Genomic DNA, 57671 nt, shown 5'->3' with positions numbered 1-57671 from the left:
AACGCACGCGGCACAGACGACGGCAGAACAGACAAGGGCAGGTAGAATTATGGTTCGGTGACTAACGGAACTTATCGGTTAATAACCTGGCAATCTTAGGGATATAGATATGTCTGAATGTAAAAATTGAATTTAAGATGTGTCTTAGTGAAAGTTTATCATGGTGTTGCGAAAGGGTTGCGGAGAGGTAAAAGATTTACAGCACGGAAATCGGGGGTAAAACCGCATAAACATCGGGTATTTAACTCTTTTAACGCAGGAATGAAGGTTATTATTTTCGCCCTGTCATCATCACGCCAAATAACCGATAAAAAAATATCATACTTCCATACAAGAGAATCATTCTCATCGTTAACACTATAGTGACTTTGATAGTCATACAATCAGACTGTGCGCAATTTGTGATCGGCGGAGTAAAACCGGCTTTATTCCGCCCGCTGTAAAATGACAATGAAATGATTTCTGACCGTCATTATCTTATTTTGTCTCTTTGCCTGAATGACTACGCTAATAATTGTGCAAAGCTCATAAGAAACCCGCATTTGGAGATTATCCGGCGCCCGATAGAGTAGAGCTATCAACGACTCAGGATAACTCTCCATGCGAAAAACACTCTTGTCACTGTTAACGGCTCTGGCACTGGTTCACCCGGCACACGCCGCCACGCCTGGCGACACGCTGGTCGTCGCCGTTCCGCTTGATGGCATCATCAGTTTCGATCCGGCGGAAAGTTTTGAGACCGTCAGCAACAGTAGCCTGCGCAATATCTACCAGACGCTGCTGGAGCCGGATCATCAGAATCCGCAGCAGCTCTCGCCGCTGGCGGCCACGCGCTGGCAGGCAGGCAAAACGCCTCACAGCCTGGTTTTTGATCTTAATCCGCAGGCCCGCTTCGCCAGTGGTCATCCCGTGACTGCACAGGATGTGGTCTTCTCATTAACCCGCGCGGTAAAACTCAATAAAGCGCCCTCTTTTATTCTGGGTGAATTTGGCTGGACGCCAGAAAACATCGATCAGCAGTTCACGGTGATCAACGACCACCAGCTTGAACTGCGCTGGCCAGCAGAGATCGGCAGCGATCTGGCGCTGCGCCTGCTGACCGCGCCGGTCTCCTCCATCGTCGACAGCAAACTGGCACAAGAGCACGCCAGCAACAACGATTACGGCAATAGCTGGCTGAAGGTGCACTCCGCCGGCAGCGCCGCCTATGCCATCAAACAGTTTGTGCCGCTGCAGGCGCTGGTGCTGGAGGCCAATCCCCACAGCAGCCAGAAGCCGCATCTGAAGCGGGTATTGCTGAAAGGTGTGGCCGATCCGGGCAGCCGCCGTCTGCTGATCCAGCAGGGTGATGTGGATGTCGCCTATCAGCTCGGCCCGGATCAGATTGCCGCGCTGAAGAACACCGCCAATGTGCGTATTGATGCCTTCCCTTCCAGCCTGGTTTACTACCTGGGCTTTAACACCCAAAGCCCGCAGCAACCGGCGCTGGGGAATCCGGCGCTGTGGCAGGCGGCACGCTGGCTGGTTGACTATGACAGCCTGGCGAACCAGCTGCTGAAAGGTCAGTACCGCATTCATCAGAGCTTCCTGCCGGACGGCTTCGATGGTGCGCTGAACACGACACCGTTCCATTACGATCTGAAAAAAGCGCAGGCGATACTGCAAAAAGGCGGCATCAAACCTGGCACCCATATCGCGCTGACGGTGGTGAACCAGCCGCCTTACATTGATGTGGCGCAGGCACTGCAGGCCAGCTTTGCCAAAGCGGATGTGCAGCTTGATATCCAGCCGGTAGCGGAATCGGAGCTGTGGAGCAAAATGCGCAGCCGTGACTTCCAGGCCATCTTTACTTACTGGGGCGCGGACTACATCGATCCCAACACCAATGCCAGCACCTTTGCCTATAACGTGCCGGGCGGCGGCAAAACCCTGGCGTGGCGCGTCGGCTGGACGATTCCGGAGCTGAGTGCACAGACCCGCGCCGCCGCCGGAGAGAGTGATGCGGTGAAACGTCGCAACCTCTACACCGGGCTGCAAAGCCGCATCCAGCAGGATTCGCCGTTTGTCATGCTGCTACAGGGCGCAACCCAGGTGGCGGTGCGCAGCAACCTCAGTCACCTGCAGCAGGGCATCGGCGTCAGCCTGCTCAATTTTGAAGAGGTTCAGAAGTAAACCTCTGTGGCAGGCCGCTGCTCCCCGGGCAGCGGCCTTTTTTTGGTGAATAGTTCTCCTCCTGTGCCGCTCCGGCTTGCTATCCTTCAGGCATAACCCAATGCCTGAGAGTGGAAAATCATGACTTCCCCGCTACTGATTGCCCGTACGCCAGACGTCGAACTTCATCTGTTGCCGCAAATGGCCAACCGCCACGGCCTGATCACCGGTGCGACCGGCACCGGTAAAACCGTTACGCTGCAGAAACTGGCTGAATCGTTCTCCGCCAGCGGCGTGCCGGTTTTTATGGCTGACGTTAAAGGCGATTTGACAGGCGTGGCGATGGCTGGCCAGTCCAGCGAAAAGCTGCAGGAGAGGCTGGCGAAAATCGGCGTCACCGACTGGCAGCCGCAGAGCAATCCGGTGGTGCTGTGGGATATCTTCGGCGAGAAAGGCCATCCGGTTCGCGCTACCGTCTCCGATCTCGGGCCGCTGCTGCTGGCGCGACTGCTGAACCTGAATGAGGTGCAGAGCGGCGTATTGCAGATTATTTTCCGCATCGCCGATGACCAGGGTTTGCTGCTGCTGGACTTCAAAGATCTGCGCGCCATGACCCAGTACATCGGTGACAACGCCAAAAGCTTCCAGACCCACTACGGCAACATCAACAGCGCCTCGGTCGGCGCCATCCAGCGCGGGTTACTGACGCTGGAGCAACAGGGCGCGGAGCACTTCTTTGGTGAACCGATGCTGGATATTGCCGACTGGATGCGCGTCGACAGCAACGGCAAAGGCGTCATCAACATCCTCTCTGCTGAGAAGCTCTACCAGATGCCGAAACTCTACGCCACCAGCCTGCTGTGGCTGCTGTCGGAGCTTTATGAGCATCTGCCGGAAGCGGGCGATCTCGATCAGCCAAAGCTGGTGTTCTTCTTCGATGAGGCGCACCTGCTGTTTACCGACGCGCCGCCGGTGCTGCTGGAGAAAATAGAACAGGTCATGCGGCTGATCCGCTCCAAAGGGGTCGGCGTCTGGTTCGTCACCCAGAACCCGGCAGATATTCCCGATCGGGTGCTGGGGCAGCTCGGCAACCGCGTTCAGCACGCCCTGCGCGCCTTCACCCCCAAAGATCAGAAAGCGGTAAAAACCGCCGCCGATACCCTGCGCGCCAATCCGGCATTTAACAGCGTCGAGGCGATTCAGGCACTGGGCACCGGCGAAGCGCTGATCTCCTTCCTGGATGCTAAAGGCAGTCCGTCGGTGGTGGAACGCGCCATGGTGATCGCCCCCCGCTCACGTATGGGTCCGGTCACAGGCGATGAGCGCAACGGGCTGATCAACCATTCACTGCTCTTTGGCAAATATGACAGCGAAGTTGATCGCGAATCGGCGTTTGAGAAGCTGCAAAAAGGGTTTCAGGCCGCCAGCGATCAGGCCAGTGCACCTCCGGCGAAAGGCGACGATGTCGCGGTAGATAACGGCATTCTCGGCGGGCTGAAAGAGATCCTGTTTGGCCGAACCGGCCCGCGCGGCGGCAAGCACGATGGCGTGGTGCAGACCATGGCGAAAAGCGCCACGCGCCAGATTACCAATCAAATCATCCGTGGCGTACTCGGCAGCCTGCTGGGTGGTCGTCGCCGATGAAACCGGCTCTCTGCTAAGATCAGGATATGGATAAACAACACGAACTGAAACGGACGAAACGTCTGGCGCTGCTGCTGTTACTGCTGGCTGCAATTACCTTTATCGTTACGCTTTTTCTGCCGCCCGGCTTCTGGGTCAGCGGCGTAAAAGCGATTGCGGAAGCTGCGATGGTCGGCGCGCTGGCGGACTGGTTCGCGGTGGTCGCACTGTTCCGGCGCGTGCCGGTGCCCTTTATCTCGCGTCATACCGCCATCATTCCGCGCAACAAAGATCGTATCGGTGAAAACCTCGGTCGCTTTGTGCAGGAGAAGTTTCTTGATACCGACTCGCTGCTCAATCTGATTCGCCGTCACGATCCTTCCAGCCTGCTGGCGCAATGGCTGAATGCGCCAGGCAATGCTGACCGCATCGGACGTCATCTGCTGCAGGTGATGCGCGGCTTCCTTGATCTGACCGATGATGCGCGGATCCAGACCTTTATGCGCCGCGCAGTACATCGCGCCATCGACAAGGTCGATCTCAGCCAGACCAGCGCCCTGCTGCTGGAGAGCCTGACGAAAAACAACCGTCATCAGGCGCTGCTGGACGCGGCAATCGAACAGCTGCTGAAGCTGCTGCACAAGCCCAGTACCCGCGAGTTTATTGCCATGCAGCTGGTGCGCTGGCTGAAACGCGAGCATCCAATCAAAGCCAAAATGTTGCCGACCGAATGGCTGGGCGAGCACAGCGCCGAGCTGGTGGCAAACGCAGTCGATTCACTGCTGGATGATGTGGCGCTGGATCAGGGCCATGAACTGCGCCTCGGCTTCAATCGGGCGGTCGACAAACTGATCGTTAAACTGCAGAACGACCCGGAAATGGCAGAGCGTGCCGAAGAGATCAAAGGCTGGCTGAAAGAAGATGCCTCATTCAATCGCTATATCGGCGAGCTGTGGAATGATATGCGCAACTGGCTTAAGGCAGATCTCAGCAGCGATGATTCACGGGTGCAGGAGAAAGTGCGCGGTGCGGCATTATGGCTGGGCGAAACCCTGGCGGCCGACCCGGCGCTGCGTGACTCGATGAATCAGCATCTGGAACAGGCCGCACGCAGCGTTGCGCCAGAGTTTGCTGGCTTCCTGACGCGTCACATCAGCGACACCGTGAAGAGCTGGGATGCACGCGACATGTCGCAGCAGATCGAACTCAATATCGGTAAAGACCTGCAGTTTATCCGCATCAACGGCACGCTGGTTGGCGGCACCATCGGGCTGATTCTCTACCTGTTGTCGCAGCTGCCCCAGTTACTGCCGCTGCTGAGCCGATAAGCGCCTGGTTTAGCCGGATTGGGGTGGATAGAGGCCAAACTCGGTAATAATGGCGCTAACAAAGCTGCGGATTTTCACCGTCTGGCGGCGGCCCGCCGGGATCAGCACATGCATGGGTCGTGCTGGCCCGGCATAATCGGGCAGCACCTGGACCAGCCGACCCTGTCTGATCTCTTCAGAGAGAATGGTGGCCGGCCCCAGGGTAATGCCATAACCCTCCAGCGCCGCATGCAGGAGCGCTTTCCAGTCGTTCGATCGCATGCGCCCCTGCGGATGCACCTCTTCAACCTTACCGGCCAGGCTGAATACCCAGCGGCAGGGTTTTGAGGGCGACCAGATGCCATAAACGAGACAGGCGTGGTTCACCAGCTCCGCTGGCGTGGTGGGAATACCGCGCCGCGCCAGATAGGCTGGCGACGCGCAGGCTATCAGCCGGTAGGGCTGCAGTGGATGGGCGATGATCGAACTGTCCGCCAGCGCACCAATCCGGATCACCACCTCATAACCCTCTTCAAACGGATCGACCAGCCGATCGCTGAGTTCAAGATCGACCTGCGTTTCCGGAAACCGGTCAAGATAGCGGGTCACAAACGGCGCCAGGCTAAAAGAACCAAACGTGACCGGGGCGCTGACCTTCAGCGTACCGGACGGCCGCTGCTGCATATCCAGTGCGATCGCATCCGCTTCCTGCACCTCTGCCAGCACGATTTTGCAGCGTTCGTAATAGTTGCGGCCCACATCCGTCAGGCTTTGTCGTCGGGTGGTGCGATGCAGAAGCAGCGTACCGAGATGCTTCTCCAGCATGGCGATATGCTTCGCCACCATCTGCGGTGAGATTTGCAAATGCCCGGCTGCGGCGGCAAACGAGCCCGATTCCGCGACGGTAACAAACACGTTCATGCTGGTAAGCCGATCCATGATTCCCTCCTGTTGGTTGTTTATATTGCGTCTGTTTGTCGATTTATCCACCTCCTGTTTTTAATTAAGGTCAGTGCGTGAAACTCATCGAGGAGCAACGTATGAAAATAGGCATTACTGGCGCAGGCTTTGTTGGCCGGGCGATTGCAAAACTGGCGATTCAGGCGGGACATCAGGTGATGCTCAGCAACTCGCGCGATCCACGCACGCTGTTCAGCCTGAAGCCGATGATTGGCTGTGAAACCGGCACCGCAACCGAGGCCGCAGTGTTCGGCGACGTGGTGGTAATTGCGGTGCCGCTCACGGCAACGGACCAACTTCCGGCCACAGAATTGCGGGGAAAAATCGTGCTTGATGCAGTCAATTACTATCCCGACCGCGATGGCGAAATTGAAGAGCTGCTCAATGGCCGCATCAGCACCAGTGAACGGCTTGCCCGCCTGCTTCCTGGCAGCCGCATCACCAAGGCATTCAATGCCATCCGCATGACCGATCTTGAAACTCAGGGCCTGCCGCCGGGTGATGCTAACCGGCAGGCGTTACCGCTGGCGGGGGATGATAGCGAAGGGAAAGCGATCGCCACGGCTTTATATGAAGCCTTTGGATTTGATGCCGTGGATGCGGGATCGTTAGCGGAAGGCTGGCGTTTCGAGCGTGGGACGCCCGCCTATTGCGTAGCACTCAATAAAGAGCAACTTATCAGGACACTCCAGGAGACCACCCGGCGTTAAGCATAAAAAGCCGGTGGGAATAGAGAAAAGCGGCTGAAACCGTCATTCGCAGACGGCTAATAAATGTATGCTCCCTGAGCTGGCGCGGTTAGCCAACTAAAAAGGCCGCTTTCGCGTAATGCCGATCAGTTAAGACAGAAATGATCGGTTGAACGATCCAGTGGCTGTGTGAAAATCCCTAAAGAGGCATTATCCGCGGGCGGTAAAAAAGAAACCGCAGTGTTACCCGCTGCGGCGTTCTTAAAAGCTTAACTGACAAGCATTAAGCCTCACCAGCAGGCTTTTTTGTGGTCTGCGCCAGGTGATAAACGGTGGCTACGCTTGATCCAGCGCAGCCTGCGCCACGGCCATAAAATGTTTCACCCTCTCCCGATCCACATCGTTCCACCAGACGCCATCCACTTTGAGCGAGCTGGCCACAATAACGGCCTGCGTGCGGCCCAGAATCTGGCAGACGTTGGCGGGCGTGACGCCCGAACCCACCAGCAGCGGTAAGGTAGTGGCGGCGCGAATCTCGTCGATTTCGTCCAGCGTGGCGCTGTCACCGGTACGCTGTCCGGTAGCGATAACCGCATCCGCTTCGAAAAAATCGACATCGCGGGTCAGTTCCTGAATGGAGCGATCGGCCACTATCGCATGACTGCCGTGTTTAACGTGGCTGTCGGCGAACACCCTGATATGTTCGGCGCGCAACTGACTACGGTAGCGCAGCGCTTTCGCGGCAGCCCCTTCAATAAAGCCTTCGTTGGCGATATAAGCATTGGCCCATTGATTGACGCGGATAAAATCTGCCCCACCCGCCAGCGCGGTAGCGAAAGCGGGTAGTGCGGCGTTCGCCAGCACATTAATACCCAGCGGCACGCCGAAACGTTCGCGCACTTTTTCCGTAATCACGGCCATCAGCGCTGGTGTTTCCGGACCAATATCCTCGGGTTTTGAAAAAGGAATATCGCCATGATTTTCGACAATCAGGCCGTGAACGCCGCCGAGAATATAGTTTTCTGCATCGCGTAATGCGCGATCAATTATCGCGCTGACGGGTTTGCCGCGATATTTTGGCGAACCCGGAAAAGGGTCACAGTGAATGACGCCAATAACCGCTTTAGGGCGGGAAAATATCGCTTGTATTGCATCAATTTTTTCTGCTGATATAGCAACCATCGCTTCTTTATCCTGTTCAGGAAAACACTATGCGTGTTTATGTGGCTGGTAATATTACTGTCGATGAAACCTGGTCTGTTACAGATATTCCGGCTAAGGGCGCCTCTGTTCACGGTTATAAACGTTCGCAGGATATCGGCGGTAAAGGCGCGAATCAGGCGATACTTTTATCCCGTTGCGGTATTGAAACGTATTTAATTGCCGCGACCGGGTATGACAGCAATGGAAAATGGATCCGTCAGCAGCTCATGAACGAGCCCGTGACGTTACTGCCTGCGCAGCCCATTACTGCGTTGAGCGATACCTCACTTATTCTGCATAGCGCCGATGGCGACAACGCCATTATTACCAGTACAACGGCGGCAGATGCGCTGGATATCAATACGCTTAACCACCATCTTGCCAGCGCGCGTCCGGGCGATCTGCTGGTGCAACAGGGCAATTTCTCGCCCGGGAAAACCTATGCGCTGTTTAGCCTGGCCAAATCACACGGTCTGAAAACCGTATTTAACCCCTCGCCCGTACACGTCGGTTTTGCCTCATGCTGGCCGCTGGTGGATATCGCCGTGGTGAATCAGCACGAAGCGCAACAATTGCAACCCCGCGCAGTGAAAACGTTGGTAACCACACTTGGCAGCGCGGGTGCCTGGCTGACCCAGGGTGGCCAGCGTACGTTTTGCCCGGCGCAATCTGCCAATGCCATAGATACCACTGGCGCAGGCGATACCTTTCTTGCCGTGATGCTGGCTTCCGCGATCCTGCGTGGGGGTGAAATTGATTCATTAGCGCTTATTCATGCCAGTCAGGCTGCTGCGCTGACCGTCAGCCGTCATGGGACACTGCAGGCTTTCCCCACCGCAGAGGAACTCGCCGCACTGCTTCATACAGGCGGCGAGTCAGCGATTACTTAAACATCACGCGGTAGCTATCCACGTTAGCTTTGGTCACCACCGTGGCCGGCACCAGAATGGTTTTTGACACTGTTTTCCCCGACGCAAGCGTGTTCAGGGCTTTTACTGCCTCTTCACCCATCTTTTTCGGATCCTGCTGCAGCACGGCCGTGACATAACCGCCATCAATGCCGCTAATCGCTTTTGACGTCAGATCCCAGCCAAAGACTTTGATGTCCTTCTGGCGCCCCTGGTTTTCAACGGCAGCAATCGCACCCAGCAGTGCCGGTTCACCGGTCGCGTAGATAGCGGTTAAATCCGGGTTACCGGTAATCAGGTTTTCTGCCGCCGTCATCGCGGTATCCTGCACATTCTGGCCATCAACCACATCCGCCACGGTGATACCCGGATTGCTCTTAATGGTTTCTTCAAACCCTTTCTGACGCTGATTCTGCACGGCTGAATTCAGCGCACCCACAATGCCCAGTCGCGCTTTGCTACCCATATTTTTCGCTACATAATCGACAAAATATTTACCAATAATTTTGCCGCCCTCCAGATTATCCACACCCACCTGAGCCGCCTGAGGGCCCGCAGGTAATACCGCATCAATCGCAATCACCGGTATTTTAGCGGCGGCCGCTTCTTTTATAGCGGGCATAATGCCATTGACGTCAATGGCATCCACCATAATGCCCTTCACGCCCTGCTGAATATAATTTTCGATTGCATCATTTTGCGACACGGGATTATCGTTGGCGTTAAAGATCACTAAGTCATTACCGCTGGCTTTCGCCGCTTCCTGGGCGCCCTTGTTCATCTGATTAAAAAACAGGGCCTGCTGATTAATCTGAACCAGCGCATAAACAGGTGCTGCATGAGCCAAAGAAAAAGCAGAACCCGCAGACAGCAAGCCGGTTGCCAGCGCAACAGCACGCAGTTTTCTGGTGTTAAATGCCATCATCTTAAAATTCCTCGTCGGGAATGAGCGATAACCAGTCGATCTCCGCATCGGGATGCAGAGGGATTATTGTTGGCGGGCAAATATCGTATGAATGGCTTGTTCAGCCTGAACCTGAATAACGTCGCTTCGGTTCACTGTCCATTATGGTGAACACCTGAAACGCGTTAAGCCGGTCTGGGAGTGACTCCCGGGTAATGCGGTAAACTGCTTTTACAATTTGCTTACGGCGGAGTTTTGTCAAGGGATTATTTTATCGTCAGCGGCGATGGAAAAAACGGTGTCCGCTGCGCCTAACTATGTTACAGATACCCGATTCCGGGCAAGATGGCAGGTGATATGAGTAAAAAACGGGTGTTGTTATCCGATGTCGCAGCACTGGCCGGGCTGTCAAAAGCGACCGTATCCCGCTATATGAATCAAAGCATTATATTGCCGCAGGAGACCATCGACCGTATTGAAGCGGCGATTCATCAACTGGATTATCGTGGTAACAGCCTGGCACGCCGCCTGAGCAAGGGCGGCAGCGAAACCTTAGGGCTGGTGCTGCCCGATATCACCAATCCCTTCTTTGCCGAACTGGCGGATGCCGCTGAAGAAGCCGCCTCCGCCCATGGCTACAGCCTGGTGCTGTGCATCACCCGTAACCATCCTGGCAAAGAGAGTCAGTTTATTCGCTGGCTGGATACCTGCCAGGTGGATGGCCTGCTGTTTACCACCAACCATCCCGATAACGGCCTGTTGCGCAAAGAAATTAACCGCCACCAGCGCATCGTGTTACTGGACGAAGATATTCCTGGCAGCATGGTGCCGAAAGTGTTTGCCGATAATGTTCAGGGCGGTCGTATTGCCACAGAAAAACTGATCGCCGCGGGTCACCGTCATATCGCCTTTGTCGGCGGGCCAGACGAACTGATGAGCGTGCGCGAGCGCTATCAGGGCTTTTGCACCGCGATGAAGCAGGCTGGGCTGAACGTGCCGCCTGAATGGGTAATGTACGGTGAATATCAGCGTGAGTTTGGTGAACAGGCGCTTGAACGACTGTTCAGCCGCCGTGCGCGCCCTACCGCAGTCTTTGCCGCTAGTGATTATCTGGTGCTGGGTTTGCTGGATGGACTGCGTGCTCGCGGACTGAAAGCCCCCGAGGCGCTGTCGCTGGTCGGCTTTGATGACGCCACTTATGCCGACTTTACTCAACCCCGCATTTCGACCATTCGCCAGCCCGCGCGGGAACTGGGCCGCACGGCGGTTCACATCATGTTGCGCATTTTGAATGACGATCTCGCCGTTCCCGCCGAGACTCGCCTGCCGGTGGAATGGGTGGCGCGCGATTCGATACAAATTTGTTAACAACGTCCCAGAATGGCGCAAAAGTGCACAGCGCTGGCGCAAATAATGAGCTTTTTAATTTCGCATGGTTATAGTGAGTAAACCGGTTTACTTAAAGTAAAAATTTAAATATTTTTATTTACAGTGAGTTAGACCGCGAGCATAGAGCCTCTTTATAGGCTGGCACGGATGCTGCAATACCGTAACCGGCAAACAAATATCGTTGTAGCGTGTTGTTCTGTATGTAGCGACAAAAGTTTTATCCTGCAGGTAAACCGGTTTACAAGGGCGTAAACCGTGCAGGATAACCGCTTTTTTACATCCAGAGTAACTGTCCCGTTAGCGGTGATGGGAGTGATCACATGCAGCAAACACAAACTGCCCTGACACGGGTAGAGATGGTGAATATTACCAAGACCTACGGTGCGATACGGTCTCTGCGCGGTGTAAATCTGCGACTGGCCCCGGGTGAAGTGCTGGGTCTGGTGGGCGACAACGGCGCGGGTAAATCCACACTGACCAAGGTGCTGTCAGGCGCCGTCGTGCCCACCAGCGGCACGATTCGTATTGATGGTGAGGATCAGCATTTCAGTAACCCGGCGGATTCACGCCGCTGCCATATTGAGATGGTTTATCAGGACCTATCGCTGTGCGACACCGTCGATGTGGCAGGCAATCTGTTTATGGGACGTGAGCCAATGAAGTCGATTCTCGGCATTCCGTTTCTGGATGAAGAGAAAATGCATGCTGACGCACGAGAAATGCTGAAAGGTCTGGGGATTTCTATACCGGACACGCGGTTGCTGGTGCGCAATTTATCCGGCGGGCAGCGCCAGGCGATTGCGATTGCTCGCGCTGCCGCCTTTGATCCCAAAGTGCTGATCATGGATGAACCCACCGCCGCGCTGGCCGTTGCCGAAGTGGAGGCTGTGCTGGAACTTATCCGTCGGGTGTCGGCCCGAGGCGTGAGTGTCATCCTGATCACCCATCGCTTACAGGATCTGTTCCTGGTCTGCGATCGCATCATGGTGATGTACGAAGGCACCAACGTGGCGGAGCGCCGGGTGGCCGACACGGACCTGACCGAGATCGTCAATTTGATCGTGGGTGAGAAATTTGTCGCCCGCTCTGCCGCAGCGCACTGAGCGAGGTTACAGGATGACTATTATGAATCTGAGCAGTTCCCGTATGGCGCAGCACTCGTTGCCGCGTCGCCTTCTGCACAATCACTCTGGCGTAGTCAGCATCGCGCTGTTCTTCGTGTTTTGCTGTGTGGTGTTTTCTCTGATCACCGGAAACTTTCTCAGCAGCGCTAACTGGCTGAATATTATTCGTCAGAGTGCGCCGCTGCTGATCGTCGCCACGGCGATGACGTTGGTGATTACAACGGGCGGGATCGATCTTTCCGTGGGATCGACGCTGGCGCTGGTCGGCGCCCTGTCCGCTATCGCCCTGAATAACTGGGGACTGCCCTGGCCGATGGTATTACTGGGCGGCTTACTGCTGGGCGCGCTGATAGGCGCCATTAACGGCTTTTTTATCGCCTATGAAGGCATTCCGGCCTTTATCGTCACACTGGCTACGCTGGCAGTAGTGCGAGGTGTGGCGCTGCTGATTACGCAGGGCTACTCCATTCCCATCCCTGCTGACAGCCTGTTCGCCTTTATGGGGCGTGCCTGGGTGCTGGGCATCCCCATGCCCGCACTGATCGGCATCGTGGTGCTGGTGGTCGGCCATATCGTGCTGAACCATATGCGCTTTGGTCGCTATGTCACAGCAATTGGTGCGAATGCGGAAGGCGCACGGCGTAGCGGGATTAACACCAAAGCCGTGACTATGAAGGTCTACATCATCAGCGGCATGGCGGCAGCGCTGGCGGGCATGATCATCACCGCCCGTCTGGGCAGTGGCTCCTCTAACCAGGGCGAAGGCTTTGAGTTGCAGGTGATCGCCGCGGTGGTGCTGGGCAGTACCAGCCTGTTCGGTGGCTTCGGCACCATTATTGGCACGCTGTTAGGCGCGCTATCAATTGCCATCATCCAGAACGGCCTGATTTTGTCGCATATCTCTCCGTTTTACACGCAGATCGCCACCGGTACGATTATTCTGCTGGCAATCTGGCTGAACACCCGCATTCTCAACCCGACGCGATCGGTAGCGAAAGGATAGCGCATGAAACATTCCATTTTTCGCCATCCCGATCCGCTGCCACTGGGCACCACCAGTGGCTATGTGATGACCGTGCTGGGCCCGCTACCAGTGAGTGAAATGGGTGTGACGCTGATGCACGAACACATTTTGCTGGATGCCTCCGGCAAATGGGTACCGCCCTGCTGCTGTAGCGATCGTCATCTGGCGGAGATGCCGGTAAGCATTGAAAACCTGGGCGAGTTGTCCCTCAATCCGCTTATCAGCCGCGATAACTGTCAGCTTTTTGATGTGGATTTAGCGATTGAAGAGCTGATGAAGTTTCGGGCACTGGGCGGCGATACGGTGGTGGACCCCACTAATATCGGCATTGGCCGCGATCCAAAAGCACTCCAACGTATCGCGCGCCTGACCGGGCTGAATATCATCATGAGTACCGGACTGTATCTGGAACCGTCACATCCGGAATGGATGAAAACGATCAGCATTGAAGCGCTTTCCGACAAGCTGATTTATGACCTGGGCGGCAGAGAAGACAAACCCGACGTACTGGCAGGTCTCATCGGCGAGATCGGCGTTTCCAGCCGCTTTACTGCAAATGAGGAGAAATCTCTGCGGGCGGCGGGCCGCGCCAGTGCCGCGACAAGCGTGCCCATTGAGGTACATCTGCCAGGTTGGGAGCGATTGGGCCATCGGGTGCTGGATATCCTTCAGGAAGAAGGGGCTGACCTGCGCCATGTTGTGCTGTGCCACATGAACCCCAGCTTTGCCGATAAGCGTTACCAGCGCGAACTGGCACAGCGCGGAGCCTTTCTGGAATACGACATGATCGGCATGAGCTATTACTACGCCGATGAGTCCGCGCAGTCACCTTCCGATGAAGAGAATGCCCGCGCTATTCGCGAGCTGATCGATGACGGCTTTATTGAACAGGTTTTGTTGTCGCAGGACGTATTCCTGAAAACCATGCTGACCCGCTACGGCGGTCACGGCTATGGCTATATTCTTAAACATTTTGTCCCGCGCCTGAAACGCCACGGCTTAAGCGGCGAACAACTTGAAACCTTACTGATTACTAACCCACAGCGCGTTTTTGGTGGGTAAGGGAGAACCGTAATGCAGAAGAAAATTTTACTGGTCGGGGAATCCTGGACCAGCACGTCCGTTCACGTTAAGGGCTTTGATCAGTTTGCCACCGCCACTTGGCACAATGGCGCGACCGATTTTATGGCGGCGCTGGCCGACAGTAATTATGCCATCACCTATATGCCCGCCCATGCCGCCGCCACCGAGTTTCCTTTAACACTCAATGGACTTCAGCAGTGGGACGCCATCATTTTGTCCGACATCGGTGCCAATACGTTGCTGCTACATCCGGATACCTGGCTGAAGAGCCAGCGTACAGCAAATCGGCTGACGCTGATTCACGACTATGTGGCCGCGGGCGGCGCGCTGATGATGATCGGCGGCTACTTTAGTTTTCAGGGCATCAATGGTGGCGCGCGCTATCGCAACACGGCAGTTGAGAAAGTGCTGCCGGTGCGCTGCCTTGCCTGGGATGATCGTATCGAAACGCCCGAAGGCTCTTATCCCAGCGTGATCGAATCTCACGCGCTGTTCACCGATATGCCAGACGAATGGCCGTGGTTACTGGGCTATAACGAAGTAGAAATGCACCCAGAAGGTAAACTGCTGGCGACCATTGACGGCACTGAACATCCGCTGCTGGCGGTACGCGAGTATCAGCAGGGCCGCTCACTGGTCTGGACCAGCGATATGTCTGCACACTGGCTGCCGCAGGAATTTGCCCAGTGGCAGGGTTATCGCCAGCTGTGGATCAACTGCCTGGACTGGTTAACGGTGCGCGGCTGATGAACCAGAGCCAGATGCTGGCGCAGCAGCTGCTGCGCTTTGACACCATTAATCCACCAGGCAATGAAGCGGCCTGCATGCACTTTTTGGCGGACTGGCTGGCGGAACAGGGCTTTGACGTCACCTTATCCCCCTTCGGTGAAAATCGCCTGAACCTGATTGCCAGTTTGCCTGGCAGCAAGCCCGGACCGCAGCTGGGTTTTACCGGCCATATGGATACCGTACCGCTTGGCAATGCTGACTGGCAGTACGATCCTTTCGGTGAAGTCGTGGGTGACAAGCTGTACGGGCGCGGATCGAGTGACATGAAGGCTGCTGTAGCGGCCTTCGCCGTTGCCTGCGTGACTCATCAGCAGGCGATTCAACAAGGTTCTGGTGTCGTGCTGTTGATCACTGGCGGAGAAGAGACGGGCTGCGACGGCGCGCGGGCGCTGATTGATACCACTGACCTGCCCGAGGTGGGCGCATTGATCGTCGGCGAGCCTACCAGCAACTATCCGGTAATCGGCCACAAAGGTGCGCTATGGCTACGCTGTGAAACCCGTGGCAAAACAGCGCACGGCGCGATGCCGGAACTGGGCATTAATGCCATTTATCTGGCGGCTGACGCACTGGGCAAAATTCAGCATTTCTCACCTGGCGCACCGCACCCGCTAATGAAACAGCCCACTATTAACGTCGGACGCATTGCAGGCGGCCTGAACATTAATTCTGTGCCCGATCGTACACAGTTTGACGTGGATATCCGTAGCGCACCCAATCTGCAGCACGCCACCATTCGTCAGCAACTGACAACCTTACTGGGAGATAGCGTGACGGTGAGCACTCTGGTGGACCTGCCTGCGGTGCTGAGCGAAGACAATCAGGCCTGGGTTCAATCCGTTTATCAGCACTGCCAGCCGCTTCATGACGCCCTACTGACACCGCGCATTGTGCCCTACTTCACCGATGCATCATTGCTGTTGCCCGCGCTGGGCATGCCGCCCTGCATTATCCTTGGCCCAGGTGAACCGTCAATGGCACATCAGACCGATGAATACTGCCTGCTGAGCCGGTTAGCGGAAGCAGAGACGCTATATGGTGCATTGATCAATGACTGGATGAGGTAATGGAGGGATGCATCAGACTGCTGGACGAATAGACTGTCACACGTTGCCTGCCACGAAAAAGGCCGCCCTGGAAGGCGGCCTTTTCGCTGTGATTGTCAACGCCGCTTAATCAACATAAACATACTGATAGCGAAGAACGCAAAACTCGGCAGAATCGCTCCCAGAATCGGCGGCAGACCGTAAACCAGGCTCAGCGGACCGAAAATCTGGTCCAGCACGTAGAACAGGAAGCCAAAGCTGATACCGGTCACTACCCGCACACCCATCGACACGCTACGCAGCGGACCAAAGATAAACGACAGCGCCATCAGCATCATCACCGCGACGGACAGCGGCTGGAAGATTTTGCTCCACATATTAAGCTGATAACGTCCCGACTCCTGGCCGCTCTGCTTCAGATATTTACTGTAGCTATGCAGACCGCGAATCGATAACGCGTCCGGATCCAGCGCAACCACACCCAGCTTGTCCGGCGTCAGATTGGTTTTCCACTCGCCACTCAGGCTCTGTGAACCGGTAATCTGCTTAGGATCGGTGAGATTAGACTCATCAACCTGCGACAGTATCCAGCGCTTCTTAGCCGCATCCCAGGTCGCCGTCGCCGCGTAACGCACGCTCTGCAGACGACGCTGATCGTTAAAACTGTAGATGCTCACGCCATCAATTTCGTTATCGCCTTTAATGCGCTCGATAAAGATAAAGCTATTGCCATCTTTCGCCCACAGACCGTTCTGCGTCGAGACCAGCGCACCGCCGTAAAGCTGCTGCGCCCGGTAATTACGCGCCATCTGCTCGCCCGACGGCGCAACAAACTCACCAATCGCCATGGTCAGCAGCACCAGCGGAATCGCCGTTTTCATCACTGACAGCGCAACCTGCATGCGGGTAAAGCCCGCCGCCTGCATCACCACCAGTTCACTGCGCTGCGCCAGCGCGCCCAGTCCCAGCAGCGCACCCAGCAGGGCCGCCATCGGGAAGAAAATCTCAATATCTTTGGGTACGCTCAGCAGGGTGTAGTAACCGGCGCTCAGCGCGTTGTAGCTGCCCTGGCCGGTCTTGCGCAGCTGATCAACGAACTTGATGATGCCGGAAAGCGACACCAGCATGAACAGCGTCAGCATAATGGTATTGAAAATGGTTTTACCGATATAGCGGTCAAGTACGCGAAACATCAGACCGACCCTCCGCGGGTAAAGCGGGCGCGAATCCGACGCATCGGCACCGTATCCCACAGGTTAAGGAGCACCGCCAGCACCAGATAGCTGATATTCACTACCCACATCCAGAGCGCCGGATCGAGCCGCCCTTTCGCGCCGCTCGACTTCAGCGAACTCTGCAACAGGAAGAAAATCAGATAGAGCAGCATGGCGGGCAGCATCGACAGCACGCGCCCCTGACGTGGGTTCACCACGCTGAGCGGCACCACCATCAGCGCCATCACCAGCACCGCGAACACCAGCGTCAGACGCCAGTGCAGCTCGGCCTGAAACTCAGGTGTCTTGTTTACGAACAGGTCGGTCAGACTCGCCTGTTCTGCATCGTTAGGATCGAGCGTTGCCGCTTTATAGCCCACAATGGCCTGATAATTGGTGAAGTCAGTGATACGGAAATCACGCAGCAGAGCGGTGCCCTCAAAACGGGTGCCTTTATCCAGCGTCACCACCTGTGAGCCATCTTTATGCTGCTCCATGTGACCGCTGTCAGCCAGCACCACTGAAGGACGCGCGTTGCCTTTTGGCCGTAACTGCGCCAGGAACACGTTACCAAAGTTGCTGCCCTTCACATCCTCGACAAACAGCACGGCGCTGCCGTCGCTGGAGGTCTGGAACTGTCCGGCGGCCATTGCTGCCGCACCCGGGTTCGCTTTGGCGTTCTGCGTCACCTCATCCTGATAGCGGGATGACCATGGCCCCAGCCAGATGACGTTCACGGCCGCCACTATCGAGGTAAACAGCATCAGCACCATCGCCGCTTTCACCAGGACGGCCTTACTCAGGCCGCAGGCGTGCATCACGGTAATTTCACTTTCCGTGTAGAGCCGCCCCAGCGTCATCAGGATCGCCAGAAACAGACTTAAGGGCAGTATAAGTTGTGCCATTTGAGGCACACCGAGTCCTAACAAGGTCAGAACGAGGTTTGTCGGCACTTCGCCATCCACCGCGGCTCCCAGGATCCTGACTAACTTCTGACAAAAGAAGATGAGTAGCAGGATAAACAGGATAGCCAGCTGGCTTTTGAGCGTTTCCCGAACCAGATATCTAATGATGATCACGCTTAGTACGCCTGTGAAAACTTGTCTTTTTGCAGGAAAATCGCTAGTTTCAACGCTTATCAGCCATTTTTCTTCATCAATGGCCGTCGCCGTAGCTAAATTTGTATGAAAAACGCGTCCGGGTGGTGAAAAAACAACATCTTGTCACCCTGATTCATTATGACCTCCAGCAGCAGAATGTCATGCTGCGACGATGAATAAATGGGTCATGAGCGCGCTACATTCTAGCGGCAGCAGCGGCCGTTGTCTTTAAGATTCAGGAGAGTGCATGGAGTTCAGTGTAAAAAGCGGAAGCCCGGAAAAACAGCGCAGTGCCTGCATTGTCGTTGGCGTTTTCGAACCGCGTCGTCTGTCACCGATTGCCGAACAGCTGGATAAAATCAGCGACGGCTACATCAGCGCCCTGCTGCGCCGCGGCGAGCTGGAAGGAAAAGTGGGCCAGACACTGCTGCTGCATCATGTGCCAAATATCCTGTCCGAGCGTATTCTGCTGATTGGCTGCGGTAAAGAGCGTGAACTGGATGAACGCCAGTACAAGCAGGTCATTCAGAAAACCATTAACACGCTCAACGACACCGGCTCAATGGAAGCGGTCTGCTTCCTGACCGAACTGCATGTCAAAGGCCGCAACACCTACTGGAAAGTGCGTCAGGCAGTAGAGACCTCTAAAGAGGCGCTCTACAACTTTGACCAGCTGAAAAGTAATAAAGCGGAACCACGTCGCCCGCTGCGCAAGCTGGTCTTTAACGTGCCGACCCGCCGTGAACTGACCAGCGGCGAACGGGCTATCCAGCATGGATTAGCGGTCGCGGCCGGTATGAAAGCGGCTAAAGATCTCGGCAACATGCCACCTAATATCTGTAACGCCGCCTATCTGGCGTCACAGGCGCGTCAGCTGGCGGATGCCTTCAGCAAAAATGTCACCACCCGCGTCATTGGCGAACAACAGATGAAAGAGCTGGGCATGAACGCCTATCTCGCGGTCGGGGCCGGTTCGCAAAACGAATCGCTGATGTCGGTAATTGAGTACAAAGGCAATCCGGATGCGGAAGCGCGCCCGATTGTGCTGGTGGGTAAAGGGCTGACCTTTGACTCCGGCGGTATCTCCATCAAGCCTGCCGACAGCATGGACGAAATGAAGTATGACATGTGCGGCGCGGCGGCCGTCTATGGCGTGATGCGTATGGTGGCAGAGCTGAATCTGCCGCTGAACGTGGTCGGCGTGCTGGCAGGCTGTGAAAACATGCCGGATGGCCGGTCGATGCGTCCGGGCGACGTGCTGACCACCATGTCTGGCCAGACGGTTGAGGTGCTGAACACCGACGCCGAAGGCCGCCTGGTCCTGTGCGATGCGCTGACCTACGTCGAACGTTTCGATCCGGAAGTGGTGATTGACGTGGCGACGCTGACCGGTGCCTGCGTGATTGCGCTGGGTCATCACATCAGCGGCCTGCTGTCGAACCACAATCCGCTGGCGCATGAGCTGATCAGCGCCTCGGAGCAGTCAGGCGATCGCGCCTGGCGTCTGCCGATGGCGGATGAGTTCCAGGAGCAGCTGGAGTCCAACTTTGCCGATATGGCGAACATTGGTGGCCGTCCCGGCGGCGCGATTACCGCCGCCTGCTTCCTGGCACGCTTTGCCCGCAAATATAACTGGGCACACCTGGATATCGCCGGTACCGCCTGGCGCTCCGGCAAGGCCAAAGGCGCCACCGGACGTCCGGTGCCGATGCTGTCGCAATTTCTGTTGAATCGGGCAGGATTGAACGGCGACGATTAAGCGCCCTCTTTTCTGACAGCAAGGGCGGATATCATTCCGCCCTTAATCTTCTGATGAGCAAACCGATGAAAAACGCAACCTTCTACGTGCTGGAAACCGATGCAACGAGCGATGGCCTTAGCGCCGTTGAAGCGCTGGTGTGCAATCTGGCGGAAACACGCTGGCGGGCCGGAAAGCGGGTGTTGATCGCCTGCGAAGATGAACAGCAAGCCATTCGTCTCGACGAAGCGCTGTGGCAACGACCGGCAAACGCCTTCGTGCCGCATAACCTGGCGGGTGAAGGCCCGCGCTACGGTGCGCCGGTTGAGCTGGCCTGGCCACAGCGTCGCGGCAGTTCACCGCGTGACCTGCTGATTAGCCTGCTGCCCCACTTCGCAGATTTTGCTACTGCTTTCCATGAAGTGATAGACTTCGTTCCTTACGACGACACGCTCAAACAACTGGCGCGCGACCGCTATAAAGCGTATCGCAGCGTTGGATTCCAATTGAATACGGCAGCGCCACCACAGCCGCAAACGACATAGCAGAAATGGAAAAGACATATAACCCGCAAGATATCGAGCAGCCGCTTTACGAGCATTGGGAAAAGCAGGGCTACTTCAAACCGAATGGCGATACCAGCCAGGAAAGCTTTTGCATCATGATCCCGCCGCCGAACGTCACCGGTAGCTTGCACATGGGTCACGCCTTCCAGCAAACCATCATGGACACCATGATCCGTTACCAGCGCATGCAGGGGAAAAATACCCTGTGGCAGGCGGGTACTGACCACGCGGGCATCGCCACGCAGATGGTGGTTGAGCGCAAAATTGCGGCTGAAGAGGGCAAGACGCGCCAGGACTATGGCCGCGATGCATTCATCGACAAAATCTGGCAGTGGAAAGCAGAATCCGGCGGCACCATTACCCGCCAGATGCGCCGTCTGGGCAACTCCGTCGACTGGGAGCGCGAGCGCTTCACCATGGACGATGGCCTTTCCAACGCCGTGAAAGAGGTGTTTGTTCGCCTCTATAAAGAGAACCTGATCTACCGTGGCAAACGCCTGGTGAACTGGGATCCAAAACTGCGAACCGCAATCTCCGATCTGGAAGTGGAAAACCGCGAGAGCAAAGGCTCGATGTGGCATATCCGCTATCCGCTGGCTGACGGCGCAAAAACCGCCGACGGTAAAGATTATCTGGTGGTCGCCACCACGCGTCCGGAAACCCTGCTGGGTGATACCGGCGTCGCCGTTAACCCGGAAGATCCACGTTACAAAGATCTGATCGGCAAATTTGTGATGCTGCCGCTGGTTGGCCGTCTTATCCCTATCGTTGGCGACGAACATGCCGACATGGAAAAAGGCACCGGCTGCGTCAAGATCACCCCGGCGCATGACTTCAACGACTATGAAGTCGGCCGTCGTCACAAACTGCCGATGATCAACATCCTGACCTTCGACGGCGATATCCGCGACCGTGCTCAGGTGTATGACACCAATGGCGAAGCCAGCGATGCCTGTTCCGATGAGATCCCGGCGGCTTTCCAGAACATGGAACGCTTCGCGGCGCGCAAAGCGATTGTTGCCGCTGTCGATGAACTCGGCCTGCTTGAAGAAATCAAACCTCACGATCTGACCGTGCCTTACGGCGACCGTGGCGGCGTGGTTATCGAGCCGATGCTGACTGACCAGTGGTACGTGCGTACCGCACCGCTGGCGAAAGTCGCGGTTGAAGCCGTTGAAAACGGCGACATCCAGTTTGTACCGAAGCAGTACGAAAACATGTACTTCTCCTGGATGCGCGATATTCAGGACTGGTGTATCTCCCGTCAGCTCTGGTGGGGTCACCGCATCCCGGCGTGGTATGACGACAACGGTAACGTCTACGTCGGCCGTACCGAAGACGAAGTGCGCGCCGAGAACAACCTGGCCGCCGACGTCGCGCTGCGTCAGGATGATGACGTGCTGGATACCTGGTTCTCCTCAGGTCTGTGGACCTTCTCCACCCTGGGCTGGCCGGAAAACACCGAAGCGCTGCGTACTTTCCATCCGACCAGCGTGCTGGTCAGCGGCTTCGACATCATCTTCTTCTGGATTGCCCGCATGATCATGCTGACCATGCACTTCATCAAAGATGAAAACGGCAAACCACAGGTACCGTTTAAAACCGTCTACATGACCGGTCTGATCCGTGATGAAGAAGGTCAGAAGATGTCGAAATCCAAGGGCAACGTGATTGACCCGCTGGATATGGTCGACGGCATTTCGCTGGACGCGCTGCTGGAAAAACGCACCGGCAACATGATGCAGCCGCAGCTGGCGGAGAAAATCCGCAAACGTACCGAGAAGCAGTTCCCGGACGGCATCGAGCCATCCGGCACCGATGCGCTGCGTTTCACCCTGGCGGCGCTGGCCTCTACCGGTCGCGACATCAACTGGGACATGAAGCGCCTGGAAGGCTATCGCAACTTCTGTAACAAGCTGTGGAACGCCAGCCGCTTTGTGCTGATGAACACCGAAGAGCAGGATTGCGGACAGAATGGCGGCGAAATGACGCTGTCGCTGGCGGATCGCTGGATCCTGACCGAGTTCAACAACACGGTGAAAGCGTACCGTGAAGCGCTGGATAGCTACCGTTTCGATATCGCGGCTAACCTGTTGTATGACTTCACCTGGAACCAGTTCTGCGACTGGTATCTGGAGCTGACCAAACCGGTCATGAACAGCGGCAGTGAATCTGAACTGCGTGGCACCCGTCATACGCTGGTTCACGTGCTGGAAGCGCTGCTGCGTCTGGCGCATCCGATCATTCCGTTTATCACTGAAACCATCTGGCAGCGCGTGAAGGGGCTGAAAAATATCAGCGACGACACCATCATGCTGCAGCCTTTCCCGCAGTACGATGCGGCGAACGAAGATGCCGAAGCGAAAGCGGACATCGAGTGGATGAAACAGGCGATCGTGGCGGTGCGTAATATCCGTGCCGAGATGAACATCGCACTGAGCAAGCCGCTGGATGTGCTGCTGCGTGACTGCTCGCCTGCGGCGCTGCGTCGCGTTGAAGCCAACCGCAACTTCCTGTCGCGCCTGGCGCGTCTGGAAAGCCTGACCATTCTGCCTGCGGGCGAGAAAGGTCCGGTGTCGGTGACCAAACTGGTTGAAGGCGCAGAGCTGCTGATCCCGATGGCGGATCTGGTGGATAAAACCGCCGAGCTGGAGCGTCTGGCGAAAGAGCTGGTTAAGCTGGATGTGGAAATCGAGAAGATCGAGACCAAGCTGGCGAACGAAGGCTTTGTTTCGCGTGCCCCGGAAGCGGTGGTGGCGAAAGAGCGCGAACGCGTAGCGGACCTGCAACAATCAAAAGCAAAACTGATTGAACAGCAGGCGGTCATTGCGGCATTGTAAGCGTCTTAGCTGACAGCTTATTCATAAAGCCGGGCTTGCCCGGCTTTTTTATTGACCTCGTACAAATCCGGAAGAGATGATGACGACCAGCGCCACCCCGCTTATTGACCTCCAGGTGCGGCCGATTACTGCCGCCGATAATCCGCATATCGCCCAGGTGATCCGCGACGTTTCCGCAGAGTTCGGCCTGACGGCTGACAAGGGCTACACCGTTTCCGATCCGCAGCTCGACCAGCTGTTTGAGCTCTACAGTTCCGAACAGAGCGCCTACTGGATTGTTGAGTATCAGGGCAAGGTGGTCGGCGGCGGCGGTGTTGCGCCGCTCGCCTGCAGCGCGCCTGATATCTGCGAACTGCAAAAGATGTACTTTCTGCCAGAGGTGCGCGGTCAGGGTCTGGCACGCGAACTGGCGCTGCGGGCGATAGAACATGCACGCAGCCACGGCTTCCGTCGCTGCTATCTGGAAACCACCGCCAGCCTGACGCGGGCCATTAAACTTTATGAATCACTGGGCTTTGAGCATATCGACAGTGCGATGGGCTGCACAGGGCATGTCGACTGCGAAGTGCGGATGCTGAAGTTATTGTGACAGAGGGAGATGACAGCCCCGTTACGCGCCCGGATCAGAACGCCGGTACGCCGCTGTGAAAGCGTAATTCGTTGTCGGGTTCGCTGATTAACCGCCCTTCTGTTGCCCCAATCGCCTGCACCCGAGGCGTGATGTCTCTGGTGGCAATCTGCGCCGCCAGGGTTAAATAGTCCTGATAATGCCGCGCCTCTGAGCGCAGCAGCGACAGATAGAACTTCGCCAGTTCGTCATCAAGATACGGTGCCAGACTGGCGAAACGCTCGCAGGAGCGTGCCTCGATGTAAGCGCCGCATATCAGCTTATCCACCAGCGTTTCTGGCTCATGAGTCGTGACTTCGCGCAGCAGGGATTTAGCATAGCGGCTGGAAGTGATCTTCTGATAGACCAGTCCGCGCGACTGCATAATTTCCCACACCTGATAGAAGTGATGCAGCTCCTCTTTTATCAGCAGCACCATCTTCTCCACCAGCTCATCCGCCCACGGCAGCGCATTGCGCACGATGATACGTTTCGTGAGGTTCTTATGCGCGTTGATAAAGTCGCTGTCGCCATCCTCGCGGAAGATAAAATCTTCATAGGGTTTCAGCCATGCCAGAATAGCGTCGCCGCTGGGTTTGTCGGCAACATATTTGCGGATCAACCACACCGCGGTCTGTGCAGCTTTGAGCTCGCACACCAGATGGTCGGTTAACAGCAGGGTCAGATTTTCCGGCTTGCGCGCCTCATCAATCCAGGCCTGCGGCGTGCGGCAATGCAGAAACTGATAGATCGGTTCAAGTAAGGGTGCGTAGTTCATGATGTTAAAACAGGTGGCAGAGGTGACAGGCGGAGAACTCTCCGCCCCGGCTACTTAGTGGCGAATACCATCATCTTCTTCATCTTCGATGGCGTCGTCATCTTCATCTTCGGCATCGGGATCTTCGAAATAGGTGCCCCAGCCGTCGTAATCGACGTTGTACTTACCAATCAGATTCACCAGCTGCTCAACCTGTACATCGATCAGTTCCGGCTTCAGGGCGGATTCGCTGATGATGTCGACGCACATGACGGTGGTGCCATCTTCCAGCTCCAGCTCTTCCGGCTCGGTTACTTCATAACCCAGCTTGAATGCATCAACGGCCGCTTTTTCCAGCGAATCAAAATTATTGCATGAGAGATGGTGCTCGATGGTATAGAGCGCATCAGGATCGCTGCCATCCTCCAGCAGCTCTTCAATAATCTGCCGCGTCTCTTCCTGCTGCTCTTCCAGTAATGCTTCATATGCCATGACGATATCCTCTCTGAGTTCGGCAATAATCAATTATTTTCCCATACTGCCCGTCGCGCCACTACACAAAACGAAAAGTTTATTCGCCCTGCACTTGAAAATGCATATTCATACGGTTAGATTGAATTTTAATTCACTTTAATGATTACCGGAGTGTTGTATGAGTCAGCTGTATCAGCGCCATTTCCTCAGGCTTCTGGATTTTACGCCCGCCGAGATTGATCACCTGCTTACCCTTTCCGCTGAATTGAAACAGGCGAAAAAAAGCGCCCAGGAAGTGCAGCATCTGAAAGGTAAAAACATCGCGCTCATCTTCGAAAAAGACTCGACCCGTACCCGATGCTCTTTCGAAGTTGCCGCTTACGATCAGGGTGCGAACGTCACCTATCTTGGCCCGAGTGGCAGCCAGATCGGCCATAAAGAGTCGATGCGCGATACCGCACGGGTACTGGGCCGGATGTACGATGGCATTCAGTATCGCGGTTACGGTCAGGAACTGGTGGAGACGCTGGCGGAACATGCCGGTGTGCCGGTGTGGAACGGCCTGACCACCGAGTTTCATCCGACCCAGTTGCTGGCCGATCTGCTGACCATGCAGGAGCATCTGCCGGGCAAAAAGCTCAGCGAGATGACGCTGGTTTATGTAGGTGATGCGCGTAACAACATGGGTAACACCATGCTGGAAGCCGCCGCACAGGTGGGGCTGGATCTGCGTCTGGTGGCACCGAAGAGCTGCTGGCCAGAGGAGCAACTGGTGGCGCAGTGCCGTGAAGCCGCGCAGCAGACCGGCGGGAAAATCACCCTTACCGAACATATTGCCGACGGCGTGAAAGGCGCTGACTTTATCTATACCGATGTCTGGGTGTCGATGGGCGAAGCCAAAGCGGTGTGGGCCGAGCGTATCGCGCTGCTGCGTGACTATCAGGTGAATCGGGCGATGCTCGATCTGACCGGCAACCCGCAGGTTAAATTCCTGCACTGTCTGCCCGCCTTCCACGACGATCAGACCACGCTGGGCCAGCAGATGGCGGAACAGTACGATCTGCCCAACGGCATGGAAGTGAGCAACGAGGTATTTGAGTCGCCGCACAGCATCGTGTTCGACCAGGCCGAGAACCGGATGCACACGATTAAAGCGGTAATGGTGGCCACGCTGGGCCAGCGCTGACCGCGCAGCTGAGGACGCTGAGTCGCGCCCGCTCATAGCGGGCGATTCACCGTCTGATCTGGCCAGGTCTCTGATCGGCTAAGCAGCCGCAAACGTTTTCCTCTTGCTGCCCCACCGCGAACGGGTATAATGCGGCCCAATTTGCCGGAGGAAATATGCTACAGCACAGCGGACAATTTGACGCTCAATCACGCCTGACCGCAGGCGGTGCTACTGTTTCTTTCGGTCATCGACCCGATCTTAAAAAAGCCCCTTAAGCAGGGGCTTTTTTTTGTCCGCAATCCGGCCGCGCAGAGGAGACAGCTATGGCTAACCCGCTATATCGCAAGCACATTATTTCAATCAACGACCTCAGTCGTGAAGAGCTGGAACTGGCGTTGCACACCGCCGCAAAGCTTAAAGCCCATCCGCAGCCGGAACTGCTCAAGCACAAGGTTATCGCCAGCTGCTTCTTTGAGGCGTCGACCCGTACCCGCCTGTCGTTTGAAACCGCCATTCATCGCCTTGGCGCGTCAGCGGTGGGCTTTGCTGACGGCAGTAATACGTCGCTGGGCAAAAAAGGCGAAACCCTGGCCGACACTATTTCAGTGATCAGCACCTACGTCGATGCGATCGTGATGCGTCACCCGCAGGAAGGTGCGGCGCGGCTGGCGACCGAGTTCTCCGGCGGCATCCCGATTCTCAACGCCGGTGACGGCGCGAACCAGCATCCGACCCAGACGCTGCTTGATCTCTTCACCATTCAGGAGACGCAGAGCCGTCTTAATCAGCTGAATGTGGCGATGGTCGGCGACCTGAAGTATGGCCGAACCGTCCACTCCCTGACCCAGGCGCTGGCGAAGTTTGACGGCAACCGCTTCTTCTTTATCGCGCCCGATGCGCTGGCGATGCCGGCCTATATCACCGACATGCTGGATGAGAAGAATATCCGCTGGTCACGTCACGACAGCTTTGAAGAGGTGATGCCGCAGCTCGATATCCTCTACATGACGCGGGTGCAGAAAGAGCGGCTCGATCCGTCAGAATATGCCAACGTCAAAGCGCAGTTTATTCTGCGTGCCGCCGATCTCGCTTCGGCGCGCGACAATATGAAGGTACTGCACCCGCTGCCGCGCATCGACGAAATCACCACCGATGTCGATAAAACCCCGTATGCCTGGTATTTCCAGCAGGCGGGTAACGGCATCTATGCGCGCCAGGCTCTGCTGGCACTGGTTTTAAACAGCGAACTCGCCCTGTAAGGAGATACCCCCATGACGCAGGACAACAAACTGCAGGTCGAAGCGATCAAACGCGGCACGGTCATCGACCATATTCCGGCGCAGATCGGCTTTAAATTGCTCTCCCTGTTCCGGCTGACCGAAACCGATCAGCGCATTACCATTGGCCTGAATCTGCCCTCGGGCGAGATGGGCCGCAAAGATCTGATCAAGATTGAGAACACTTTTCTCACTGACGACCAGGTGAATCAGCTGGCGGTCTATGCGCCCCATGCCACGGTCAATCGCATCGACGACTATGAAGTCGTGGCGAAGATCGCCCCGACGCTGCCGGACCACGTTGAACGGGTGCTGACCTGCCCCAACAGCAACTGCATCAGCCGCAGCGAGCCGGTCTTCTCCAGCTTTGCCGTGAAGCAGCGCGCCGACGATGTGCATCTGAAGTGCAAATATTGCGAAAAAGAGTTCGCCCGCCATGTGGTGCTGGGTCACTGGTAATCGCCCTGCCCGACCTTATAATGGGCAACACCGGCGGCATCGCCGCCTGACGACGTAATTAAAGGAGCAATGATGTCTCGTGAAATCAGTACTGAAAAAGCCCCTGCCGCTATCGGCCCCTATGTTCAGGGTGTCGATCTGGGCAGCATGATCATCACCTCGGGTCAGATCCCGGTGGATCCGGCGACCGGCCAGGTGGCGGATGACGTTGCCGCACAGGCGCGTCAGTCACTGGAAAATGTGAAGGCGATTGTTGAAGCAGCAGGTCTGAAGGTCGGCGACATCGTGAAGACCACGGTGTTCGTAAAGGATTTAAATGACTTCGCCACGGTCAATGCGGCTTATGAGGCGTTTTTCACCGAGCATGAAGCTCACTTCCCGGCGCGTTCCTGTGTCGAAGTGGCACGTCTGCCAAAAGATGTGAAGATCGAAATCGAAGCGATTGCCATTCGTCGTTAATCTCTTAACATCTATTGTTAACGAGGCCGCCCGCCTCTCTCCGGCTATCCCGGCGAGAGGCGGTGAATCACTTAACGTTTAGCTGGTCGCCACAGCCACAGCAGCGCTATCGCCAGCGCAAACAGCACGCCAAAACCGACGCCCGTCGCCACCGCAGGTGCACCCGCCTTGATGGCCAGCGTATAGAGCCCCAGCATGATCAGCATGGCGCTGTTCTCACCCAGATTCTGCACCGCAATCGCATTACCTGAACCGACGCTCTCTTTGCCCCGCGCCTGCAACAGCGCATTCAGCGGCACCACAAAGAAACCACCCAGCGCACCAATCAGCATCAGCACCAGATAGGCATTCAGCAGAGAATGCTGCAGCGCGAAGACGACGACCATCACACCAATCAGCACACCGGCTGGCATACAGCGACGCACCGTTTCAAGCGTCACCAGCTTCGCCGCCGCTGCCGCCCCAATCACAATCCCGATCGCCACCATGGCATTCAGGGTCGTTGGCGTGGTGTTGTCATTAATGCCCAGCGCCACCGGCACCCACAGCACCAGCAGAAAACGCAGCGTCACGCCTGCGCCCCAGAACAGGCTGGTGCCGAGCAGCGAGAAGCGCGTCTCCGCATCACGCCATAGCAGCGCGGCGGCACTGAAAAAACTGCGGACCATCATACCCAACTGCCAGCTCTGACCGGGACGCGCCGCCTGCAGTTTCGGAATAAACAGGTTGGCTACCACGGCAATGCCGTAGGTCAGCGCACAGATCCCCAGCGCCGCCAGCAGATGCCAGTCCGCCAGCATCCCGCCCGCCACTGAGCCGAGCAGAATGGCGGCGATGGTCGATCCCTCCATCAGCCCGTTGGCTTTCACCAGCTTCTCGCCGTGGGTGATCTCACCGAGAATGCCATATTTAGCCGGGGAATAAGCGGCTGCGCCCGCGCCCACCAGGGTATATCCGAGGAAGGGGTTGAAGCCGAAACAGATCACCAGCGCGCCCAGCAGCTTCAGGCTGTTGGCGAGCATCATCACCCGCCCTTTTGCCATGCTGTCCGCGACCTGACCGACAAACGGTGCCAGCAGAATGTAGGCTGCGACAAAGAGCATCTGCAGCACCGGCTGACTCCAGTCGGGATAGAACTGGCTTTTCAGCACGGCCAGCGTGGCAAACAGCAGCGCGTTATCGCCGAAGGCCGAAAAGAACTGGGCGATAATCACGGCGATCATGCCGCGTGACATCAGCGGCGCATTACGATCAAGGCTCATGCCTGCTCCTCTTCCGCCATTTTTTTCAGCGTGACGTAATCGGGTTTACCGCTGCCCAGCTGCGGCAACGGCTTCATTACCCGGATATCACGCGGCAGCGCCAGTTCTGGCGCACCCAGCTCGCGGGCCGCTTTCTGCAGGCTGTCGCGCGCCAGTTCAGCATCGGTGGTGAACAGCACCAGCGCCTCACCACGCTGACCATCCGGGCGCAGCGAGGCGGCATGTTGTTTGTCCGGCGACGCTTTCAGGGCGATCTGCTCGACGATCTCCAGCGACACCATCTCACCGGCAATCTTCGCGAAGCGTTTTGCACGCCCCTGAATCTGGCAGAAACCGCCGTCATCAAAGCTGACGATATCACCCGTGTCATACCAGCCCGCTTCCTGATTACCTTCGCCATCGTCGGCGACCGGCACTTCCAGCACGCCTGGATTCTCAACCCGCAGATACCCTTTCATCACGTTCGGCCCACGCAGCTGCAGCCGTCCGCCCTGCTCAATGCCCGGCACCGACATCAGTCGCGAATCCATGCCCGGCAGAATGCGTCCGACGGTGTGCGCCTTCGCCGCCATCGGCACGTTAATCGCGACCACTGGCGCGCATTCGGTTACGCCGTAGCCTTCAAGAATGCGAATGCCATACTTCTCCATGTAGAGCTGACGGGTATTCTCCTGCAGCTTCTCTGCACCCGCCACCACATAGCGCAGGCGGGCAAAATCATAGGGTGCGGCAAAGCGCGCGTAGTTGCCCAGGAAGGTCGAGGTGCCAAACAGCACGGTGCAGTTGCGGTCATAAACCAACTCCGGCACGATGCGATAGTGCAGCGGGCTGGGATAGAGGAACACCTGCGCGCCGGTCATCAGCGGCGTAAACAGACCGACGGTCAGACCAAACGCATGGAACAGCGGCAGCGCCGACATAAAGCGGTCGCGCGGCGTGAAGTCGGCGATGGTGCGGATCTGTTCAACGTTCGCCAGCAGGCTTTTATGCGAATGCACCACGCCTTTGGGATGGCCTTCCGAGCCGGAGGTAAACAGTACCATCGCGGCGTCTTCCGGCTGCTGGGGCAGCTGTGCGCGATGCGGCATCAGCAGATGGGCGACGATCCACAGTTTGTCCTTACTGGACACCGTATCTTTCAGATCTTCCAGATAGATCCACTGTACATCATCGAGCCCCTGCGGCAGATGCCACAGGTTGCCTTTGTCCAGGAACTGGCGCGACGTGAAGACCGTTTTGATCTGCGCGGCGGTCAGTGCCGCCCGCATGCCGTTCACGCCCGCCGTATAGTTGAGCATCGCCGGAACACGCCCGCGCAGTGATGCCCCGAAAATCGCCGCCGCCGTGACGGTGGTATTGGGCAGCAGCAGTCCTACCACTTCGCGCGGCTGGCTGTAGCGCTCCAGAATACGGCCCACGCCCAGCGCCTTCTTCAGCAGTCCGTTGTAGCTGTCAGGTTTGAAATTGACATCTTCGATGCAGCGCTTAAACGCGCCATAACGCGTACGCGCCGCCAGAAACGCCTCAAACAGGGTTTCACGCGGACGCACCGCCATGCGCGCTTCCATCATCACATGGTGCAGATGCTCACCGGCCAGCACGCGCCGATCGCGCGCCCGTTTCGCCTCCGGCATCGGAATGCGGGTGGCGGGCAGAATCGTCAGGGTGATGCGCGGGAACAGGCGACGTTTAAACACGCCCGCCAGACGACCAAACGGCGTGTACTCTGCGCCTTCGATGCGCATCGGCACCACATTCGCGCCCGAACGCGCCGCGACAAAACCCGCCCCGCTGTAGATCTTCATCAGCGATCCGGTGACGGTAATGCGTCCTTCCGGGAAGATCACCACCGGACGGCCACTGTCGATCAGCCTGACCAGCTGTTTGAGCGCCATGGGTTTGGTGGGATCGAGCGGCACATAGTCGATAAAGGGTTTAACCAGCCGCATAAACCAGCTTTCGCTGATGGTCGAATAGACCGCATAGACCGGCTTAATCGGCAAAAATAGCGCCAGCAATATGCCGTCGAGAAACGACATATGGTTCGGCGTGATCAATACCTTCTGCTTATGCAGTTCGGCGACGTCGCCACGCAGTTCGACCCGCCATAACAGGCGAAATATCAGGCGCAATAGTGTGAAAACCATGCCGGCTCCTTAGCATCGTGAAAATAGCCCCTCACGATGCAGGATTTGACGCGGTTCGACAACAGAATTATCGGTAACCTGACGCCGCCTTCAGGGTGCCTGCCAGCCACCGCCCAGTGCCGCAATCAGCGCCACACTGCTGGCCCACTGCGTGCTCTGCAGCGTCAGCAAACTCTGCTGCGCACTCAGGCGGCTGTTTTCGGTGGTCGCCACATCCAGATACGTAATCATGCCCGCCTCATACTGCAAACGCGTCACCCGCGCCGAGGTCTGCGCCGCGTCGGTGGCGCGCTGCTGCGCGGCGATCTCGCCCTGCAGCGTGTTCAGCTCGACCAGCTTATCTTCCACCTCCTGCATTGCGGTCAGCACCGTCTGACGATAGGTCGCAACGCTGGCATCCCAGCCCGCTCGTGCCTGATCGACCTGCGCCGAAGTCGCACCAAAATCCAGCAGCGTGCCGCTCAGCTCCGGCCCCAGCGACCAGACGCGGTTCGGCAGCGAGAAGAGCGAATGCAGCACGGAAGAACTGACGCCACCGCTGGCGCTCAGGGTCAGGTCGGGATAGTAACCGGCCACCGCCACGCCCACTGCGGCATTGGCCGCGGCCATATTACGTTCGGCGTAAGCAATGTCGGGACGGCGCTGCAACAACTCGCCCGGCAGGGCTGCCGGAATCGCGGGCAGCGTGGCCGTCAGCGGCGCGGCGGTCAGGCTGAATTCAGCGGGTGCTTTGCCGACCAGCAGCGCAATGGCGTGCTCCATCTGTGCGCGCTGCCACTGATAATCCTGCGCCGAGGCGCTGGCGCTCTCCAGCTGCAGTTGTGCCTGAGCCAGGGTCGCACGCGACGCGGTGCCCGCCTGATACTGGCTGGTCATCACTTTCAGGTAGCGCTGATAAGCATCAACGCTCTGCTGATAGAGCGCGATTTTCTGATCCATGATGCGCAGCTGGAAATAGTCCTGCGCCAGCTCAGACTGGGCGCTCAGGGTGATATTGGCCAGTTCCGCCGCGCTGGCCGAGGCGCTGGCGCGGTTCTCCTCCAGCGTGCGTCGCAGTTTGCCCCACAGATCCAGCTCCCAGCTGGCGCTCAGCTCCGCCTGATGGCTGCTGCTGATAGTGCGAACGCTGCTTTCAGTCGCGTGGCTGCCGCTGCGCGTCGCGCTGCCGTCATAGCCCAGCGAGGGAAACAGCGCCGCGCGTGACTCACTCGCCAGCGCCTGTGCCTGCCGGTACTGCGCGGCATAATTCGCCACGTTCTGGTTCGAGATGCTCACCTGGCTCAGCAAGCCGCTCAGGGTGGCGTCGTGATAAACCGCCCACCATTCGCCTTTGCTTTGCGCATCAAGTGGCGTCGCCTGCTGCCAGCCTCTGGCCTCTTTATAGTGGACAGGCATCGCCATCGCGGGGCGCTGATAGTCGGGACCGACGCTACAGCCGCCCAGCAGCAACATCACAACAAAGGGGATAAGCGGTTTCATGGATCAGGATTCCGTAGGGCGCAGACGACGCCATTGACGTTGAGTGGCACGGCCCAGACGATCGAGCCAAAGATAAACAACCGGCGTGGTAAACAGCGTCAGCAGCTGGCTGAGCGCCAGTCCGCCCGCGATAGCGATGCCCAGCGGGCTGCGCAGATCGGCATCACCGCCGCTGCCCAGCGCCAGCGGCAACGCGCCGAAAAAGGCGGCCAGCGTGGTCATCATGATGGGCCGGAAGCGCATCAGGCACGCCTGGGTGATCGCCTGCTGTGGCGACATGCCCTGCCGCCGCTCCGCGTCAATGGCGAAATCGATCATCATGATGGCGTTCTTTTTCACGATGCCGATCAGCAGGATGATGCCAATCAGCGCGATCACCGTGAGTTGCGTGCCGGTCAGCAGCAGCAGTAGCAGCGCGCCGACGCCCGCTGACGGCAGGGTCGAAAGAATGGTCAGCGGATGGATGTAGCTCTCATAGAGCACGCCGAGCACGAGATAGACCGCCGCCAGCGCCGCCAGAATCAGCCATGGCATGGTCGCGGTCAGCTGAGAAAAGGCGGCGGCGGTGCCGGCAAAACCGGCATGAAGGGTCGATGGCAGGCCCAGCTTAGCCATCGCCTGTTTTATCAGTTCCTGCGCCTGTTCCAGTGACACTCCCTCGTTGAGATTAAACGCCAGGGTGCTGGTCGCGGCCTGGCCCTGATGCGCCACCGACAGCGGCGCGTTGCCGCCGCTGAAGCGGGCAAAGGCAGAGAGCGGCACGCGGTCACCGCTGTCGTTAATCACATAAAGCTGCTGCAGCGTCTCAGGATTGGCGGTGTCGCTATCCTGCAGTGACATCACTACGTGATACTGATTCAGGGTGTGATAGAGCGTGGCGATCTGCCGCTGGCTGAACGCATTGTTCAGCAGCGTATCCAGCATGTTTACGTTGACCCCAAGCCGGGTGGCGCGATCACGATCGATGGTCAGCTCCACCTCCTGGCCGCCGGTCTGTGAATCGGAGTCCACGCTGTTGAGCTCGGGGATCGCCGCCAGCGCCGCCTGTACTTTCGGCGTCCAGGTGCGCAGCAGATCGAGGTCGTCCGCCTGCAGGCTGTACTGATACGTGGCGTTGGCGCTGCGTCCGCCAATATGCAGATCCTGTGCCGCCATCAGGAACATCTGCGCCCCGGCGATGTGACTGGTTTTGCGCGTCAGCCGGTTGGCCACCTCGGTGGCGGTCGCATCGCGCTGATCAAAATCTTTAAGCCGCACAAAGAAGTTGGCGCTGTTGCGGGAGCCAAACATCCCGCTGCCCATCGACGACATCACACTCTCTACCGCCGGGTCTTCCTGAATGATCTGCGTGAACATCAGCATTTTCGGCTTCATCGCCTGGAACGAGATGTTCTGATCGGCGCGCAGCGCACCCATCAGCAGCCCGGTATCCTGATTGGGGAAGAAGCCCTTCTGCACCACGACGAAGAGAAAAACATTCAGTAGTACGGTCAGCAGCAGGCTGAGCAGCGTCAGTTTCTGATGGCGCATCACCCAGGCCAGCCCGCGCCCGTAGGCGGCCAGCAGGCGATTCAGCTGGTTTTCAATAAACTGCCAGAGCGGATGCGGCCGCAGGCTGACGGGCGGTTTCGGTTTCAGCAGCCGGGCGCAGAGCATCGGTGTCAGGCTCAGCGAGACAAACAGCGAGATCAGCAGCGACACGGTGAGCGTCACGGCGAATTCGCGGAACAGCCGCCCGACAATGCTGCCCATCAGCAGGATCGGGATGAACACCGCGATCAGCGACACGGTCATCGACAGCACGGTGAAGCTCACCTCCTGCGCTCCGCGCAGCGCCGCCCGCAACGGGCTCAGCCCACGCTCAATGTGACGGGTGATGTTCTCCAGCACCACAATCGCATCATCCACCACGAAGCCGGTGGCGATAATCAGCGCCATCAGCGACAGGTTATCCAGGCTGTATCCCAGCAGATACATCACCGCACAGGTGCCGATCAGCGACACCGGCAGTGCCAGCGCCGGAATGATCACCGCCTGCAGATTGCGCAGAAAAATAAACACCACCGCAATCACCAGCAGCACCGCGATCAGCAGTGTCTCTTCGGTGTCATACAGCGAGGCGCGCACGCCAGGCGAACGGTCAACCACTACGTTCAGCTGGGTGTCAGCGGGCAGACTCTTTTCCAGCTGCGGCAACTGCGCTTTTATCGCGTCGATGGTTTCCAGCATGTTGGCGCCCGCCTGACGTTTGATACCGATCATCACCGCCGGTGTGGCATTCAGAAACCCCGCCTGATAGCGATCTTCCACCGAGTCATAGACCGTGGCGACGTCGCGCAGCCGCACCGCCTTGCCCTGCTGATACGTAATGATGAGATCGCGATAGCTGGCGGCCTTCTCAAGCTGGCCATTGCTGTCCACCAGCCACGACTGGTCACTGCTCTGCAAAATCCCTTTGGGCAGATTGGTGGTGCTGTTGGCGACGGCGGCGCGCACCGTCTCCAGCGAGATGCCGTAATGGGTCAGCTTCAGCGGTTGCAGATCAATCCGCACCGCCGGTAAGGCGCTGCCCATCAGTGACACTTCGCCGACGCCCTGTACCTGCCCCATCGCCTGTTCGATTTTGCTCTCCGCCAGATCGTAGAGTTCGCCTGGCGTGCGGGTGGCAGAGGTCAGCGCCAGCATCACTATTGGCGCGTCTGACGGGTTGGCTTTGCGATAGGTCGGCAGCGAGGCCATTGCGCTGGGCAGCAGACTACGCGCCGCGTTGATTGCCGCCTGCACGTCGCGCGCCGCGCCATTGATATCGCGGTCCAGCTCAAACTGCAGGATGATGCTGCTGGAGCCCTGCGAGCTGCTGGAGGTCATCTCACTGATACCGGCAATCTGCCCCAGCGAACGTTCCAGCGGCGTAGCGACCGTCGCCGCCATGGTTTCCGGGCTGGCGCCTGCCAGGCTGGCGCTGACCATGATGGTGGGGAAATCGACCTGCGGCAGCGGTGCCACCGGCAGCAGCCGGTAGCCCAGCGCGCCCAGCAGCAGGATTGCCAGCGTCAGCAGCAGCGTCGCCACCGGACGAAAGATAAACAGTCGGGTCAGATTCATTGCCCGCTCCGCGCCCGCTGCTGACGGCGTTTCACCCAGGCGTTGCCGCGCTGCGCCAGCCCATCAAACAGAAGGTAGATCACCGGCGTGGAGAAGAGCGTCAGCACCTGACTGACAATCAGCCCGCCGACAATCACCAGCCCCAGCGGCTGACGCAGCTCTGCCCCGGAGCCGGAGGCCAGCATCAGCGGTAGCGCACCCAGCAGCGCCGCCATCGTCGTCATCAGAATCGGGCGGAAGCGCAGCAGGCAGGCCTGATGAATCGCATCGCGCGCGCTGAGGTGCTGATGGTGTTCCGCCTCCAGCGCAAAGTCGATCATCATGATGGCGTTCTTTTTCACGATGCCGATCAGCAGGATCACCCCAATCAGCGCAATCAGGCTGAATTCGGTGCCCGCCAGCAGCAGCGTCAGCAACGCGCCTACCGCAGCCGACGGCAGCGTAGAGAGGATGGTCACCGGATGGATAAAGCTCTCGTAGAGGATACCGAGCACCACATACATGGTGATCAGCGCCGCCAGAATCAGCCACAGCGTGTTGCCGGTGGCGCTCTGAAACGCCGAGGTTTCCCCCTGATAACGCAGCGTGGTGCTCTCCGGCAGATGCAGCTGCTGCCGCACGTCCGCGATCGCCCGCTGTCCATCCTCCAGCGAATAGCCCGGATTAAGGTTGAAGGAGATCATCACCGCCGGGAACTGATTCAGCCGCATGTGCATCAGCGAACCGGTGCGCTGGTGGATAGTGGCGATAGAAGTGAGTTTGACCATGCCGCTGCTGGTCGTGCTGGCGCTGGTGTCAGAGGCTGAGGTGGACGTTGACGTTGACGAAGACGTTGATGAAGACGAAGACGTTGACGTTGATGAAGCCGTGCTGGTGGATGACGACGCCGAACTGCTGCTGCCGGACGATTGCAGCCAGACATCATCAAACGATGCCGGACCCTGCTGGTATGCCGGAGCCACTTCCAGCACCACCCGATACTGATTCGACTGGGTGAAGATGGTCGAGACCAGCCGCTGACCAAAGGCGTTATAGAGCGCGGTGTCCACGTCCGAGGCAGTAATGCCGAAGCGCGCCGCTTTATCGCGGTTCAGCTCAACGTAAGAGACGCGCCCCTGATCCTGCAGGTTACTTACCACCCCATTAAACTCGGGCCGCTGCTGCAACGCCGCCACCAGTTTCGGCGACGCGCTGACCAGATTTTCACTGTCGGCATCATCGAGGGTGAACTGATACTGACTCGGCGAGACCTGATCGTTGACGGTGAGATCCTGCGCCGGTTGCAGATAGAGCCGGATGCCCGCCACATCGGCAGTCGCCTGTTTCAGCTGGCTGATCACCTCGCTGGCGCTGAGATCACGGGAGCCAAACGGCTTCAGGTTGATCTGCAATCGTCCGCTGTTAAGACTGGTGTTGGTGCCGTCGATGCCGATCGTCGATGAGACGCTCTCCACCGCCGGGTTTTTCAGGATCCGCGCCGACAACGCCTGCTGGCGCGTTGCCATGGCGTTAAACGAGACATCCTGCGAGGCGACGGTAATGCCCTGAATCAACCCGGTATCCTGAGTCGGGAAGAAGCCTTTCGGCACCATCATGTAGAGCAGCGCGGTCAGTCCGAAGGTCGCCAGCGCCACCAGTAGCGTCAGTTTCTGATGGTTCAGCACCACGGTCAGCAGCCGGTCATAGCCGCGCACCAGGCGGTCGAACAGTTCGCCGCCCTTGCGGGCGAATGTTGACTGCTGTTCGGGCGGAATGTGGCGCAGCAGATAAGCACACAGCATCGGTGTCAGGGTCAGCGATACCAGCATTGACACCAGAATCGCCACCGCCAGCGTAATCGCGAACTCCCGGAAGAGTCGCCCGACCACATCGCCCATAAACAGCAGCGGGATCAGCACCGCAATCAGCGAAAAGGTCAGCGAGATGATGGTGAAGCCAATCTGCTGTGAGCCTTTCAGCGCCGCCTCCATCGGTGACTCGCCCTGCTCCAGCCGTCGGGAGATGTTCTCGACCACCACGATGGCGTCATCAATGACAAAACCGGTGGCGATGGTCAGCGCCATCAGCGACAGATTATTCAGGCTGAAACCTGCCAGATACATCACGCCAAAGGTGCCGACCAGCGACAGCGGCACCGCCACGCTCGGGATCAGCGTGGCGGCCACGTTGCGCAGAAACAGGAAAGTCACCATCACCACCAGCGCAATCGACAGCATCAGCTCAAACTGGACGTCGCTGATCGAGGCGCGAATGGTCTGGGTGCGATCAGAGAGAATGGTCATCTTCACCCCGTCCGGCAGCGCCGCCTGCAGCGCGGGAAGCTGCGACTTGATGTTGTCCACCACCTGGATGACGTTCGCGCCCGGCTGGCGCTGCACGCTGATCACAATCGCGGGCTGGTTGTTGGCCCACGACGACTGGAAGCTGTTCTCCGGGCCCTGTTCGATGTGGGCGATATCTTTCAGGCGCAGCGCCGCGCCATTCTCATAGCTGAGGATCAGATTGCCGTACTCGGTTGCGGTGCGCAGCTGATCGTTGGCGTCGATGGTCACCGAATGATATTTACCGTCAAAGCCGCCTTTGGAGCCATTGACGTTGCTGTTACCAATCAGCGTATTTACCGCCTCCAGCGTCAGATGATGCGCCGCCAGCGCCCGAGGGTTCATCTGCACCCGAATCGCCGGCTGGTGGCCGCCCGCCAGCGTCACCATCCCGACGCCGGAGATCTGCGACAGCTTCAGCGCCACCCGGGTATTAACCAGATCCTGCACCGCGGTCAATGGCAGCGTGCCGGAGCTCGCCGCCAGCGTTACCACCGCGCTGTCCGCCGGATTGACCTTTTTATAGGTCGGTGGATTAGGCAGATCGTCGGGCAGCAGGTTATTCGCCGCATTGATCGCCGCCTGCACCTCCTGCTCGGCGACATCCAGCGACAGATCGAGGCTGAACTTCAGGGTAATGATCGACGAGCCGCTGGCGCTGGTGGAGCTCATCTGGCTCAGCCCCGCCATCTGCCCTAGCTGGCGCTCCAGCGGCGAGGTGACTGACGACGCCATCACATCCGGGCTGGCGCCGGGATAGAGCGTGGTGACCTGAATGGTCGGATAGTCGACCTGCGGCAGCGCCGAGGTCGGCAGGAATTTATAAGCAAAAATGCCGGCGATCAGCACGCCGACCATCAGCAGAATGGTGGCGACCGGACGCAGAATAAACAGGCGAGACGGATTCATTTCGACACATCACCGGCAGCGGGCGTCTCATCGGCCAGCGACACTTTGCTGCCGCTGGTCAGACGATCGATCCCTTCCGTCACCAGCCGATCGCCCGGCGAAACACCGCTGAGGATCGCCTGCTGATCGTCTCCGAAAGCGGGACCGGTGGTGACCGCTTTGCGCGTAACGCTGTGATCCTGATTGATCACAAAGACAAAGCTGCCGTCACTGCTCAGCTGCAACGCCTGGGCCGGGATCACCGTCGCGCCTTGCAGCACCCGGATCTGCAGTCGCAGATTCACAAACTGGTTAGCAAACAGCGACTCATCCTGGTTGGCGAACACCGCTTTCAGCGCCACGGTGCCGGTGGCGGTGTCGATCTGGTTGCTGATGAACTTCACTTCGCCACTGCCGAGCTGATGCTGGTTGTCCTGATCAAACAGCGTGGCGGGCAGGCTCTGCCCCTGATGCAGCACGCTGACCAGAGCCGGGATTTCGCTTTGTGGCACGCTAAAGGTCACGGCGGCGGGCTGCATCTGGGTAATAGTCACCAGGCCGGTGCTGCTGGCACTCTGAACCATATTGCCGGGATCGACCTGACGCAGGCCGACGCGCCCGCTGATCGGGGCGGTGATCCGGGCATATTCAATGCTGAGTCTGGCACTGGCGATCTGCGCCTGATCGGCGGCGACGGCACCGCGATACTGTCCGACGGTGGCAATCTGGCTGTCCAGATCCTGACGCGCCAGTGCATCCTGCGCCGCCAGTTTGCGGTAGCGCGCCAGCGTCAGCTCCGCACTTTTCAGCAGCGCCTGGTTTTCGCTGAGTTCGCCCTGATACTGGTTCAGCGTGGCCTGAAAGCTGCGCGGATCAATCTGCGCCAGCAGCTGCCCGGCGCTGACTTTCTGCCCCTCGGTAAAGAAAACCTGCTCCAGCTGACCGTCAACGCGGCTGGTCACCGTGACGCTGGCGTTGGGGATGACCGTGCCGAGCGCATTCAGCCACACCGGCACATCCGCCGTGCTGGCGACACCGCTGTGAACCAGCGTCGCCCCTCCGCCCATCATGCCATGCGCCCCCGGTCTGCCCGGCGGCATCCCCTCGCCCTGCCCATGGCCCGCCGACAGCAGACGCCAGATAACCCCAGCGATAATCGCCATCACCAGCAACAGGAGCAGCCATTTAAGCCCAAAGGAACGCGTGGGGCGAGAAAGGAGAGTCATCATCAAATTCTTCAGATAAGCAAAAAAGAAATCCCGGAACGTGCGGAATGCGGCAGTGAGCGGCGGCGGGCAAAAAACCGCCAGGCTTCACGGCGGCCATTATCAGTGAAAGGCGACACGCCTTTCTATTGGCAAACTGTCAGGGTTTCGTTAAGAACGATGTTGATTTAACGGCGGTTTTTGCAGCGGTGACGGCAGGTTCAGGCGAGCAGGCAAAAAAAACCCACGCATCTGCGTGGGTTGGTGTAATAACAGGGTCTCACTGCCGAAGCGGTGTTGTTTTCACACCCATCAATACCTCTGGGACTGCTATCCTCGCACTGATTGACCGCGCGGAGACAGCAGGAAAACGCAACCGAATTCGGGGAAGTGCAACGAGGTGTGAATATCCTTCATGCCTCGCTTACACTCTGATTTTTCTAAGATTTATCTGAAGGGCTGGCGGCCGGTTTGGTGTAGATGGCATCCGGTGCAATATTCATGTGTTTCAGTACCGGCCCCATGATATTGCCGAACACCGGTGCAGCAACCGAGCCACCGAAGTGATCGCCCGCTGTCGGATGGTTGATCATCACCACCAGCGCCACTTCAGGATGGCTGGCGGGAGCGAGACCGGCGGTGTAGTTGACGTAGCCGCCATCATACTTGCCGCTGGTGCCCATTTTTTCCGCCGTACCGGTTTTGGTTGCCAGACGGTAGCCCGGCACCGCGGCTTTCAGGCCGGTTCCGCCCGGCAGGACGTCACTCTCCAGCATGTGCACCACCTCTTTCACCGTTTCCGGGTTGGCGACCTGGCGTCCCATCACCGGTGGCGTAACGCGGGTGATCGACAGCGGACGGTAAATGCCATAGGAGCCGAGCGTGGCGTATTCGCGGGCAATCTGCAGCGGCGTCACACGCAGACCATAGCCAAAGGAGAAGGTGGCCCGCTCGATATCTGCCCAGCGGGTGCGGTGCAACGGAAAGTAGCCGACGCTTTCGCCGGTCAGCCCTAAGCCGGTTGGTTTGCCAAGGCCGAACGCATGATAGGTGTTGACCAGCGCTTCGGCGGGCATCGCCAGTGCGAGGTGTGACACGCCGATGTCGCTCGATTTTTGCAGAATGCCGGTCATGGTCAGGCGCGGCCAGTGGCCGACGTCGCGGATCAGGTGGCCGTTAACGCTGTAAGGCGTGGTGTCGATCACCGAATCCGGGCGCACCAGGTGGCGCTCCAGCGCTTCCATCACCACTAACGGTTTGACGGTCGATCCCGGTTCGTAGCTGTCATTGATGGCAGAGTTACGCATCTGCGCGGGCGTTGCCCCTTCATAGTTGTTGGGGTTGAACGACGGATAGGAGGCCATCGCCAGAATCTCGCCAGTGTCGATTTTCACCAGCACAGCCGCACCCGAGTCCGCCTTGTTGATCAGTACGCCGTCGCGCAGTTTGCTGTAGAGCGTGTACTGGTCATATTTGTCGATGCTGAGCTGTACTGTCGGCGGCTGGGTCGGCGGCTGATAGTTGATCATCGCGATGATATTGCCCGCGGCATCCTGCCGATAGACCTCTTTGCCCGGCTCGCCCTGCAATACTTTATCAAAGCCCTTTTCCAGTCCGTTCAGGCCGACATTATCCGCCCCGACGATGCCGATCAGCGGCGCTGAGGCTTCGCTCATCGGATAGAAACGGCTGTCATCATAGACTTCGCTGATGCCTTTCAGCTTCAGCTCTTTTATATCCTTGGCGATGCCCAGCTCGACTTTACGCCCCAGATAGAGGAAGCGACGTTTCGGGTTGGCGGTGATCTGCGCCGCCAGCTCTTCGGGACGGGTGTTGAGCGCCGCCGCCAGATAGGCCCATTTGGCACTGGTAAAATCGGGGTTGCTCTCCAGCACGCGCTGCGGATCGGCAATCACGTCGCGCGATGGGACGCTGAGCGCCAGCGCTTCACCGTTACGATCCAGCAGCGTGCCGCGACTGGTCGGCAGCGTCACGGTACGCAGCGATCGCTGATCCGCTTCGTGCTCCAGCATCGGCTGATTCAGGAACTGCAGGTCCGCAACGCGCGCCAGCAGCACCACCAGACAGGTCGTGACACCCAGGCAGATCAGTCGAAAACGAAAAGGGTTAAACGGCGCTTTTATCTGGTCTTTTCCCAGTAGTTTTTTAATCCGGGGCATGGCATTCCGCTGCGCAAAATAAAGAGAAAGGGGCTGTTGCCAGCAGTTATAAAGAAAGCGCTGGCCGTATAACAGGAAAACTGTGTATCAGTTCGTTATCGGCAGCCGATTTCAGGCAAAAAAAAACCTGCGCATCTGCGCAGGTTGGTGTAATCAAGAAAATCTATTGATGTTCACCCATCAATACCTCTGGGACCCTGAATGTAGCAAGAGGGATCGATCGGCTGCCATCTCTCAAACGCAACAGTTACCGGCAAAATGTAACCAGCCATGAGATCCTTACGCTATTGTGCAATCCTGATGTTTTTTGATTTCCACCAGGCAGCTCATGGCGTTTGGCCCCTGCGTCAGCGACGAGGTGCCGATGTCGAGCGTCAGCACGTTGGGGTTACCCGCGCGATCGTGCGGCTGCCACGCCTTGCCAAAGCCGGGATCAAACCAGGCGCCGGTGGCGATAATCACTACGCCCTGCGTCACGCCATCGGTGATCCGCACGCCCGCCAGCATCACGCCGCGTGCGTTGCTCACCTCTATCTCGTCGCCCTCCACCAGCCCGCGCGCGGCCGCATCCTGCGGATGCATGTAGAGCGTTTCGTGTCCGGCGGTTTTATTGCCCTGCACCGTTTCTGTCGCATCCAGCTGACTGTGTAACCGGTCGGAAGGCTGAATCGAGATCATGTGCAGCGGATAGTCGCGGCTGACCGGCGAACCGAGCCACTCCTGGGGTTCGCGCCATTCCGGATGGCCGGCGAAATCGTCCAGCTGGTAGTCCGCAATGGTCTGGCTGAAGAGCTCGATTTTGCCGCTGGCGGTTTTAATCGGATTGGCCTGCGGATCGGCACGGAAATCCTCCATAAACTGATAGGGTTTGCCCCCTTCGGGGATCTCCACAAAGCCGCGCTGCCAGAACTCCTCAAACGCCGGGAAATCGATGCCTTTACGCTGATGCGCCGTCGCACACTGCTGATAAAGATGGGCGATCCACTGCATCTCGTTGCGCCCTTCGGTGAAGGTATCGCGGTAGCCGAGGCGCTCCGCCAGGTCAGCAAAAATATCGAAGTCGTTGCGCGCCTGATGCTGCGGTTTAATCGCCTGATGCATCGCCAGCACAAAGCGGTCACGGGAGGAGCCGCCGATGTCATTGCGCTCCAGCGTAGTGGTCGCGGGCAGCACGATGTCTGCCATCTGCGCGGCGGGCGTCCAGACGATATCCTGCACCACGACCGTATCGGGCCGCTGCCAGCCCTCCACCAGCCGGTTCAGTTGCTGGTGATGGTGGAAAGGATTGCCGCCCGCCCAGTGCACCATGTGAATGTCGGGATAGTGCAACGTTTCGCCCTGAAAGCGGTAAGGCTGGCCGGGATTGAGAAGCATATCGCTGATCCGCGCCACCGGAATCGACAGCCCGGAAGGATTGGGGCCGGTGCTCATCATCGGAGCCGGACCTTCCTGGCGCGGGTTGCCGACGCTGTTCATCGAACCGTGACCAAAAGAGAAACCTGCGCCCGGCAGGCCTGGCTGGCCGAGCATAGACGACAGCGCAATCATCATCCAGTAAGGCTGCTCGCCGCGATGGGCGCGCTGAACGGAATAGGAGCAGGTAATAAAGCTGCGCTTGCCGGTGAGCTGCTGCGCCAGCTGCACAATACGATGGGCCGGAATGCCAGTGATACGGCTGGCCCAGCCAGCGGTTTTCGCCACGCCGTCGGTTTCGCCCAGCAGATAAGCCCGCAGCTGCGGCCAGCCGGTGCAGTGGCTGGCGAGAAACGCTTCGTCAACCGCGCCGTGCTGGGTGATCTCATGACCCAGCGCCAGCATCAGCGCCACGTCGGTGTTGGGGCGAATCGGAATCCACTCGGCGTTAACAAATTCCGGGCAGTCATCACGCATCGGGCTGATGTTGATCACCGGCGTGCCTTTGGCCGCCAGCTGCATCAGCGCCGGTTTCAGGCTGTGCTGCCCTGCGCCCCCCGAGGCGACCTGGGCGTTTTTCAGCGCCAGCCCACCAAAGGCGACAAAAATTTCGGCATGTTCCACCACCTGCGGCCATTCGGTGACGCGCCCGGTCAGCGGCATGTAGGTGCCAATCACATAGGGCAGGAAGAACTGCGCGGCGCCCCAGCTGTAGTTACCCTGCTGATCAACGCCGCCGCCGCCCTGAAAGTAGAAGCGACGAATCAGGGTACGGGCATGGTTAACGCGACCGGCCGATGACCAGCCGTAGGAGCCGTTGAAAATGCCCGATGCACCATAGCGCTCGCGAATGCGGCGGTTCTCTTCCGCCACCAGATCCAGCGCGGTTTCCCAGTCGACGGCAACAAAATCTTCCCGGCCACGCAGCGTACGGTCGCTCTTCTCACGCGACTTCAGCCACGAGCGGCGCACCATCGGCTGATGAATGCGTTTGTCGGAATAGACCAGTTCAGGAATGGTGTGGATCATCGGTGACGGATCGGCATCGGCGAAGAAAGGTTCGCAGCCAATCAGGCGATCGTTTTCAGTGACGGCGGTAAAGGCGCCCCAGTGCGCCAGATGTGGCACTTTGGTTTTCATCGTTGTTTTTCACGGTAGCCAGGTGGGAGATTGAGCATAGCATGGTGCGACGCCTCAGCAGAAGACGTGCCTGCGGGTCCGATTTTACCCCTTTTTGCGACGACGCTGGCATTCTCCCGGGTTGATGTGTCCGCCCTTTTCCGTAACACTGATGCGATGTGTAAACGTTTTCCCCAAAGCAGGTCAACGCATGGCTACCATAAAGGATGTTGCGCGACTGGCGGGTGTTTCTGTCGCCACAGTCTCGCGTGTAATCAATAATTCTCCCAAAGCCAGCGACAGCTCCCGACAGGCCGTAGGTCAGGCGATGGAGCAGCTTCAGTACCACCCGAATGCCAACGCACGCGCGCTGGCGCAACAATCGACCGAAACGCTCGGCCTGATTGTTGGTGACGTCTCCGATCCCTTTTTTGGCGCAATGGTTAAGGCCGTGGATGAGGTGGCAGGTGACACCGGTAACTTTTTACTGATTGGTAACGGTTACCATAATGAGCAAAAAGAGCGGCAGGCGATTGAACAACTGATGCGTCACCGCTGTGCGGCGCTGGTGGTTCACGCCAAGAAAATCCCCGATGCAGAGCTGGAAGTGCTGATGAAGCAGGTGCCTGGCATGGTGCTGCTGAACCGGCTGATAAAAGGCTTTGAAAAGCGCTGTATCGCGCTCGACGATCGCTACGGCGCCTGGCTGGCAACCCGTCATCTGATCCAGCTTGGCCACCAGAATATCGCCTTTATCTGCTCGACCCACACCATCTCCGATGCAGAAGATCGCCTGCAGGGCTACTACGATGCGCTGAAAGAACACGGCCTGCCGTGCAGCGATCGGCTGGTCACCTGGGGCGAACCGGATGAAGTGGGCGGTGAGCAGGCGATGACAGAACTGCTGGGTCGCGGCAAGAATTTTACCGCCGTCGCCTGCTACAACGACTCAATGGCCGCCGGTGCGCTGGCGGTGCTGAGCGATAACGGCGTTCGGGTGCCGGAAGAGATGTCGCTGATCGGCTTCGATGATGTGCTGGTTTCGCGCTATGTGCGACCGCGCCTCACCACCATCCGCTATCCGATTGTGACTATGGCGCAGCAGGCGGCCCAGCTGGCACTGGCGCTGGCCAATAATCAGCCGCTGCCGGAAGTGACCCACATGTTCAGCCCGACCCTGGTGCGCCGCCACTCGGTCAGCGGCCCGGCCTGAGGACGCTATGGCCGGTTAAGCCGGCCGCAGCGTTTACTGAAAGGCGCGCAGCAGCGTCTCCAGCGGCCTGACCAGCGCAATCACCGTTTCATCCTGTACCTCTGCGGCGGCATCCAGCGTCGCACGCATCTCCGCCACTTCACTGGCACCAAACGCCTGATTGCGCACGTAAGCATTAACCAGCGCGAGGCCCATGGTGCTCAGCGCCTCAATCTGCTGCACGCTCTGTGCCAGCGGCTTCAGCGTTGCACTGGCGTTAATGATCGGCAGCACCGCGCTGGTGTTAGCCTGCCAGCGCTGCAGCGGCGCGCGAACCGCAGAGGCGGCAGCCGGATTACTACGATTGGCGATTAACACGGCGACCTGCTGCTCCAGCTGACGTACCGCCTCACTCTCAGCGGGCAGTACATCTGCCAGCCGGTTCAGGGGTTCATGGTAGTCGTAATGGCCCGCCTGAAACTTGAGATGCTGACGCGTGTAGTATTGCGCCGGTTCCAGCACTTCGGCCAGAACCCGCAGTGGGGCAATGTCATGCCCACTGGCCAGCCGCATCAACTGCTGCTCCGTCTGTGCGTGTTGCAGCGTTCCGACCGACACGCTGCTCCAGCGATCCATCGCCGCCAGCCGCGAATACATCGAGTCGGTATTGGTCACATCCTGTGCCGACCATAACCGCTCGGCCACCACGAAGGCGCGCGGCCACAGTTTGGTATCAATAATCTGGCTGTTGATGTTTTCCGCCCACAGCGCCGCCTCGCCACCCAGCAGATTTTGCTGCACCTGCTCAGGTGTGGGCAGCGCGGGTGCGATGCCCGCAGGCGGCTGCGCCAGCCGTTGACCGCTGGTGGGATAACGCACGTTGCCTACCTCTGCATAACCTTTAAGAGCGTTCTGTTGCAGCGTGACCACCGGCTGGAACGGCCCCATCCAGCTATCCACGCTAAACCGCACCTGCTGCGTCGAGAGCCAGTTAATCTGACTGACCATCCGGCGGGCTTTGCCATCGAAGTCGATAAAACCGCGCCAGCCTGCTTCTCCCTGTATCAGCGTAAAGCTGCCCTTCACCGGGCTGCCTTTCAGACGCGGCATGGTGAATGACCAGCTCTGCGCCTGGTCGCCTGGCCGCAGACGATCCTGGCCGTTGAGGCCCTGTGGCGTGACCTCATTGCGGTAGTGATAGCTGGCAGGCTGAGGCTGATCGAGGTAGAAACCGGTGGAGAGGATGCCGCGGTAGTTCTCTTTTGCCAGCACGCTCAGCGCATCCTGGCCCTGCCACGACTGGATCAGAATGCTGCGCGGCAAGTCGGGATGAGCAATCTCATCCCAGCCCACCATCTGACGGTGATGGGCTTCCAGGATCTTCTCTACCCGCTGATTGAAATACGCCTGAAGCGCATGGGCATTTTTCAGATCGTGGTCGCGCATAAACTGCCGGATAGTGGGCGAGTCGTTCCACTGTGTCGGATCCACCTCATCGCCGCCAATGTGCAACCAGGGATCGGGGAAGATCGCCGCCATCTCACCCACCAGCGTGTCGATCACCTGATAAACCTGTTCGTTGCTGGGATCGAGTAAGGGTTTAAAGACACCCCAGCCACGCTCCATCTGATAAAGACCCGGCGCGCTAATCAGCTCTGGCATCGCCACCGCCAGCGCGGAAGCATGTCCCGGCATATCCAACTCGGGCACCACACGCACCCCGCGATCGGTGGCATATTTCACGATCTCACGCATCTGCTGCTGGCTGTAATAGTTGCCATCGCTGGCTTTCTGCTGCAACTGGGGATAGTGGCTGGAGGCGAAGCGCCAGCCCTGATCGTCGGTAAGATGCCAGTGAAAGACATTCATTCGCGCGGCGGCGATGCCGTCGATCTGACGTTTAAGCGTCTCCACCGGCATGAAGTGACGCGCCGTGTCGATCAGCACGCCGCGCCACGGAAAGCGCGGATGATCGTGGATGGTGACGTAAGGAATGGTTGTGCCCTGTGCGCCGTTTTGTATCAGCTGCAGCAGGGTTTCCATGCCGCGCATCGCGCCAAAACGGCTGGGCGCGGTTAACAGGACGCCGTCGCCATCAACCTGCAACTGATAGCTCTCATCGCTATCAGGCAGCGGCTGCGGATCCACCGTCTTCGCAATGACGATGCGGATAGTCGGTGCTGCCACCGGCTGGGTGGCGGGCAACAACGGCCAGCCGGTCTGATTGCTGATGCGCTCCAGCCAGCGTGCTTCGGCACCCGCCAGATGGTCACCTGAGATGTGCAGCGTCAGCTGCGGCGTCAGGGTAAGCGTGCCGCCGCTGGCGGGCTGCACCACCTGTTGCGGCCAGGGCATCAGCGGCAGCGGACTGGCCAGGGCGATCGGGCAGAGGGCCGGGAGCAGGAGCAGGAGCAGAGAACGGGGTAACCACATTGGCGGGCATCCTTGTAACGTCAACGTTTTGACAGGGCAGAACGTTGATTAAAGTTGCTGCTCGCCAATCCGCCAGTGAATCCTGCAGGAAACCTGAACCAGCACCCGATTTTTTACATCAGCCGAAGTTTTCCAGCGGGTTGCGGCTTCCTTGTTTCAGGTCAAATCTGATCGCAATAATTCTCAGCAATCACTACATGTAGCGAATAGAATCCTTTCGACCCCTATATGTAGTTTATGGAGAGAGCAATGGCGACGGTGGTAATCAAGCGTGATGGATGCCGGACAGGCTTTGATGCGCAGCGTATTGAACAGGCCGTGGCGGCGGCGGCACGGGCAGCTGAAGTAGAAGACGCGGCCTGGTGCGCGCAGGTCGCTGAGCGCGTGGCATTGCGGCTGGCCGATCGTCCGGAAGTGGATATCCGTGAAATTCAGTGTGCAGTAGAAGAGACGCTGATGGCGGGCCCTTACCCTCAACTGGCCCGCGCCTACATTGAATACCGCCACGATCGCGATGTCGCCCGCGATCGTCAGAGCCAGTTACATCACGCCATCCGCGGGCTGGTCGATCAGACCAATGCGGCGCTGCTGAACGAGAATGCCAACAAAGACAGCAAAGTGATCCCGACGCAGCGCGATCTGCTGGCCGGGATCGTGGCAAAACACTACGCACAGCAGCAGATCCTGCCGCGCGATGTGGTGCTGGCGCACGAGCGCGGCGAGATCCACTATCACGATCTCGACTACTCCCCTTTCTTCCCGATGTTCAACTGCATGCTGATCGATCTGAAAGGCATGCTGACCAACGGTTTCAAAATGGGCAATGCTGAGATCGAGCCGCCTAAATCGATCGCCACCGCCACCGCCGTGACGGCGCAGATCATCGCGCAGGTCGCCAGCCATATTTACGGTGGCACCACCATTAATCGCATTGATGAAGTGCTGGCCCCGTTTGTTGAGCAGAGCTATGCCCGGCATCTGGCGATTGCTGAGCAGTGGCAGATCCCGCAGGCAGAGCAGTATGCGCGCCAGCGTACGGAGAAAGAGTGCTACGACGCCTTTCAGTCGCTGGAGTATGAGGTGAATACCCTGCACACCGCCAATGGTCAGACGCCGTTTGTCACCTTTGGTTTTGGTCTGGGGACGGACTGGGCGGCCCGGCTGATTCAGCAGTCGATTCTGCGTAACCGGCTGGCCGGACTGGGTAAAAATCGCAAGACGGCGGTGTTCCCTAAACTGGTGTTCAGCATTCGCGAAGGCGTCAACCGCCGGGCGGGCGACGTGAATTACGACATCAAGCAACTGGCGCTGGAGTGCGCCAGCAAGCGGATGTATCCCGACATCCTCAATTACGATCAGGTGGTTAAAGTCACCGGCTCGTTTAAAACCCCAATGGGTTGCCGCAGCTTCCTGGGCGTTTATGAAGAGAACGGCGAGCAGATTCACGAGGGCCGCAACAACATCGGGGTAATCAGCCTCAACCTGCCGCGCATCGCACTGGAAGCGGGCGGTGATGAAGCACGCTTCTGGACGCTGCTCGATGCGCGACTGCAGCTGGCTAAGCGGGCGCTGATGACGCGGGTGGCGCGGCTTGAGAAGACCAAAGCGCGCGTAGCGCCCATCCTCTATATGGAAGGCGCCTGTGGCGTTCGGCTGAATGCGGATGATGAAGTCGGTCCTATTTTCCGTAATGGCCGCGCGTCGCTGTCGCTGGGCTATATCGGCCTGCATGAAACCCTGAATGCGCTCAGCGGCGGTCATCAGCATCCTTACGATGACGCGGCCCTGCGCGCCAAAGGCGTGGAGATCATTGCTTACATGCGCGATGCCACCGAGCGCTGGAAAGCTGAAACAGGCTATGGGTTCAGCCTTTACAGTACGCCAAGCGAGAATCTGTGCGACCGCTTCTGCCGTCTTGATGCGGCGCAGTTTGGTCTGGTGCCCGGCGTTACCGACAAGGGCTACTACACCAACAGCTTCCATCTTGATGTTGAGAAGAAAGTTAATCCTTACGACAAAATCGACTTTGAAGCGCCCTATCCGCCGCTGGCGAATGGCGGATTCATCTGTTACGGCGAATACCCGAATGTGCAGCACAACCTCAAGGCGCTGGAGGATGTCTGGGATTACAGCTACGACCGCGTGCCCTATTACGGCACCAATACCCCGATTGATGAGTGTTACGAGTGCGGCTTCAACGGCGAGTTTACCTGTACCAGTCGCGGCTTCACCTGTCCGAATTGCGGCAACCACGATCCGGCACGCGTCTCCGTTACCCGGCGGGTCTGCGGCTATCTGGGCAGCCCGGATGCGCGGCCCTTTAATGCCGGCAAACAGCAGGAAGTGCAGCGTCGGGTGAAGCATCTGTCTGAAGGGCCACTGGGATGATGCATATCCATCGCTACTATGATGTGGATATCGTTAATGGCCCCGGCACCCGCTGCACGCTGTTTGTCGCCGGCTGCGAACATCAGTGTCGCGGCTGCTACAACCAGAGCACCTGGCGGCTTGATTCCGGCGTGCCCTTTACGCTTGCGATGGAGGAGCAACTGCTGGCGGATTTGCAGGACACCCGCATTCCGCGCCAGGGATTGTCGCTGAGCGGCGGCGATCCGCTGCATCCGCATAACGTGCCGCACATTCGCCGTCTGGTGAAACGGGTGCGACAGACGTGTCCCGGTAAAGATATCTGGCTCTGGACCGGTTACCGGATGCAGGAGCTGAATGCGGCGCAGCGCGCGGTGCTGGTCTATCTCGACGTGCTGATCGATGGCCGTTTTGTCGAAGAAGAGAAGGATGCCACGCTGCAATGGCGCGGCAGCCGTAATCAGATTATCTGGCAGTTACGCTGAGTGGCGCGGGATTTCGCCGGACTCAATGATATTGACGCTCTCACCCCCCGGCGTAAAAGCCTGCTGGTGCAGACAGCGTGCCACGTCGTGCGCGCTGACCGCCCGCCAGTTGCCCGGCAGCAGCGAAAACAGCGGTCCCGCCAGGCTTTCACCCCGGCGCTTCTGCGCGCGATCCCCAAGCAGCAATGAAGGCCGCACCAGCGTCAGGCGCGGCCAGCCCTGATGGCGCAGCGCATTCTCCATTTCGCCTTTGACGCGATTGTACAAAAACGGTGAGTGACGACTGGCCCCGTGCGCGCTGACCACCAGCATCTGCTTCGCCCCCAGACGTAATCCGCTTAACCCGCTGTCCACCACCAGGGTGTAATCAACGTGGATAAAAGCCTGTTTACTGCCCGCCTGCTTACGCGTGGTGCCCAGGCAGCAGAATACCGTGTCCAACGAACTTTGCAGCGGTCCGAGTACATCGGTGAGATCGGCCTCAACCGGGTTCACCACCTTGTTCATCGCGGGCAGTGGCCGACGGGTTGGCGCGATGATCTCATCGACGCGTGGATCCTCAATCAGTAAGCGCAGCAGATGCGACCCGACTAAGCCGGTGGCACCGGTCAGTAATACGCGATTCATCTCAGATTCATCCTTATTTCACTGCTGACTGGTTAAAAGATAGCTGATCTTAACGGGCTGGCTTGCGTTCTCACTCTCAGCGACCAGGCTTATAGCGTTATCCGGAAAGCGCGTCTCGCGCTCCACACGCTGAAGGAGGAAAAAAATGAGCAAGAAAGTGGCGGTTTTAATTACCGATGAATTTGAAGACTCAGAATTTACCTCACCCGCTGAGATTTATAAACGCGCTGGTTTTGAGGTGGTTACCATTGAGAAACAAGCCGGTAATGTCGTTAAAGGCAAGAAAGGCGAAGCGGAAGTGACCATCGATCGCAGCATTGATGACGTCAGCCCGGCGGAATTTGACGCCCTGCTGCTGCCAGGCGGTCACTCACCCGATGCCCTGCGCGGCGACGATCGTTTTGTCGCGTTTACCAAAGAGTTTGTCGCCAGCGGCAAGCCAATCTTTGCCATCTGCCACGGGCCACAGCTGCTGATTAGCGCTAACGGCGTGCGCGGTCGCAAGATGACTACCGTTAAGGCCGTCGCCATTGACCTGATCAATGCCGGTGCCGACTTCCATGATAAGGAAGTGGTAGTAGACGACGATAAGCTGGTCACCAGCCGCACCCCGGCCGATTTACCGGCCTTTAATCGTGAATCCCTGCGGATCCTCGAAGCGCTGTAAGCCGCGACGCCCTTTTCTGCTGAAAAGGGCGTTTCTATTTCTCCCGCTGCCAGGCAATTTTCTTGCCGAATCCCAGCGCATTATCCGTCATCTTCACTTCATCCAGCACAATCTCCCACAGCGGTGCCGACACTTTGCGTGAGACCGGAAAACGTTTCTGATAAGCGGCTCTGGCGATCTGCTCTGTTGACTCTTCCAGCCGTCTGACCCGGCCACGATATTGCACGCCTTTAATCAGCAGCACGCTTCTGGGCTGGCCATTGACGGTGCCCGCAACCTGCGGATTTTGCAGCATTAACTCACCGTGGCGGGTATCGGGTTCCGTCATGATCCAGAAGGCCATGCGCGTCTCATCAAAGACGTAGTAGCAGTTAGCGCACCACAGTTGATCGTCGGCGGTACAGCAGAGTGAAAGCACATGCTGCTTTCTCAGATAGCGAACCAGATGGGCGTGATCGGACAAGATAAACTCCTGGCGGTGCACCGGAGAGTGAAGCGCGCTACACTGCCCGGCACCTTTTTTTGGGAAATGATTGCGATGAGTCAGCAGTGGCAACTCTACATCGTCCGTACGGCGAAAGGGAGCCTGTACACCGGTATCACCACGGATGTGGTGCGCCGGGTCGCTCAGCACCAGAGCGGACGCGGCGCCCGCGCGCTGCGCGGCAAAGGTCCGCTGGACCTGGTGTTTCACTGTGACGCGGGCGATCGGGCCAGCGCCTCCAGACTGGAGTATCAGATTAAGCAACTGACCCGCCAGCAGAAATTACTGCTGGTGGCGGGCCAGCCCGGCTGTCTGGAGAGCTGGCTGGCGATTACGGCTGGCGATTAAAGGGTTCGGCGTAGTCGATCTGCCCTTCCGCGCCGTCATACGCGTTATCCGCCAGACGGTAGACCTGGAACGTTGCCTCTGTGCCCGGCCAGCGGCTGCGCAGGCCGTATCGTGCCGCCGGTTCAAAACCAAAACGGTTGAACAGCGCCGGATCGCCCAGCACCACCACCGCGCTGTAGCCAAATTCATTGAGCGTATCCAGCCCCTCGTAGATCAGCTTGCTGGCAATACCCTGACCGCGCAGCGTCTCATCAACGGCCAGCGGCGCCAGGCCAACCCAGCCGCGATCTTCACCCTGAACGCTGACCGGACTGAATGCGGCATAACCCAGCACCTGTCCCTCGTCATCCGTTGCGACCACGCCCAGGGTTAGCAGGCCATCTTCACGCAGCGCCTGAGTCAGTTCCGCCTCTGCTGAGGTACTGAAGCAGCGTCTGAGCAGCGCGTCAATGCCTGCGGCATCCACGCCAATTTCACTACGAATCAACATGTGGCACCTGCGCGCGCCTGTGCGGCCTTCGCGTCCTGTTTCATGCCGGCGTCGACAAATGCTGCCATCTGCTCAATTGCCGTGCGTAACGCGGTGGGCATAGCCTCGGGTTCAATAGCATCCATTACGTTCTTCACCTCAAGTCCCAGTTCAGTGTCACCTTCAATCACCAGCCGGCGTTGAAAGAACAGCATGTCGGGATCTGCTTTACGTGCTGCCACCAGCAACAGATCATTGGCATTGCCCCGAAACCAGACATCCGCTTCGGACTGTTGCAATACCGCCAGTCGGCCGTCCTGCAGCGTGGTTATCCATTGCAGATTGAGATCGGCAATTTCAATACCCAGCAGGCGACCATCCAGAAAGTCTAACTCACCTTCAGCCAAAGCATGGCGAAATTGCCAGTTTAAGAGTTGTTGCAGAAGCAACTTTTTGACCGGGAATGGGGTGAATGCAGCGGGTAACCCTAAGATTTTAGGACCGTTTTTCACACAATGGGCATGTATCCGCTCTAACACTTTCGTCACTCCCTTCAGAAAATTTTACGTATATTGCCATATCCTTTTCTGCGCGCCTCCTCTGAGATCAATAAAAACCGCTGCCATAAAGGGAAAAAAAGCGCCGCAGGGTGGATGAATTTGAATTTCACTGCCCCAAATCAACACGCTGTCCGGACCAGATGCCTAGACTCGACGCCCATCTGCATGTTGAGAGGACTATCTATGGAACTGCTCTGCCCGGCAGGAAACTTACCCGCAGTGCGCACCGCTGTAGAGAATGGCGCTGATGCGGTGTATGTGGGGCTGAAAGATGACACCAATGCCCGTCATTTTGCGGGTCTGAATTTCACCGATAAAAAACTGGCTGAAGCCGCGCGCTATCTTCATCAGCATCGTCGCAAACTGCATGTCGCGATCAATACCTTTGCCCATCCGGATGGCATGGGTCGCTGGCAGCGGGCGATTGATGTGGCGGCGCAAAACGGAGCTGACGCGCTGATCCTGGCGGATATCGCCACGCTGGAGTATGCCGCGACGCGCTATCCCCAGGTTGAACGTCATCTTTCTGTACAGGCTTCGGCAACCAATCTGGAGGCGATTCGCTTTTATCATCGCCACTTCAATCTGCAGCGTGTGGTGCTGCCGCGCGTGCTGTCGATTCATCAGGTTAAACAACTGGCGCGCAGCACGCCGGTGCCGCTGGAGGTGTTTGCCTTTGGCAGCCTGTGCATCATGGCGGAAGGCCGCTGCTATCTCTCTTCCTGGCTGACCGGTGAATCGCCTAACAGCGCAGGTGCCTGTTCTCCGGCGAAGTTTGTGCGCTGGCAGCAGACGCCGCAGGGCATGGAATCACGTCTTAATGAAGTGTTAATCGATCGCTACACCCCGGACGAAAGCGCGGGTTATCCGACACTTTGCAAAGGACGCTATGTGGTTAACAGCAAGCGTTATCATGTGCTGGAAGAGCCCACCAGTCTGAACACGCTGGCGCTGCTGCCGGAACTGCTGCGGGCAGGCATCGCCTCGGTGAAAATCGAAGGCCGTCAGCGCAGCCCTGCCTATGTCGCTGACGTGGCGCGCGTCTGGCGTCAGGCCATTGATCGCTGCAAGGCGCAGCCGGAACAGTTTGACATCGCACCACAGTGGATGCAGACGCTGGGCGATCTCTCAGAAGGTTCGCAAACCACGCTGGGTGCTTATCACCGTGAATGGCAATAAGGAGTCATGATGCAATATGCCCTTGGGCCGGTGCTCTGGTACTGGCCGACCGATACGCTGGAAGATTTTTACCAGCAGGCTGCCCGCAGTAGCGCGGATATTATCTACCTTGGCGAAGCGGTATGCAGTAAACGTCGCGCCACGCCCTATGCCCGCTGGATGGCGCTGGCCCGTGAACTCGCGGCCAGCGGCAAACAGGTGGTGCTGAGCACGCTGGCGCTGCTGCAATCGCCCTCTGAGCTGAAAGAGCTGCAGCGTTACGTTGAGAACGGTGAGTTCCTGATTGAAGCCAATGATATCGGCACGGTAAACATGGCCGCTGAGCGTCATCTGCCCTTTGTCGCGGGTCCGACGCTCAATGTTTATAACGCCGACACGCTACAGTTGCTGGTCAAAGAGGGCATGACGCGCTGGTGTATGCCGGTGGAGATGTCACGTGACTGGCTGATGCAGCTGCTGGAGCAGTGCGAAACGCGGGGTATCCGGCAACAGTTTGAGGTAGAGGTGCTGGGCTACGGTCATCTGCCGCTGGCGCTCTCAGCGCGCTGTTTCACCGCCCGCTCGGAAAACCGCGCGAAAGATGATTGCGAAACCTGCTGTATCAACTATCCGACAGGCCGGCGCGTCAACTCCCAGGAGGGGCAGCAGGTGTTCGTCCTCAATGGCATTCAGACCATGAGCGGCTACTGCTATAACCTGGGTAACGATCTGGCCGGTATGCGCGGCCAGGTCGATTGCATACGGCTCTCGCCGCAGGATGTGACGACGCTGGCGGAGATCGACCGTTTCCGTGCCAATGAAAACGGTCACGCTCCGCTAATGGTCGCGAAAGGCAGTGATTGTAACGGTTACTGGCGCAAACTGGCGGGCATGACGCTGGCA

General features: G+C 58.1%; 46 protein-coding genes (1 of these 46 only partly in view). 26 read left to right on the top strand and 20 right to left on the bottom strand.

The genetic code is table 11. The features are described from left to right. Positions 1-600 precede the first annotated feature (600 nt). The 3 genes from AC0T7J_RS14905 (at position 601) to AC0T7J_RS14895 (ending at position 5102) form a co-directional block, all read left to right on the top strand. On the top strand, positions 601-2172 hold the full coding sequence (locus AC0T7J_RS14905) for an ABC transporter substrate-binding protein (RefSeq protein WP_473795165.1): 1572 nt from the start codon (positions 601-603) through the stop codon (positions 2170-2172). 120 nt (positions 2173-2292) lie between these two features. Further along, a complete protein-coding gene (locus AC0T7J_RS14900) occupies positions 2293-3795 on the top strand; it encodes a helicase HerA-like C-terminal domain-containing protein (RefSeq protein WP_473795163.1) in 1503 nt (500 codons plus the stop codon). Between the two features lie 26 nt (positions 3796-3821). Then, positions 3822-5102, top strand: coding sequence for a DUF445 domain-containing protein (locus AC0T7J_RS14895; protein WP_115758367.1), 1281 nt, complete (start codon positions 3822-3824; stop codon positions 5100-5102). A 9-nt stretch (positions 5103-5111) separates the two neighbouring features. Here the strand turns inward: AC0T7J_RS14895 and AC0T7J_RS14890 are convergent, their stop codons facing one another. Beyond that, positions 5112-6020 (bottom strand): LysR substrate-binding domain-containing protein, encoded by a 909-nt coding sequence (locus AC0T7J_RS14890; protein ID WP_473795161.1) that lies wholly within the window; start codon positions 6018-6020, stop codon positions 5112-5114. A 101-nt stretch (positions 6021-6121) separates the two neighbouring features. On the opposite strand from AC0T7J_RS14890, the gene AC0T7J_RS14885 reads away from it, so the two are divergent. After that, positions 6122-6751, top strand: coding sequence for an NADPH-dependent F420 reductase (locus AC0T7J_RS14885; protein ID WP_473795159.1), 630 nt, complete (start codon positions 6122-6124; stop codon positions 6749-6751). Positions 6752-7066: 315 nt separating this feature from the next. On the opposite strand, the gene AC0T7J_RS14880 is transcribed toward AC0T7J_RS14885, so the two are convergent. Beyond that, on the bottom strand, positions 7067-7912 hold the full coding sequence (locus AC0T7J_RS14880) for a BtpA/SgcQ family protein (protein WP_473795158.1): 846 nt from the start codon (positions 7910-7912) through the stop codon (positions 7067-7069). A 29-nt stretch (positions 7913-7941) separates the two neighbouring features. On the opposite strand from AC0T7J_RS14880, the gene AC0T7J_RS14875 reads away from it, so the two are divergent. Continuing rightward, a complete protein-coding gene (locus AC0T7J_RS14875) occupies positions 7942-8823 on the top strand; it encodes a PfkB family carbohydrate kinase (protein WP_473795156.1) in 882 nt (293 codons plus the stop codon). Here the strand turns inward: AC0T7J_RS14875 and AC0T7J_RS14870 are convergent. After that, complete coding sequence (locus AC0T7J_RS14870) at positions 8816-9766, bottom strand: ABC transporter substrate-binding protein (protein ID WP_473795154.1); 951 nt, start codon at positions 9764-9766, stop codon at positions 8816-8818. The two genes, AC0T7J_RS14875 and AC0T7J_RS14870, sit on opposite strands and share 8 nt — an antisense overlap. A 324-nt stretch (positions 9767-10090) precedes the next feature. Here AC0T7J_RS14870 and AC0T7J_RS14865 point away from each other — a divergent pair, with 324 nt between their 5' ends. The 6 genes from AC0T7J_RS14865 (at position 10091) to AC0T7J_RS14840 (ending at position 16221) form a co-directional block, all read left to right on the top strand. Next, positions 10091-11113: a LacI family DNA-binding transcriptional regulator gene (locus AC0T7J_RS14865; RefSeq protein ID WP_083070291.1), complete on the top strand. Its 1023-nt coding sequence runs from the start codon at positions 10091-10093 to the stop codon at positions 11111-11113. Positions 11114-11490: 377 nt separating this feature from the next. Then, a complete protein-coding gene (locus AC0T7J_RS14860) occupies positions 11491-12237 on the top strand; it encodes an ATP-binding cassette domain-containing protein (RefSeq protein ID WP_163658614.1) in 747 nt (248 codons plus the stop codon). Positions 12238-12259: 22 nt separating this feature from the next. Continuing rightward, positions 12260-13261 (top strand): ABC transporter permease, encoded by a 1002-nt coding sequence (locus AC0T7J_RS14855; protein ID WP_163658388.1) that lies wholly within the window; start codon positions 12260-12262, stop codon positions 13259-13261. Between the two features lie 3 nt (positions 13262-13264). After that, entirely contained in the window at positions 13265-14344 is a 1080-nt protein-coding gene (locus AC0T7J_RS14850) for a phosphotriesterase family protein (protein WP_473795152.1), read from the top strand. A 12-nt stretch (positions 14345-14356) separates the two neighbouring features. After that, the gene (locus AC0T7J_RS14845) at positions 14357-15112 is read left to right on the top strand and encodes a glutamine amidotransferase (RefSeq protein WP_083070297.1); all 756 of its coding nucleotides are present in this window, start codon (positions 14357-14359) and stop codon (positions 15110-15112) included. Continuing rightward, the gene (locus tag AC0T7J_RS14840) at positions 15112-16221 is read left to right on the top strand and encodes a M20 family metallopeptidase (protein ID WP_083070298.1); all 1110 of its coding nucleotides are present in this window, start codon (positions 15112-15114) and stop codon (positions 16219-16221) included. Before AC0T7J_RS14845 ends, AC0T7J_RS14840 begins: the two co-directional genes overlap by 1 nt. 95 nt (positions 16222-16316) lie before the next feature. Here the strand turns inward: AC0T7J_RS14840 and lptG are convergent, their stop codons facing one another. After that, the gene (gene lptG, locus AC0T7J_RS14835) at positions 16317-17393 is read right to left on the bottom strand and encodes an LPS export ABC transporter permease LptG (RefSeq protein WP_010251648.1); all 1077 of its coding nucleotides are present in this window, start codon (positions 17391-17393) and stop codon (positions 16317-16319) included. After that, entirely contained in the window at positions 17393-18493 is a 1101-nt protein-coding gene (gene lptF / locus AC0T7J_RS14830) for an LPS export ABC transporter permease LptF (protein WP_473795149.1), read from the bottom strand. The genes lptG and lptF overlap by 1 nt, the downstream gene beginning before the upstream one ends. Positions 18494-18761: 268 nt before the next feature. On the opposite strand from lptF, the gene pepA reads away from it, so the two are divergent. From pepA to AC0T7J_RS14810, 4 genes are all read left to right on the top strand, one after another. Beyond that, complete coding sequence (pepA, locus tag AC0T7J_RS14825; RefSeq protein WP_010251654.1) at positions 18762-20273, top strand: leucyl aminopeptidase; 1512 nt, start codon at positions 18762-18764, stop codon at positions 20271-20273. Positions 20274-20338: 65 nt separating this feature from the next. Further along, the gene (locus tag AC0T7J_RS14820; protein ID WP_473795146.1) at positions 20339-20797 is read left to right on the top strand and encodes a DNA polymerase III subunit chi; all 459 of its coding nucleotides are present in this window, start codon (positions 20339-20341) and stop codon (positions 20795-20797) included. Between the two features lie 5 nt (positions 20798-20802). After that, a complete protein-coding gene (locus tag AC0T7J_RS14815; protein WP_473795144.1) occupies positions 20803-23658 on the top strand; it encodes a valine--tRNA ligase in 2856 nt (951 codons plus the stop codon). Between the two features lie 79 nt (positions 23659-23737). Beyond that, on the top strand, positions 23738-24247 hold the full coding sequence (locus AC0T7J_RS14810; RefSeq protein WP_473795240.1) for a GNAT family N-acetyltransferase: 510 nt from the start codon (positions 23738-23740) through the stop codon (positions 24245-24247). Between the two features lie 34 nt (positions 24248-24281). Here AC0T7J_RS14810 and miaE read toward each other — a convergent pair whose 3' ends face one another. Together miaE and rraB are read right to left on the bottom strand one after the other, a co-directional pair. Continuing rightward, entirely contained in the window at positions 24282-25043 is a 762-nt protein-coding gene (gene miaE / locus AC0T7J_RS14805; RefSeq protein WP_033769520.1) for a tRNA isopentenyl-2-thiomethyl-A-37 hydroxylase MiaE, read from the bottom strand. A gap of 54 nt (positions 25044-25097) precedes the next feature. After that, positions 25098-25514 (bottom strand): ribonuclease E inhibitor RraB, encoded by a 417-nt coding sequence (gene rraB, locus AC0T7J_RS14800; protein WP_473795142.1) that lies wholly within the window; start codon positions 25512-25514, stop codon positions 25098-25100. Between the two features lie 160 nt (positions 25515-25674). Between rraB and argF the strand changes: the two genes are divergently transcribed. The 4 genes from argF (at position 25675) to ridA (ending at position 28859) form a co-directional block, all read left to right on the top strand. Further along, the gene (gene argF, locus AC0T7J_RS14795) at positions 25675-26682 is read left to right on the top strand and encodes an ornithine carbamoyltransferase (RefSeq protein ID WP_039386856.1); all 1008 of its coding nucleotides are present in this window, start codon (positions 25675-25677) and stop codon (positions 26680-26682) included. Positions 26683-26987: 305 nt separating this feature from the next. Then, complete coding sequence (pyrB, locus tag AC0T7J_RS14790; RefSeq protein ID WP_473795140.1) at positions 26988-27923, top strand: aspartate carbamoyltransferase; 936 nt, start codon at positions 26988-26990, stop codon at positions 27921-27923. A 12-nt stretch (positions 27924-27935) separates the two neighbouring features. Beyond that, complete coding sequence (pyrI, locus tag AC0T7J_RS14785; protein WP_010251684.1) at positions 27936-28400, top strand: aspartate carbamoyltransferase regulatory subunit; 465 nt, start codon at positions 27936-27938, stop codon at positions 28398-28400. A 72-nt stretch (positions 28401-28472) separates the two neighbouring features. Next, entirely contained in the window at positions 28473-28859 is a 387-nt protein-coding gene (gene ridA / locus AC0T7J_RS14780) for a 2-iminobutanoate/2-iminopropanoate deaminase (RefSeq protein ID WP_031592621.1), read from the top strand. Between the two features lie 71 nt (positions 28860-28930). Here ridA and lplT read toward each other — a convergent pair whose 3' ends face one another. The 8 genes from lplT to AC0T7J_RS14740 all read right to left on the bottom strand — a co-directional run bounded on the left by lplT (position 28931) and on the right by AC0T7J_RS14740 (position 45999). Further along, entirely contained in the window at positions 28931-30121 is a 1191-nt protein-coding gene (gene lplT / locus AC0T7J_RS14775; protein WP_163850493.1) for a lysophospholipid transporter LplT, read from the bottom strand. Then, positions 30118-32268 (bottom strand): bifunctional acyl-ACP--phospholipid O-acyltransferase/long-chain-fatty-acid--ACP ligase, encoded by a 2151-nt coding sequence (gene aas / locus AC0T7J_RS14770; RefSeq protein ID WP_473795137.1) that lies wholly within the window; start codon positions 32266-32268, stop codon positions 30118-30120. The genes lplT and aas overlap by 4 nt, the downstream gene beginning before the upstream one ends. Before the next feature lie 90 nt (positions 32269-32358). Next, on the bottom strand, positions 32359-33747 hold the full coding sequence (locus AC0T7J_RS14765) for an efflux transporter outer membrane subunit (protein WP_473795135.1): 1389 nt from the start codon (positions 33745-33747) through the stop codon (positions 32359-32361). 3 nt (positions 33748-33750) lie between these two features. Further along, positions 33751-36852: a multidrug efflux RND transporter permease subunit gene (locus tag AC0T7J_RS14760; RefSeq protein ID WP_473795133.1), complete on the bottom strand. Its 3102-nt coding sequence runs from the start codon at positions 36850-36852 to the stop codon at positions 33751-33753. Then, positions 36849-40082: an efflux RND transporter permease subunit gene (locus AC0T7J_RS14755; RefSeq protein WP_473795131.1), complete on the bottom strand. Its 3234-nt coding sequence runs from the start codon at positions 40080-40082 to the stop codon at positions 36849-36851. The genes AC0T7J_RS14760 and AC0T7J_RS14755 overlap by 4 nt, the downstream gene beginning before the upstream one ends. Beyond that, positions 40079-41287 carry an efflux RND transporter periplasmic adaptor subunit gene (locus AC0T7J_RS14750; protein ID WP_473795239.1) on the bottom strand — a complete coding sequence of 403 codons (1209 nt, stop codon included), beginning with the start codon at positions 41285-41287 and terminating at the stop codon, positions 40079-40081. The genes AC0T7J_RS14755 and AC0T7J_RS14750 overlap by 4 nt, the downstream gene beginning before the upstream one ends. Before the next feature lie 419 nt (positions 41288-41706). Further along, the gene (locus tag AC0T7J_RS14745) at positions 41707-43446 is read right to left on the bottom strand and encodes a penicillin-binding transpeptidase domain-containing protein (protein WP_086905079.1); all 1740 of its coding nucleotides are present in this window, start codon (positions 43444-43446) and stop codon (positions 41707-41709) included. Between the two features lie 279 nt (positions 43447-43725). Then, positions 43726-45999, bottom strand: coding sequence for a molybdopterin guanine dinucleotide-containing S/N-oxide reductase (locus AC0T7J_RS14740; protein WP_473795129.1), 2274 nt, complete (start codon positions 45997-45999; stop codon positions 43726-43728). Positions 46000-46189: 190 nt separating this feature from the next. Here AC0T7J_RS14740 and galR point away from each other — a divergent pair, with 190 nt between their 5' ends. After that, positions 46190-47191, top strand: a complete 1002-nt coding sequence (galR, locus tag AC0T7J_RS14735) for an HTH-type transcriptional regulator GalR (protein ID WP_010251726.1) — start codon at positions 46190-46192, stop codon at positions 47189-47191. Positions 47192-47224: 33 nt separating this feature from the next. Here galR and AC0T7J_RS14730 read toward each other — a convergent pair whose 3' ends face one another. Then, positions 47225-49603: a family 20 glycosylhydrolase gene (locus AC0T7J_RS14730; RefSeq protein WP_473795127.1), complete on the bottom strand. Its 2379-nt coding sequence runs from the start codon at positions 49601-49603 to the stop codon at positions 47225-47227. 249 nt (positions 49604-49852) lie between these two features. Here AC0T7J_RS14730 and nrdD point away from each other — a divergent pair, with 249 nt between their 5' ends. Together nrdD and nrdG are read left to right on the top strand one after the other, a co-directional pair. After that, a complete protein-coding gene (nrdD, locus tag AC0T7J_RS14725; protein WP_473795125.1) occupies positions 49853-51991 on the top strand; it encodes an anaerobic ribonucleoside-triphosphate reductase in 2139 nt (712 codons plus the stop codon). Next, a complete protein-coding gene (nrdG, locus tag AC0T7J_RS14720) occupies positions 51988-52455 on the top strand; it encodes an anaerobic ribonucleoside-triphosphate reductase-activating protein (RefSeq protein ID WP_022625291.1) in 468 nt (155 codons plus the stop codon). Before nrdD ends, nrdG begins: the two co-directional genes overlap by 4 nt. Here the strand turns inward: nrdG and AC0T7J_RS14715 are convergent. Beyond that, a complete protein-coding gene (locus AC0T7J_RS14715; RefSeq protein ID WP_083070311.1) occupies positions 52447-53082 on the bottom strand; it encodes an NAD(P)H-binding protein in 636 nt (211 codons plus the stop codon). The genes nrdG and AC0T7J_RS14715 overlap by 9 nt on opposite strands. Positions 53083-53227: 145 nt before the next feature. Between AC0T7J_RS14715 and AC0T7J_RS14710 the strand changes: the two genes are divergently transcribed. After that, complete coding sequence (locus AC0T7J_RS14710; RefSeq protein ID WP_064704915.1) at positions 53228-53749, top strand: type 1 glutamine amidotransferase domain-containing protein; 522 nt, start codon at positions 53228-53230, stop codon at positions 53747-53749. A 34-nt stretch (positions 53750-53783) separates the two neighbouring features. On the opposite strand, the gene AC0T7J_RS14705 is transcribed toward AC0T7J_RS14710, so the two are convergent. Then, on the bottom strand, positions 53784-54212 hold the full coding sequence (locus AC0T7J_RS14705) for a YhbP family protein (protein WP_473795122.1): 429 nt from the start codon (positions 54210-54212) through the stop codon (positions 53784-53786). A 75-nt stretch (positions 54213-54287) separates the two neighbouring features. Here AC0T7J_RS14705 and AC0T7J_RS14700 point away from each other — a divergent pair, with 75 nt between their 5' ends. Continuing rightward, complete coding sequence (locus AC0T7J_RS14700) at positions 54288-54581, top strand: GIY-YIG nuclease family protein (RefSeq protein WP_473795238.1); 294 nt, start codon at positions 54288-54290, stop codon at positions 54579-54581. On the opposite strand, the gene AC0T7J_RS14695 is transcribed toward AC0T7J_RS14700, so the two are convergent. Then, the gene (locus tag AC0T7J_RS14695) at positions 54565-55071 is read right to left on the bottom strand and encodes a GNAT family N-acetyltransferase (RefSeq protein WP_473795120.1); all 507 of its coding nucleotides are present in this window, start codon (positions 55069-55071) and stop codon (positions 54565-54567) included. The genes AC0T7J_RS14700 and AC0T7J_RS14695 overlap by 17 nt on opposite strands. Continuing rightward, on the bottom strand, positions 55065-55589 hold the full coding sequence (ubiT, locus tag AC0T7J_RS14690; protein WP_129062736.1) for a ubiquinone anaerobic biosynthesis accessory factor UbiT: 525 nt from the start codon (positions 55587-55589) through the stop codon (positions 55065-55067). The genes AC0T7J_RS14695 and ubiT overlap by 7 nt, the downstream gene beginning before the upstream one ends. A gap of 204 nt (positions 55590-55793) precedes the next feature. Here ubiT and ubiU point away from each other — a divergent pair, with 204 nt between their 5' ends. Beyond that, a complete protein-coding gene (ubiU, locus tag AC0T7J_RS14685) occupies positions 55794-56789 on the top strand; it encodes a ubiquinone anaerobic biosynthesis protein UbiU (protein ID WP_473795119.1) in 996 nt (331 codons plus the stop codon). A 9-nt stretch (positions 56790-56798) separates the two neighbouring features. After that, positions 56799-57671 carry the 5' portion of a U32 family peptidase gene (locus AC0T7J_RS14680; RefSeq protein ID WP_425019172.1) on the top strand. Its footprint extends 6 nt past the window's final position, so the window shows 873 of its 879 coding nt (coding positions 1-873); it begins with the start codon at positions 56799-56801; its stop codon lies off the right edge, out of view.

Source organism: Pantoea sp. E956-1, assembly GCF_982223955.1.
Note: the sequence above shows the minus strand (reverse complement) of the source record. Positions and strands in the feature narration are given on the sequence as shown.

Coding starts and splice junctions, on each gene's coding strand:
- nrdG (WP_022625291.1), top strand. CDS start 51,988: ATGATGCATATCCATCGCTACTATGATGTGGATATCGTTAATGGCCCC.
- AC0T7J_RS14765 (WP_473795135.1), bottom strand. CDS start 33,747: ATGAAACCGCTTATCCCCTTTGTTGTGATGTTGCTGCTGGGCGGCTGT.
- AC0T7J_RS14845 (WP_083070297.1), top strand. CDS start 14,357: ATGCAGAAGAAAATTTTACTGGTCGGGGAATCCTGGACCAGCACGTCC.
- galR (WP_010251726.1), top strand. CDS start 46,190: ATGGCTACCATAAAGGATGTTGCGCGACTGGCGGGTGTTTCTGTCGCC.
- AC0T7J_RS14745 (WP_086905079.1), bottom strand. CDS start 43,446: ATGCCCCGGATTAAAAAACTACTGGGAAAAGACCAGATAAAAGCGCCG.
- miaE (WP_033769520.1), bottom strand. CDS start 25,043: ATGAACTACGCACCCTTACTTGAACCGATCTATCAGTTTCTGCATTGC.
- AC0T7J_RS14820 (WP_473795146.1), top strand. CDS start 20,339: ATGAAAAACGCAACCTTCTACGTGCTGGAAACCGATGCAACGAGCGAT.
- AC0T7J_RS14870 (WP_473795154.1), bottom strand. CDS start 9,766: ATGATGGCATTTAACACCAGAAAACTGCGTGCTGTTGCGCTGGCAACC.
- ridA (WP_031592621.1), top strand. CDS start 28,473: ATGTCTCGTGAAATCAGTACTGAAAAAGCCCCTGCCGCTATCGGCCCC.
- lptG (WP_010251648.1), bottom strand. CDS start 17,393: ATGTTTCGCGTACTTGACCGCTATATCGGTAAAACCATTTTCAATACC.
- AC0T7J_RS14890 (WP_473795161.1), bottom strand. CDS start 6,020: ATGGATCGGCTTACCAGCATGAACGTGTTTGTTACCGTCGCGGAATCG.
- ubiU (WP_473795119.1), top strand. CDS start 55,794: ATGGAACTGCTCTGCCCGGCAGGAAACTTACCCGCAGTGCGCACCGCT.
- AC0T7J_RS14695 (WP_473795120.1), bottom strand. CDS start 55,071: ATGTTGATTCGTAGTGAAATTGGCGTGGATGCCGCAGGCATTGACGCG.
- AC0T7J_RS14905 (WP_473795165.1), top strand. CDS start 601: ATGCGAAAAACACTCTTGTCACTGTTAACGGCTCTGGCACTGGTTCAC.
- AC0T7J_RS14730 (WP_473795127.1), bottom strand. CDS start 49,603: ATGTGGTTACCCCGTTCTCTGCTCCTGCTCCTGCTCCCGGCCCTCTGC.
- rraB (WP_473795142.1), bottom strand. CDS start 25,514: ATGGCATATGAAGCATTACTGGAAGAGCAGCAGGAAGAGACGCGGCAG.
- pyrI (WP_010251684.1), top strand. CDS start 27,936: ATGACGCAGGACAACAAACTGCAGGTCGAAGCGATCAAACGCGGCACG.
- AC0T7J_RS14740 (WP_473795129.1), bottom strand. CDS start 45,999: ATGAAAACCAAAGTGCCACATCTGGCGCACTGGGGCGCCTTTACCGCC.
- AC0T7J_RS14760 (WP_473795133.1), bottom strand. CDS start 36,852: ATGAATCTGACCCGACTGTTTATCTTTCGTCCGGTGGCGACGCTGCTG.
- AC0T7J_RS14815 (WP_473795144.1), top strand. CDS start 20,803: ATGGAAAAGACATATAACCCGCAAGATATCGAGCAGCCGCTTTACGAG.
- pepA (WP_010251654.1), top strand. CDS start 18,762: ATGGAGTTCAGTGTAAAAAGCGGAAGCCCGGAAAAACAGCGCAGTGCC.
- AC0T7J_RS14855 (WP_163658388.1), top strand. CDS start 12,260: ATGAATCTGAGCAGTTCCCGTATGGCGCAGCACTCGTTGCCGCGTCGC.
- AC0T7J_RS14900 (WP_473795163.1), top strand. CDS start 2,293: ATGACTTCCCCGCTACTGATTGCCCGTACGCCAGACGTCGAACTTCAT.
- AC0T7J_RS14875 (WP_473795156.1), top strand. CDS start 7,942: ATGCGTGTTTATGTGGCTGGTAATATTACTGTCGATGAAACCTGGTCT.
- AC0T7J_RS14850 (WP_473795152.1), top strand. CDS start 13,265: ATGAAACATTCCATTTTTCGCCATCCCGATCCGCTGCCACTGGGCACC.
- aas (WP_473795137.1), bottom strand. CDS start 32,268: ATGGTTTTCACACTATTGCGCCTGATATTTCGCCTGTTATGGCGGGTC.
- AC0T7J_RS14755 (WP_473795131.1), bottom strand. CDS start 40,082: ATGAATCCGTCTCGCCTGTTTATTCTGCGTCCGGTCGCCACCATTCTG.
- AC0T7J_RS14895 (WP_115758367.1), top strand. CDS start 3,822: ATGGATAAACAACACGAACTGAAACGGACGAAACGTCTGGCGCTGCTG.
- AC0T7J_RS14885 (WP_473795159.1), top strand. CDS start 6,122: ATGAAAATAGGCATTACTGGCGCAGGCTTTGTTGGCCGGGCGATTGCA.
- nrdD (WP_473795125.1), top strand. CDS start 49,853: ATGGCGACGGTGGTAATCAAGCGTGATGGATGCCGGACAGGCTTTGAT.
- AC0T7J_RS14880 (WP_473795158.1), bottom strand. CDS start 7,912: ATGGTTGCTATATCAGCAGAAAAAATTGATGCAATACAAGCGATATTT.
- AC0T7J_RS14860 (WP_163658614.1), top strand. CDS start 11,491: ATGGTGAATATTACCAAGACCTACGGTGCGATACGGTCTCTGCGCGGT.
- argF (WP_039386856.1), top strand. CDS start 25,675: ATGAGTCAGCTGTATCAGCGCCATTTCCTCAGGCTTCTGGATTTTACG.
- AC0T7J_RS14700 (WP_473795238.1), top strand. CDS start 54,288: ATGAGTCAGCAGTGGCAACTCTACATCGTCCGTACGGCGAAAGGGAGC.
- AC0T7J_RS14710 (WP_064704915.1), top strand. CDS start 53,228: ATGAGCAAGAAAGTGGCGGTTTTAATTACCGATGAATTTGAAGACTCA.
- lplT (WP_163850493.1), bottom strand. CDS start 30,121: ATGAGCCTTGATCGTAATGCGCCGCTGATGTCACGCGGCATGATCGCC.
- AC0T7J_RS14750 (WP_473795239.1), bottom strand. CDS start 41,287: ATGACTCTCCTTTCTCGCCCCACGCGTTCCTTTGGGCTTAAATGGCTG.
- pyrB (WP_473795140.1), top strand. CDS start 26,988: ATGGCTAACCCGCTATATCGCAAGCACATTATTTCAATCAACGACCTC.
- AC0T7J_RS14865 (WP_083070291.1), top strand. CDS start 10,091: ATGGCAGGTGATATGAGTAAAAAACGGGTGTTGTTATCCGATGTCGCA.
- AC0T7J_RS14810 (WP_473795240.1), top strand. CDS start 23,738: ATGACGACCAGCGCCACCCCGCTTATTGACCTCCAGGTGCGGCCGATT.
- AC0T7J_RS14840 (WP_083070298.1), top strand. CDS start 15,112: ATGAACCAGAGCCAGATGCTGGCGCAGCAGCTGCTGCGCTTTGACACC.
- AC0T7J_RS14715 (WP_083070311.1), bottom strand. CDS start 53,082: ATGAATCGCGTATTACTGACCGGTGCCACCGGCTTAGTCGGGTCGCAT.